The sequence below is a fragment of the Microbacterium sp. USHLN186 genome, assembly GCF_037145155.1.
Taxonomy (GTDB): domain Bacteria; phylum Actinomycetota; class Actinomycetes; order Actinomycetales; family Microbacteriaceae; genus Microbacterium.
The window spans coordinates 55785-112583 of record NZ_JBBCYA010000007.1; the positions used below are offsets into that span (position 1 = coordinate 55785).

The 56799-nt window shown below is 70.6% G+C and carries 52 protein-coding genes (2 of these 52 running past the window's edge); 22 read left to right on the top strand and 30 right to left on the bottom strand.

Annotation, left to right across the window (positions count from 1 at the left end; translation table 11 throughout):
- On the top strand, positions 1–476 hold the 3' portion of the coding sequence (locus WFG93_RS13110; protein WP_336646784.1) for an endo alpha-1,4 polygalactosaminidase. Its footprint begins 394 nt before the window's first position; 476 of the gene's 870 nt are visible here — the last part of the coding sequence; the start codon falls outside the window, past its left edge; it ends in the stop codon at positions 474–476.
- 37 nt (positions 477–513) lie between these two features.
- Here the strand turns inward: WFG93_RS13110 and WFG93_RS13115 are convergent, their stop codons facing one another.
- The gene (locus tag WFG93_RS13115; protein ID WP_336646785.1) at positions 514–1074 is read right to left on the bottom strand and encodes a MarR family winged helix-turn-helix transcriptional regulator; all 561 of its coding nucleotides are present in this window, start codon (positions 1072–1074) and stop codon (positions 514–516) included.
- 77 nt (positions 1075–1151) lie between these two features.
- Between WFG93_RS13115 and idi the strand changes: the two genes are divergently transcribed.
- The 7 genes from idi to WFG93_RS13150 are packed head-to-tail and all read left to right on the top strand — an operon-like array spanning position 1152 to position 6713.
- Positions 1152–1715, top strand: a complete 564-nt coding sequence (gene idi / locus WFG93_RS13120) for an isopentenyl-diphosphate Delta-isomerase (RefSeq protein ID WP_336646786.1) — start codon at positions 1152–1154, stop codon at positions 1713–1715.
- Positions 1712–2758, top strand: coding sequence for a polyprenyl synthetase family protein (locus tag WFG93_RS13125; RefSeq protein WP_336646787.1), 1047 nt, complete (start codon positions 1712–1714; stop codon positions 2756–2758). Before idi ends, WFG93_RS13125 begins: the two co-directional genes overlap by 4 nt.
- Positions 2755–3627, top strand: a complete 873-nt coding sequence (locus WFG93_RS13130) for a phytoene/squalene synthase family protein (RefSeq protein WP_336646788.1) — start codon at positions 2755–2757, stop codon at positions 3625–3627. Before WFG93_RS13125 ends, WFG93_RS13130 begins: the two co-directional genes overlap by 4 nt.
- On the top strand, positions 3624–5210 hold the full coding sequence (gene crtI, locus WFG93_RS13135) for a phytoene desaturase family protein (RefSeq protein ID WP_336646789.1): 1587 nt from the start codon (positions 3624–3626) through the stop codon (positions 5208–5210). The genes WFG93_RS13130 and crtI overlap by 4 nt, the downstream gene beginning before the upstream one ends.
- A complete protein-coding gene (locus WFG93_RS13140) occupies positions 5207–5539 on the top strand; it encodes a lycopene cyclase domain-containing protein (protein WP_336646790.1) in 333 nt (110 codons plus the stop codon). Before crtI ends, WFG93_RS13140 begins: the two co-directional genes overlap by 4 nt.
- Entirely contained in the window at positions 5536–5850 is a 315-nt protein-coding gene (locus tag WFG93_RS13145; protein WP_336646791.1) for a lycopene cyclase domain-containing protein, read from the top strand. Before WFG93_RS13140 ends, WFG93_RS13145 begins: the two co-directional genes overlap by 4 nt.
- The gene (locus tag WFG93_RS13150; protein WP_336646792.1) at positions 5847–6713 is read left to right on the top strand and encodes a prenyltransferase; all 867 of its coding nucleotides are present in this window, start codon (positions 5847–5849) and stop codon (positions 6711–6713) included. The genes WFG93_RS13145 and WFG93_RS13150 overlap by 4 nt, the downstream gene beginning before the upstream one ends.
- Here the strand turns inward: WFG93_RS13150 and WFG93_RS13155 are convergent.
- Together WFG93_RS13155 and WFG93_RS13160 are read right to left on the bottom strand one after the other, a co-directional pair.
- Positions 6694–8523 carry an ABC-F family ATP-binding cassette domain-containing protein gene (locus WFG93_RS13155; RefSeq protein WP_336646793.1) on the bottom strand — a complete coding sequence of 610 codons (1830 nt, stop codon included), beginning with the start codon at positions 8521–8523 and terminating at the stop codon, positions 6694–6696. The two genes, WFG93_RS13150 and WFG93_RS13155, sit on opposite strands and share 20 nt — an antisense overlap.
- 39 nt (positions 8524–8562) lie before the next feature.
- Positions 8563–9954, bottom strand: coding sequence for a threonine/serine exporter family protein (locus WFG93_RS13160; protein ID WP_336646794.1), 1392 nt, complete (start codon positions 9952–9954; stop codon positions 8563–8565).
- A 104-nt stretch (positions 9955–10058) separates the two neighbouring features.
- Here WFG93_RS13160 and WFG93_RS13165 point away from each other — a divergent pair, with 104 nt between their 5' ends.
- The 5 genes from WFG93_RS13165 to mmsB all read left to right on the top strand — a co-directional run bounded on the left by WFG93_RS13165 (position 10059) and on the right by mmsB (position 15702).
- Positions 10059–11096, top strand: coding sequence for a LacI family DNA-binding transcriptional regulator (locus WFG93_RS13165; RefSeq protein ID WP_336646795.1), 1038 nt, complete (start codon positions 10059–10061; stop codon positions 11094–11096).
- A 123-nt stretch (positions 11097–11219) separates the two neighbouring features.
- Complete coding sequence (locus WFG93_RS13170) at positions 11220–11729, top strand: class II aldolase/adducin family protein (RefSeq protein ID WP_336646796.1); 510 nt, start codon at positions 11220–11222, stop codon at positions 11727–11729.
- Between the two features lie 32 nt (positions 11730–11761).
- On the top strand, positions 11762–12880 hold the full coding sequence (gene chvE / locus WFG93_RS13175; protein ID WP_336646868.1) for a multiple monosaccharide ABC transporter substrate-binding protein: 1119 nt from the start codon (positions 11762–11764) through the stop codon (positions 12878–12880).
- A gap of 76 nt (positions 12881–12956) precedes the next feature.
- Positions 12957–14501 carry a multiple monosaccharide ABC transporter ATP-binding protein gene (gene mmsA, locus WFG93_RS13180; protein WP_336646797.1) on the top strand — a complete coding sequence of 515 codons (1545 nt, stop codon included), beginning with the start codon at positions 12957–12959 and terminating at the stop codon, positions 14499–14501.
- Positions 14488–15702 (top strand): multiple monosaccharide ABC transporter permease, encoded by a 1215-nt coding sequence (mmsB, locus tag WFG93_RS13185; RefSeq protein WP_336646798.1) that lies wholly within the window; start codon positions 14488–14490, stop codon positions 15700–15702. The genes mmsA and mmsB overlap by 14 nt, the downstream gene beginning before the upstream one ends.
- 33 nt (positions 15703–15735) lie before the next feature.
- Here mmsB and WFG93_RS13190 read toward each other — a convergent pair whose 3' ends face one another.
- Genes WFG93_RS13190 through rsmA form a run of 3 tightly spaced genes read right to left on the bottom strand, consistent with a single transcriptional unit; the run spans position 15736 to position 18597 of the window.
- Entirely contained in the window at positions 15736–16662 is a 927-nt protein-coding gene (locus tag WFG93_RS13190) for a 4-(cytidine 5'-diphospho)-2-C-methyl-D-erythritol kinase (RefSeq protein ID WP_336646799.1), read from the bottom strand.
- Positions 16662–17726: an L-glyceraldehyde 3-phosphate reductase gene (gene mgrA, locus WFG93_RS13195; RefSeq protein WP_336646800.1), complete on the bottom strand. Its 1065-nt coding sequence runs from the start codon at positions 17724–17726 to the stop codon at positions 16662–16664. The genes WFG93_RS13190 and mgrA overlap by 1 nt, the downstream gene beginning before the upstream one ends.
- 4 nt (positions 17727–17730) lie before the next feature.
- On the bottom strand, positions 17731–18597 hold the full coding sequence (gene rsmA / locus WFG93_RS13200) for a 16S rRNA (adenine(1518)-N(6)/adenine(1519)-N(6))-dimethyltransferase RsmA (protein ID WP_336646801.1): 867 nt from the start codon (positions 18595–18597) through the stop codon (positions 17731–17733).
- 78 nt (positions 18598–18675) lie between these two features.
- Between rsmA and WFG93_RS13205 the strand changes: the two genes are divergently transcribed.
- Complete coding sequence (locus WFG93_RS13205) at positions 18676–19926, top strand: MFS transporter (protein WP_336646802.1); 1251 nt, start codon at positions 18676–18678, stop codon at positions 19924–19926.
- Here WFG93_RS13205 and WFG93_RS13210 read toward each other — a convergent pair.
- From WFG93_RS13210 to metG, 3 genes are read right to left on the bottom strand one after another with little or no spacing between them, the layout of a single operon-like run.
- Positions 19923–20522, bottom strand: a complete 600-nt coding sequence (locus WFG93_RS13210; protein ID WP_336646803.1) for a GNAT family N-acetyltransferase — start codon at positions 20520–20522, stop codon at positions 19923–19925. The two genes, WFG93_RS13205 and WFG93_RS13210, sit on opposite strands and share 4 nt — an antisense overlap.
- An 18-nt stretch (positions 20523–20540) precedes the next feature.
- On the bottom strand, positions 20541–21437 hold the full coding sequence (locus WFG93_RS13215) for a TatD family hydrolase (RefSeq protein WP_336646804.1): 897 nt from the start codon (positions 21435–21437) through the stop codon (positions 20541–20543).
- 8 nt (positions 21438–21445) lie between these two features.
- Complete coding sequence (gene metG, locus WFG93_RS13220) at positions 21446–23023, bottom strand: methionine--tRNA ligase (protein ID WP_336646805.1); 1578 nt, start codon at positions 23021–23023, stop codon at positions 21446–21448.
- A 182-nt stretch (positions 23024–23205) separates the two neighbouring features.
- On the opposite strand from metG, the gene WFG93_RS13225 reads away from it, so the two are divergent.
- The gene (locus WFG93_RS13225) at positions 23206–23694 is read left to right on the top strand and encodes a hypothetical protein (RefSeq protein WP_336646806.1); all 489 of its coding nucleotides are present in this window, start codon (positions 23206–23208) and stop codon (positions 23692–23694) included.
- 145 nt (positions 23695–23839) lie between these two features.
- Here the strand turns inward: WFG93_RS13225 and rsmI are convergent, their stop codons facing one another.
- Positions 23840–24661 (bottom strand): 16S rRNA (cytidine(1402)-2'-O)-methyltransferase, encoded by an 822-nt coding sequence (gene rsmI / locus WFG93_RS13230; protein ID WP_336646807.1) that lies wholly within the window; start codon positions 24659–24661, stop codon positions 23840–23842.
- Between the two features lie 71 nt (positions 24662–24732).
- Between rsmI and WFG93_RS13235 the strand changes: the two genes are divergently transcribed.
- The gene (locus tag WFG93_RS13235; protein ID WP_336646808.1) at positions 24733–26316 is read left to right on the top strand and encodes a dolichyl-phosphate-mannose--protein mannosyltransferase; all 1584 of its coding nucleotides are present in this window, start codon (positions 24733–24735) and stop codon (positions 26314–26316) included.
- Between the two features lie 50 nt (positions 26317–26366).
- Here WFG93_RS13235 and WFG93_RS13240 read toward each other — a convergent pair whose 3' ends face one another.
- The 6 genes from WFG93_RS13240 to WFG93_RS13265 all read right to left on the bottom strand — a co-directional run bounded on the left by WFG93_RS13240 (position 26367) and on the right by WFG93_RS13265 (position 33492).
- Positions 26367–27305, bottom strand: coding sequence for a DUF808 domain-containing protein (locus WFG93_RS13240; RefSeq protein WP_336646809.1), 939 nt, complete (start codon positions 27303–27305; stop codon positions 26367–26369).
- 50 nt (positions 27306–27355) lie between these two features.
- Positions 27356–28759, bottom strand: coding sequence for an amino acid permease (locus WFG93_RS13245; RefSeq protein WP_336646810.1), 1404 nt, complete (start codon positions 28757–28759; stop codon positions 27356–27358).
- Positions 28756–30534, bottom strand: coding sequence for a thioredoxin domain-containing protein (locus WFG93_RS13250; RefSeq protein ID WP_336646811.1), 1779 nt, complete (start codon positions 30532–30534; stop codon positions 28756–28758). The genes WFG93_RS13245 and WFG93_RS13250 overlap by 4 nt, the downstream gene beginning before the upstream one ends.
- An 81-nt stretch (positions 30535–30615) precedes the next feature.
- Positions 30616–31188, bottom strand: coding sequence for an FMN reductase (gene msuE, locus WFG93_RS13255; RefSeq protein WP_336646812.1), 573 nt, complete (start codon positions 31186–31188; stop codon positions 30616–30618).
- 74 nt (positions 31189–31262) lie between these two features.
- Entirely contained in the window at positions 31263–32099 is an 837-nt protein-coding gene (locus tag WFG93_RS13260; protein ID WP_336646813.1) for an aldo/keto reductase, read from the bottom strand.
- A gap of 19 nt (positions 32100–32118) precedes the next feature.
- Complete coding sequence (locus WFG93_RS13265) at positions 32119–33492, bottom strand: heparan-alpha-glucosaminide N-acetyltransferase domain-containing protein (RefSeq protein WP_336646814.1); 1374 nt, start codon at positions 33490–33492, stop codon at positions 32119–32121.
- A gap of 57 nt (positions 33493–33549) precedes the next feature.
- On the opposite strand from WFG93_RS13265, the gene hrpA reads away from it, so the two are divergent.
- Positions 33550–37599 carry an ATP-dependent RNA helicase HrpA gene (gene hrpA / locus WFG93_RS13270; protein WP_442928267.1) on the top strand — a complete coding sequence of 1350 codons (4050 nt, stop codon included), beginning with the start codon at positions 33550–33552 and terminating at the stop codon, positions 37597–37599.
- A gap of 39 nt (positions 37600–37638) precedes the next feature.
- The gene (locus WFG93_RS13275; protein WP_336646816.1) at positions 37639–38583 is read left to right on the top strand and encodes a quinone oxidoreductase family protein; all 945 of its coding nucleotides are present in this window, start codon (positions 37639–37641) and stop codon (positions 38581–38583) included.
- A gap of 221 nt (positions 38584–38804) precedes the next feature.
- Here the strand turns inward: WFG93_RS13275 and WFG93_RS13280 are convergent, their stop codons facing one another.
- From WFG93_RS13280 to WFG93_RS13315, 8 genes are all read right to left on the bottom strand, one after another.
- On the bottom strand, positions 38805–39692 hold the full coding sequence (locus WFG93_RS13280; RefSeq protein ID WP_336646817.1) for an endonuclease domain-containing protein: 888 nt from the start codon (positions 39690–39692) through the stop codon (positions 38805–38807).
- A gap of 268 nt (positions 39693–39960) precedes the next feature.
- Complete coding sequence (locus tag WFG93_RS13285) at positions 39961–40554, bottom strand: alkylhydroperoxidase domain protein (RefSeq protein WP_336646818.1); 594 nt, start codon at positions 40552–40554, stop codon at positions 39961–39963.
- A complete protein-coding gene (locus tag WFG93_RS13290) occupies positions 40551–41255 on the bottom strand; it encodes a CMD domain protein (RefSeq protein WP_336646819.1) in 705 nt (234 codons plus the stop codon). Before WFG93_RS13290 ends, WFG93_RS13285 begins: the two co-directional genes overlap by 4 nt.
- Positions 41252–42289, bottom strand: coding sequence for a putative FMN-dependent luciferase-like monooxygenase (locus tag WFG93_RS13295; RefSeq protein ID WP_336646820.1), 1038 nt, complete (start codon positions 42287–42289; stop codon positions 41252–41254). The genes WFG93_RS13290 and WFG93_RS13295 overlap by 4 nt, the downstream gene beginning before the upstream one ends.
- Positions 42286–43914, bottom strand: a complete 1629-nt coding sequence (locus WFG93_RS13300; RefSeq protein ID WP_336646821.1) for an ABC transporter ATP-binding protein — start codon at positions 43912–43914, stop codon at positions 42286–42288. Before WFG93_RS13300 ends, WFG93_RS13295 begins: the two co-directional genes overlap by 4 nt.
- Positions 43911–44849, bottom strand: a complete 939-nt coding sequence (locus tag WFG93_RS13305; RefSeq protein ID WP_336646822.1) for an ABC transporter permease — start codon at positions 44847–44849, stop codon at positions 43911–43913. Before WFG93_RS13305 ends, WFG93_RS13300 begins: the two co-directional genes overlap by 4 nt.
- The gene (locus WFG93_RS13310) at positions 44846–45814 is read right to left on the bottom strand and encodes an ABC transporter permease (protein WP_336646823.1); all 969 of its coding nucleotides are present in this window, start codon (positions 45812–45814) and stop codon (positions 44846–44848) included. The genes WFG93_RS13305 and WFG93_RS13310 overlap by 4 nt, the downstream gene beginning before the upstream one ends.
- On the bottom strand, positions 45814–47448 hold the full coding sequence (locus tag WFG93_RS13315) for a TIGR04028 family ABC transporter substrate-binding protein (protein WP_336646824.1): 1635 nt from the start codon (positions 47446–47448) through the stop codon (positions 45814–45816). The genes WFG93_RS13310 and WFG93_RS13315 overlap by 1 nt, the downstream gene beginning before the upstream one ends.
- 163 nt (positions 47449–47611) lie before the next feature.
- Between WFG93_RS13315 and WFG93_RS13320 the strand changes: the two genes are divergently transcribed.
- From WFG93_RS13320 to WFG93_RS13330, 3 genes are all read left to right on the top strand, one after another.
- Positions 47612–48997, top strand: a complete 1386-nt coding sequence (locus WFG93_RS13320) for an O-acetylhomoserine aminocarboxypropyltransferase/cysteine synthase family protein (RefSeq protein ID WP_336646825.1) — start codon at positions 47612–47614, stop codon at positions 48995–48997.
- An 80-nt stretch (positions 48998–49077) separates the two neighbouring features.
- Positions 49078–50067, top strand: coding sequence for a Gfo/Idh/MocA family protein (locus tag WFG93_RS13325; protein ID WP_336646826.1), 990 nt, complete (start codon positions 49078–49080; stop codon positions 50065–50067).
- Positions 50068–50069: 2 nt separating this feature from the next.
- Positions 50070–50972, top strand: a complete 903-nt coding sequence (locus WFG93_RS13330) for an NYN domain-containing protein (RefSeq protein WP_336646827.1) — start codon at positions 50070–50072, stop codon at positions 50970–50972.
- Positions 50973–51057: 85 nt separating this feature from the next.
- Here the strand turns inward: WFG93_RS13330 and WFG93_RS13335 are convergent, their stop codons facing one another.
- The 6 genes from WFG93_RS13335 to WFG93_RS13360 all read right to left on the bottom strand — a co-directional run bounded on the left by WFG93_RS13335 (position 51058) and on the right by WFG93_RS13360 (position 56133).
- Positions 51058–52296, bottom strand: coding sequence for an MFS transporter (locus WFG93_RS13335; protein WP_336646828.1), 1239 nt, complete (start codon positions 52294–52296; stop codon positions 51058–51060).
- The gene (locus tag WFG93_RS13340; protein WP_336646829.1) at positions 52293–52898 is read right to left on the bottom strand and encodes a helix-turn-helix domain-containing protein; all 606 of its coding nucleotides are present in this window, start codon (positions 52896–52898) and stop codon (positions 52293–52295) included. Before WFG93_RS13340 ends, WFG93_RS13335 begins: the two co-directional genes overlap by 4 nt.
- 107 nt (positions 52899–53005) lie before the next feature.
- Positions 53006–53374 carry a PLD nuclease N-terminal domain-containing protein gene (locus WFG93_RS13345; protein ID WP_336646830.1) on the bottom strand — a complete coding sequence of 123 codons (369 nt, stop codon included), beginning with the start codon at positions 53372–53374 and terminating at the stop codon, positions 53006–53008.
- Between the two features lie 39 nt (positions 53375–53413).
- On the bottom strand, positions 53414–54235 hold the full coding sequence (locus tag WFG93_RS13350; protein ID WP_336646831.1) for a sulfurtransferase: 822 nt from the start codon (positions 54233–54235) through the stop codon (positions 53414–53416).
- Between the two features lie 15 nt (positions 54236–54250).
- Positions 54251–55180 (bottom strand): aldo/keto reductase, encoded by a 930-nt coding sequence (locus WFG93_RS13355; RefSeq protein WP_336646832.1) that lies wholly within the window; start codon positions 55178–55180, stop codon positions 54251–54253.
- Positions 55177–56133, bottom strand: coding sequence for an acyltransferase family protein (locus WFG93_RS13360; protein ID WP_336646833.1), 957 nt, complete (start codon positions 56131–56133; stop codon positions 55177–55179). Before WFG93_RS13360 ends, WFG93_RS13355 begins: the two co-directional genes overlap by 4 nt.
- 96 nt (positions 56134–56229) lie before the next feature.
- On the opposite strand from WFG93_RS13360, the gene pgi reads away from it, so the two are divergent.
- Positions 56230–56799 carry the start of a glucose-6-phosphate isomerase gene (gene pgi, locus WFG93_RS13365; protein ID WP_336646834.1) on the top strand. The gene runs 1113 nt beyond the window's last position, so 570 of the gene's 1683 nt are visible here — the first part of the coding sequence; the start codon lies at positions 56230–56232; its stop codon lies off the right edge, out of view.

Genomic DNA, 56799 nt, shown 5'->3' on the forward strand with positions numbered 1-56799 from the left:
AGTTCCTCCTCGACACCTCCGACGCGTCGCAGCGGGCCCGCATCGCCGAGCGCCTGGCGCTGGAGATCCGGGGGTGCAAGCAGGACGGGTATGCCGCGGTCGAGTTCGACAACCTGGACTCGTATCTGCGCTCGCACGGGGCGCTCGACGCGGGCGACAACCTCGCCCTCGCCGACGAGTACGTCGCGATGGCGCACCGGGAGGGCCTCGCCGTCGCGCAGAAGAACGCGGCGGAGCTCAGTGCACGCGCGCAGTCGCTCGGCTTCGACTTCGCCGTGACCGAGGAATGCGGCGCCTACGACGAGTGCGCAGAGTACGCGTCGGTGTACGACATCGTCCTCGACGTGGAGTACGGCACCCCCGCCGCGTTCGACGCCCTGTGCGCACGAGGCGCGCTGCCCCCGCACGCAGTGCTACGCGATCGCGACCTGTCGCCTGCCGGGGCCCCGGGCCACGCGCACCGCCGATGCGCGTGAGCCCGCGCAGCGCTCGCCCGGACGTACTCTGCCGCGCTCAGCCGGCCTCGCCGGCCCCGCGGTGCGCGGTCGCCGTCATGGCCGTGAAGAAGTCCGCGACGACGCGGCGCTCGTGCGGCGCCAGCGCCGCGATCACGTCGAAGCGGCGCGCGTGGTCGCGCCCCACGCTCTCGCGAGCGGCCACACGCGTCTCCGGGGTGACCTCGATGACGATGCTGCGACGGTCGGCGGGGTGCGGACGCCGCACGACGTGTCCGCCGCGTTCGAGCCGGTCCAGCAGCCGGGTGGTGGAGGCGGTCGACACGCCGAGCTGCGTGGCGATCGCGCTCGGCGTCATGGGGATCCGCTGGCGGTGCGCGGCGATGAGCACCCGCAACGCGCGCATGTCCACCTCGCTCAGACGCATGTACTGCTGAGATGTCTCGCTCATGGACCGTTCCGCGGTCCGCCAGCCGCGCATGGCCTCGAGCACCTCGAGGACGCTCTCGAGATCATCCGGCAACAGCGCGGACGCCCCGACGAGCTCCCCGTCGGGGTCGTTCAGCCGCGGATCGTGCAGGATCGGAGCGTCTGACGCGGGAGTCTCTCCGTTCGCCATGAAGATGATGTTAAGCCAGCTGTTGATATTTCTGTAGTTGATAGCTAGCCTTTCTAGCGAATCCTCAGGAGGTCGAAGTGACACACACCGCGGAGCGCGTGATCCTGCTCGACGACGACGGCACGCCGTGCGGGGTGGCACCCAAGAGCGAGGTGCACCACGAGGCCACTCCCCTGCATCTCGCGTTCTCCTGCCACGTGATGGATGCCGAGGGGCGACTGCTGCTCACGCGTCGCGCATTGGGCAAGCGCACCTGGCCGGGCACCTGGACGAACGCGTTCTGCGGGCACCCGGAGCCCTTCGAGCCGATCCCGGATGCCGTGGCGCGCCGCGCGCGCGATGAGCTCGCACTGACCCTGAGCGATGTCCGACTGGTGCTGCCGGACTTCCGCTACCGCGCGATCGACGCATCGGGGGTCGTGGAGAACGAGATCTGCCCGGTGTACACCGCTCGTGTCGACGCCGAGCCGGTGCTCAACCCGGACGAGGCGATGGACGCGCAGTGGATCAGCCCCGAGGACCTCGCCGCCGCGCTCACCGCCGCCCCGTGGGCGTTCAGCCCCTGGCTGGTGCTTCAGGCCGAGCAGATGTCTGCGCACGCCGGCGCCATCCGCGCCACCGCGTGGCGGAGCGTGGCATGAGGGCGGGGACCGCAGTGGAACCCGCCCTGGACCAGATCATCGACCGGTTCTTCGCCGGGCGGCTCGAAACGGCCGAGAACCTGGGCGGCCGCTACGCCGAGCTGTGGCGCTGCGCGGCCGAGGCGACCCAGGGCGGCAAGCGGCTGCGGCCGCGCATGCTGCTGCTGGCTAACGATCACCTCGGCGGCGCGGACCGCGATTCCGCTCTCATCGCCGCCGCCGCCTTCGAGGTGCTGCACACCGCGCTGCTGCTGCACGACGACGTGCTCGACCACGACCTCGTGCGCCGCGGCCGGCCCAACCTCGCCGGACGCTTCGCCGCCGCCGCGATCGACAGCGGGCTCGACGCGCGCGACGCGACGACCTGGGGGCAGGCGTCGGCCGTGCTCGCCGGCGATCTGCTGATCAGCGGTGCGCACGCGCTGGTGGCCGACATCACGCACCCCGCGGCCCGCATGCTGCACCGGGTGATCGACGACGCGCTGCTGCTCACCGCCGCCGGCGAGCACGCCGACGTCGGATACGCACGCGGGGTGATGGCGGCGGACCAGCACGACATCCTGCGCATGATCGAGCAGAAGACCGCCGCCTACTCGTTCGCCGCGCCGCTGCGCGTCGGCGCGCTTCTCGCCGGGGCGGATGAGGAGGCCGTGACGGCTCTCGAGCGCATCGGCACCGACCTGGGCCTGCTGTACCAGCTGCGCGACGACGCGCTCGGCGTCTTCGGCGTCGAGAGCAGCACCGGCAAGAGCGTCATCGGCGACCTGCGCGAGGGCAAGCGCACTCTGCTGGTGGCGTTCGCGGAGGGGACCGCCGAATGGGAGGCGGTGCGTGCGCTGTTCGGCCGCGCACCCCTGGAGGCCGAGGACGCCGATCGTCTGCGGGCGGCTCTGCTCGCCTCCGGAGCCGTCGAGCGGATGCAGCAGAGCATCCACGCCCTGCTCGCAGAGACGCTGCGCCGCATCGCGGACGCGCCGCTGCCGGCCACGCTGCGCGCCGAGCTCGCCGGCGTGGCCGAACGCTGCGCGGAGCGGCAGTCATGAGCCGGCCCTCCGCTCTCGAGCTGTACACGCGCACCGCGCACGCCGCCGCCGGACAGGTCATCGACGCCTACTCGACCTCGTTCGGGCTGGCCAGCCGGCTGCTCTCGCGCCCGGTCCGCGGTGGTATCGCCGATGTGTACGCCCTGGTGCGCGTGGCGGATGAGATCGTCGACGGTCCGGCATCCGAGGCCGGGGTTCCCGCCGCCGCCACGCTCGCGATCCTCGACGAGCTCGAGCGGGGCACCCTCGACGCGATGCGCACGGGATTCAGCGCGAATCTCGTCGTGCACGCGTTCGCCGCGACAGCGCGGCGCACGGGCATCGGGCCCGATCTCGTGCGGCCGTTCTTCGCCTCGATGCGGATGGACGTCGAGGTTCCGTCGCGTTTCGATCGCGAGACGTACCGGCGCTACATCCACGGCTCGGCCGAGGTGGTCGGCTCGATGTGCCTGCGCGTCTTCGCGCTCGAGCAGCCCGGGATGCTGCTCGACGAGCAGCTCGAGGAGGGGGCCCGCCGCCTGGGCGCGGCGTTCCAGAAGGTGAACTTCCTGCGCGACCTCGCCGACGACTCCGGCCGGCTCGGCCGCTCGTACATCCCCGGGCTGGACCCGGACCGGTTCACCGATCGTGAGAAGGAGAGCGTCATCGACGAGATCGCCGAGGACCTGGCCGTCGCTCGCGCCGCCATCGCCCGTCTACCCCGGCGTTCCCGGCGGGCAACCTGGGCCGCTGCGACGCTGTTCGAGCGACTGAACGATCAGATGCGCACCATGCCGGCATCGCGGCTGCGCTCCACGCGCGCCTCGGTGCCGACGCCGCGCAAGCTGGCCATCCTGCTCACCGCGGCCGCCGGCAAGGTGACGGCATGACGCGCGCGGTCGTGATCGGCGGGGGCATCTCCGGGCTCGCCACCGCGGCACTGCTGGCCCGCGAGGGTCATGAGGTGACGCTCGTCGAGGCGCTCGACGAGCTCGGCGGCCGCGCCGGCCGCTGGCACTCGGACGGCTTCACGTTCGACACCGGCCCCTCGTGGTACCTGATGCCCGAGGTGTTCGATCACTTCTTCCGGCTGCTGGGCACCAGCGCCGCAGACCAGCTCGACCTCATCCGGCTCGACCCGGCCTACCGGGTGTACTTCGAGGGCGAGCAGGTGCCGTTCGACCTGCCGGCCGAGGGCGCGCGCGACGCCCTGGTCTCTCTGGACCCGCCCGCCGCCGACCGGCTGCAGCGCTACCTCGACTCGGCCGCCGACACCTACGAGCTGGCCACCTCCACCTTCCTGTACAGCACCTACGAGTCGCTGCGACCCCTGCTCACCCGGCGCACGCTGCGTGGGCTGCCCACCCTCGCGCGGCTGCTCAGCGAGCCGCTCGACAAGCGCATCCGCCGGCACAGCAACGACGCCCGCGTCGAGAAGATCCTCGGCTACCCGGCCGTCTTCCTCGGCACGTCCCCGGCGAAGGCCCCTGGGATGTACCACCTGATGAGCCACCTCGACGTCGACCAGGGCGTGCTCTACCCGCGCGGCGGGTTCGCCGCCGTGATCGACGCGATCGCCGGACTCGCGCGCGCGGAGGGCGTCGAGGTGCGCACCGGATGCCGGGCGGTGCGCATCACCACCCGGGGCGGCGCGGTGACCGGAGTCGACGTCGTGGCGGCCGACCACCCGGACGGCGTCCGCGAGCATCTGGAGGCGGACATCGTCGTCTCCACCGCGGATCTGCACGTGACCGAGCAGCAGCTGCTGGATGCCGAACAGCGCGAGCACACCGAGGCGTGGTGGGCGGGGCGCGACCCCGGCCCCGGTGCCGTGCTGGTCCTGCTCGGCGTGCGCGGCGAGCTGCCGCAGCTCGCGCATCACACGCTCCTGTTCACGCGCGACTGGGAGGAGGGGTTCGACGCCATCTACGGCAGGGGCCGCCGCGGCGCCGGCAAGCGCATCCCCGATCCCGCTTCGCTGTACGTCTGCCGGCCCAGCGCGAGCGACGACGTCGCCCCGCCGGGTCACGAGAACCTCTTCGTGCTCATCCCCGTGCCCGCCGACACCGGGATCGGCGCCGGCGGGGTGGACGGGACCGGTGACGAGACGGTGGAGCGCACCGCTGATGCCGGGATCGAGCAGATCGCCGCGTGGTGCGGCATCCCCGACCTGCGCTCGCGGGTCGTCATGCGCCGCACCATCGGTCCGGCCGACTTCGAGCGCGACTTCGGCGCCTGGCAGGGCGGTGCGCTGGGACCGGCGCACACGCTGCGCCAGAGCGCCTTCCTGCGCGGCGCGAACGCGTCGTCGAAGGTCGACGGCCTGCTCTATGCGGGTGCGACGACGATTCCGGGGATCGGACTGCCGATGTGCCTGATCAGCGCCGAGCTCGTCGTGAAGCGCCTGCGCGGCGATCGCTCTGCGGGACCGCTCGCCGAGCCGCCGGCGACGGCACCGGCGGGCACCCGGTGAGCGCGGCGTACCTGCTCGCCCTGCTCGTCTCGCTCGGCGGAATCGTGCTGCTCGACGTGCGCCATCGGCTCTTCCTCGGACACGACGCCGCCCGCGCCGCTGTCGTGCTGCTGCTGGGCACCGTGTTCTTCCTGCTGTGGGACGTCGCCGGCATCGCGCTGGGGATCTTCTTCCGCGACGACGGCGTGTTCGCGACCGGCATCCAGCTGGCCCCCGAGCTGCCGTTGGAGGAGCCGCTGTTCCTGCTGTTCCTGTGCGAGCTGACCATGGTCCTGGTGTGCGGCGCCCAGCGGCTGCTCGCCCGCCGGCGCGACCGGGGGGCGGCATGAGCTACGTGCTGCTGTGCGCGGGGTTCATCGCGCTGGCCGCGGTGGTCGCTCTGATCTCGCGACGACGGAACCGGATGCCGTCGCTCGCCGCCCTGGCCGTGGCCACGGGCAGCCTGCTGCTGCTCACCGCCGTGTTCGACAACGTGATGATCGCGGTGGGGCTGTTCGACTACGCCGATGCGCACATCTCCGGCATCCGGGTGGGCGCGGCGCCCATCGAGGACTTCACCTACCCCCTCGCCGCGGTGATCCTGCTGCCGGCACTGTGGTCGCGGCTGCGCCGCGACGACCCGCGGAAGGAGCGGCGATGATCCGCGACCTCGTGCTCGCCTCTCGTCCGCTGAGCTGGATCAACACCGCCTACCCGTTCGCCGCCGCGTACCTGCTCGTCGCCGGCACGATCGACGCGCGCTGGGTGATCGGCACGCTGTTCTTCCTCGTGCCGTACAACCTCGCCATGTACGGCATCAACGACGTCTTCGACTACGCCTCCGACCTCGCCAACCCGCGCAAGGGCGGAGTGGAGGGGGCGCTGCTCGACCCGCGCCGGCACCGCGGCGTGCTCGTCGCGTCGGTCGGCGTGTGCCTGCCGTTCGTCGTGGCGCTCGTGGTGCTGGGCGGGCCGCTGTCGTGGCTGATCCTGGCGATCAGCCTGTTCGCGGTGATGGCCTACTCCACACCGCCGTTCCGCTTCAAAGAGGTGCCGGTGCTCGACTCGGTGACCTCGAGCGTGCACTTCGTCAGTCCGGCGGTGTACGGCTTCGCCCTGGCCGGCGGCACCGTCACGCCGGGGCTCGTCGCCGTGCTGAGCGCCTTCTTCCTGTGGGGTGTCGCCAGCCACGCGTTCGGCGCGGTGCAGGATGTCGTCCCCGACCGCGAGGGCGGCATCTCCTCGATCGCGACCGCCCTGGGCGCGGCGCGCACCGTGCGGGTGGCGCTGGCCTGCTGGATCGGGGCGGGCCTGCTCATGCTCACCACCGGCTTCCCCGGCGCCTTCGCCGCTGCGCTGGCCCTGCCCTACCTGTGGGCGGCGGCGCCGTACCGGACGGTGTCCGATGCCGATTCCGGTCGCGCCAACCGCGGATGGCGCCACTTCCTGTGGATCAACTACGCCTGCGGGTTCGCGGTGACGATGCTGCTGATCGTCTACGCGCTCACCCGATCCGCTCGGTGAGCTCGAACCAGCGCAGCTCGAGCTCCTCGACCTCGTCCTGCCGCGCCTGGATGTCCTTCATCTTCTCGCCGAGACCGGCGTAGTCGGACTGGTCGTGGTCGGCGAGCGCGTGCTTGGCGCGGTCGATCTGGTCGTTCAGCTTCTGCATCCGCCGCTCCAGCGCCGCCAGCTCCTTCTCGGCCGCGCGCAGCTCGGCACCGGAGAGGCCGTCCGCCGACGACGCGGCCGCGGAGGACGGCGCATCGCCGCCCTTCTCCTGGCGGGCGCGCAGGCGCAGGTATTCGTCGATCCCACCGGGCAGATGACGCAGACGGCCGTCCATGACGGCGTACTGCTGATCGGTGACCCGCTCGAGGAAGTACCGGTCGTGGCTGACCACCAGCAGCGTGCCCGGCCAGGAGTCCAGCAGGTCCTCGATCGCCGCGAGCATGTCGGTGTCCATGTCGTTGGTCGGCTCGTCGAGGATGAGCACGTTGGGCTGGTCGAGCAGCACGAGCAGCAGCTGCAGGCGCCGCTGCTGCCCGCCGGAGAGATCCTTGACCGGGGTGGACAGCTGGGCGGCGGTGAAGCCCATCCGCTCCAGCAGCTGTCCGGGGGTGAGCTCCTGCCCCTTGCCTCCCCCGCCCCAGCCGCTGGTCGTGCCGACGGTGTACGAGGTGCGCAGTCCCTCGATGACGACGCGCACCGGGTCGTCCCAGTGCTTCTCGAGCTCGTCGATGCGCTGGGTGAGCGTGCGCACCTGCACGGTCTTGCCGCGCTTGACGCGACCCGTGGTGGGCTGCACGGTTCCGGCGACGAGTCCCAGCAGGGTGGACTTGCCGGCGCCGTTGACGCCCAGGATGCCGGTGCGCTCCCCGGGGGCGATGCGCCACTCGACGTCCTGCAGCACCGTTGTGACTTGAGTCCCTGAGCCTGTCGAAGGGTAATCGACGCCGACGTCCAGCAGATCGACGACGTCCTTGCCCAGGCGCGAGACGGCCAGCGACTGCAGCGAGACGCTGTCGCGGATGGGCGGCACGTCGGCGATCAGGGCGTTGGCGGCATCGATGCGGAACTTCGGCTTGCTCGTGCGGGCGGGGGCGCCGCGGCGCAGCCAGGCGAGCTCCTTGCGCGCCACGTTCTGGCGCTTGGCCTCGGACGCGGCTGCCATCCGGTCGCGCTCCACCCGCTGCAGGATGTACGCCGCGTACCCGCCCTCGAAGGGCTCGACGATGCCGTCGTGCACCTCCCAGGTCATGGTGCAGATCTCGTCGAGGAACCACCGGTCGTGCGTGACGACGAGCAGTGCTCCGGCGTTCCTCGCCCAGCGGCCTTTCAGATGCTCGGCGAGCCAGGTGATCGCCTCGACATCGAGGTGGTTGGTCGGCTCGTCCAGGGCGATGATGTCCCAGTCCCCCACCAGCAGCTGCGCGAGCGCGACCCGCCGGCGCTGCCCGCCGCTGAGCGAGCCGATCGTCGCGTTCCAGTCGAGGTCGCCGAGCAGACCCGCGATCACGTCGCGGATGCGCGCCTCGCCGGCCCATTCGTGCTCGGGCCGGTCGCCGACGACTGCCGCGCCCACGGTGAGGGCATCGTCGAGGACGTCGGCCTGATCGAGCACGCCGATGCGCGTGCCGCCGCGCACGGTCACGCGGCCGGCATCCGGTTCGCGCTGTCCGGCCAGCATGCCGAGCAGGCTGGACTTGCCGTCGCCGTTGCGTCCGACGATGCCGATGCGGTCGCCCTCCTCGATGCCGAGGGTGACGGAGTCGAAGACGACGCGGGTGGGGTATTCGAGGTGGAGCCCTTCGGCGCCGAGCAGATGTGCCATGTCGTCTCCAGGCTATCCGCTGCCCCTGGATCGGGGATCTCAGCGGATGCGGCCGCGGCGGCGCACCACGCTCTGCAGCGTGTCGCGCACCGGCGCGCCCAGGAACAGTCCCAGCGAGGCGCCGGATGCCAGGGCGAGCCCGATCGCGCCGGCCTGCAGCAGCTCCGAGAACGCCAGCAGCAGTGGCGTCGGGTCGTTCTCGGCCTCGACGATGCCGAGCAGTCCGCGGTAGACGACCGAGCCGGGCACCATGGGCACGATCGCGGCCGTGGTCACCGCGATCGAGGGGACGTGCAGCCGATGGGCGATGAGCGTGCCGACGAAGCTGGCGATCAGGGCGCCCACGCCGCTGGCCAGCGGCACGCCGATGCCCCCGGCCACCGCCGCACTGTAGCCGCCCCAGGCGATGCTCGCCAGCAGCGCCGAGACGAGGATCGTCCGCGCGGTCGCGCCGTTCCACACCGCGACGGACACGGCGATGACGACCACGCCCGCCACCTGCGCCACCCCGGAACCGAGTTCCGGCGGCGCGGTGGACAGCGGGAAGCCGACGCCGAGCCGCTGAGCGAGTGAGACACCGCCGACGATGCCGATCACCACGCCGAGGGTGAGCAGCGCGAGATCGAGGATGCGCCCGCCGGCGGTCAGCGCGAAGCCGTCGATGGCGTCCTGGGCGGCGCCGACCACCGACATGCCCGCGAGCATGAGCACGATGCCCGCCGCGACGATGATGCCGGGTCTGGCATCGTCGAACAGCGGCACGTCGTGCGTGCGCAGCCAGTTCGTCGCCGCCGCGAACGCCGTGACCACCAGCGCGCCGGCCGCCTGCGAGAAGAAGAACGGCACGTGCATGCGGGCCATGGCCCGCTGCGTGAGTGCCGCGCTGCCGGCGGCCAGCAGGGCCACGGCGGCCATCATCCATGAGGTCCCGTAGAGCAGGCAGACGCCCACGGCCAGCATGCCCTGGGCGAGCACGATCACGGCGGGGCGGTAGCGGAACGGCGTGCGCCGGATGCGGTGGAAGCGCGCACGCGCCTCGCCGAGCTCGAGGCCGGCCTCGATGTCGGCGACCAGCGCCTGCAGCTGCTGCAGCTTGGAGTGATCGGGGACGGGCGCGCGCACCACGCGGATGAGCGTGAAAGGCAGATCCGCCTCGCCGCCGTGGTACGACACGGCGAGGGAGTTGAAGGTGATGTCGATGTGCACCGGCTTGATCCCCAGCGCTGCGGTGACCCGGCTCGCCGAAAGAGTGACCTCGTTCGCCGCCGCCCCGACGGCGATCAGCGCCTCGGCGATCCGCATCGCCAGATCGATGACCCGCCGGGCATACATCTCGTCGACCGAGAGCAGCGCCTGCGTCTCGGGTCGTGATGCGGCGTCGACGTGGATCGCGCGCACCACGCGTGCGCGCCAGCTCTTGCGTGCGTCCATCCCCTCCATCCTCACATGAGCGGCTGCGCGCCCCGGCGTGCACATCGCGTGCGCTGGCTGTTCGCAGCCTCGGCCGGCACCTCCATAATGGGAACCATCAGCGTGTGAACGTACACATCGAGGGGGTGGGCGCCGTGGACCGAGTCCGTGCACCCAACATCCGCGATGTCGCCCGGCTGGCCGGGGTGTCGTATCAGACCGTGTCGCGCGTGCTGAACGACTCCCCCAACATCCGTCCGGCCACCAGAGCACGCGTGCTGGCTGCCATCGACGACCTCGGCTATCGCCCCAACCAGGCGGCGCGCACGCTCGTGACCAGCCGCTCGCGCACGATCGGCGTACTGACCTCGATGTCGGTGCACTACGGTCCCACCACCGCCATCAACGCGCTGGAGGCCTCGGCCCGCGAGGCGGGTTACCGCATCAGCCTCACCACCCTCGCGACCGGGGACGACGCGTCGATCCGCAGCAGCCTGGAATTCCTCATGTCGCAGGGCATCGAGGCCCTGATCGTGATCGCGCCGCAGGAGCGGATCATCCACGCGCTCGCCGACGCCGCCGTGAGCATCCCCACCATCACCCTGGACACCAGCGGACGCACGGACGCGCACAGCGTGGGAGTCGACCAGGTCGCGGGGACGCGCCTGGCCATGCAGCATCTCATCGAGCTCGGCCACACCGACATCGTGCACATCGCCGGCCCGCGCGACTGGATCGAGGCGGATGCGCGCATGCAGGGGTATCTGCAGGCACTCTCGGATGCCGAGCTGCGCACGCGCGCGCCCATCCTCGGCGACTGGAGCGCAGCGTTCGGCTACTACGCCGGGATGGAGTTGCTGCGCTACCGCGACTTCACCGCGGTGTTCGCCGGCAACGACCAGATGGCGCTGGGGTTCCTGCATGCGTGCCGCGACATGGGCGTCGACGCGCCACGTGAGGTGAGCGTCGTCGGATTCGACGACATCCCCGAGGCCGCGCACTTCTCGCCGCCGCTCACGACCGTGCGGCAGGACTTCGCCGAGATCGGCCGGCGCGCGATGGCGATGCTGCTCGCCCTGATGGACGGTGCGGATGCCGATCCGCAGCGCGTCACCCCGGAGCTGGTGCGACGCACCTCGACGGCGCCGGCTCTCGCGCTCTGAACGTCGTGATCCGCGCACGTTGACAAATGTGACCGTTTCGCATGTACTATCGAGCGAATCATGTGAACGGTCACACCACCGACGCCCTCCCGGCTCGGTCTGCAAGACGACGATGGAGTCCCGATGCCGCAGTCATCCGCCCCGCGCGACGCGAGTGGCGCACGTGCGGCCGTGGCCCAGGTCGTCATCGCCCGCACCCGTGAGCGGCTGTGCGAGGCGTGCGCATCGGCATCCGCTCTTCCCGCCCCGACCGCCGTGTCCGTGCACGTCGAGGGGACGGACCTCTTCGTGATCACCCCGGACGCCCTCGACCTGTCACAGGTCGGCCCCGCGCAGACCGCGCTCCTCACCGACGACGGGCGCGTCATCGGTGGTGCGTGGGACCGGCGCACCCGCCCCTCCGCGGCGGCGCCGGCGCACGCCAGGGCGCACCGCGCCGGCCTGGGACCCGCCATCGCCTCCGCCGGCGACCGGCTCGTGCACGCCGCCGATGCCGTGGCCGCGCTGCAGGCGATCCAGCGCACCGGTGCACCACCCCGCGACGAACCTGACGCGGATCCCAAGGCCATCGCGGAGGACGCGCCGGCCGCCACTCACGTCCACTCCCCTGAATCAGCATCACCCACCCCCTAACCGAAGAAGCACAGAAGGAGCACACAGTGAAGATGAAGAGGTCTCTCGCGCTCGTCGGCATCGCTGCCACCGCGGCGATCGTCCTGGCCGGCTGCAGCGGCACCCGCGGCGGAGGCGGCGACGCCGGTTCGTCCGGCGACAAGCCGGCATCCGACTTCACCGTCGGAGTCGCCATGCCGACCCAGCAGTCGGAGCGCTGGATCGCCGACGGCGACAATGTCAAGAAGACCCTCGAGGAGATGGGGTACAAGGTCGACCTGCAGTACGCGAACGACGACATCCCCACTCAGGTCTCGCAGATCGAGAACATGGTCTCCACCGGCGCCGACGCGCTGATCGTGGCCTCGATCGACGGCACGACGCTGACCGACGTCCTGCAGCAGGCGGCCGACGAAGACATCCCCGTCATCGCATACGACCGGCTGATCAACGGCACCGAGAACGTCGACTACTACACGACGTTCGACAACTACCAGGTGGGCGTGCAGCAGGCGACGAGCCTGCTCACCGGCCTGGGCGTGCTCGACGAGAGCGGCAAGGACACCGGCGTCGCCGGTCCGCTGAACATCGAGGTGTTCGCCGGAAGCCCCGACGACAACAACGCGAAGTTCTTCTGGGACGGCGCGATGGACACCCTCAAGCCGTACCTCGACAAGGGCGTGCTGACGATCCCGTCCGGCCAGACCGGCTTCGAGCAGGCGGCTATCCTGCGCTGGCTGCCCGAGACCGCGCAGAAGCGCATGGAGAACATCCTCACCGTGATCGGCGCCACCAAGCTCGACGGCGTGCTCTCGCCGTACGACGGCCTGTCGATCGGCATCATCTCGGCGCTGACCTCGGGAGGGTACGCCGCGAGCGACCTGCCGGTGGTCACGGGCCAGGATGCCGAGGCCGGCAGCGTGAAGTCGATCATCGCCGGCGAGCAGTACTCGACGATCTTCAAGGACACCCGTGAGCTGGGCAAGGTCGCGGCCGAGATGGTCGACGCCATCCTCAAGGGCGACGAGCCTGAGGTCAACGACACCGAGACGTACGACAACGGCAAGAAGGTCGTTCCGTCGTACCTGCTCGAGTCGGTCATCGTGACCAAGGACAACTACGAGTCGGTCCTCGTCGAAAGCGGCTACTACACCGAGGACGACCTGAAGTGATCCCCCCGTCCGGGCCCGCCCATCCGGCGGGCCCGGACCGGCATCCGATCGCACCAGGCAGAAGGGAGGAGATCAAATGAGCACCATCCTCGAGATGCGCGACATCACGAAGGAGTTCCCCGGCGTCAAGGCGCTGCAGAACGTCACCATCGAGGTCGAGCGCGGACAGGTGCACGCGATCTGCGGAGAGAACGGCGCCGGCAAGTCGACGCTCATGAAGGTTCTCTCGGGCGTGTACCCGCACGGCACCTACGGTGGCGAGATCGTCTTCGAGGGCGAGGTCGCGCAGTTCCGTGACATCCGCGACTCCGAGGACCACGGCATCGTCATCATCCACCAGGAGCTCGCGCTGAGCCCCTACCTGTCGATCGCCGAGAACATCTTCCTCGGCAATGAGAGGCAGAGGCGCGGCTTCATCGACTGGAGCGCGACCAATCTGGAGGCGAAGAAGCTCCTCGCCCGCGTGGGTCTGCGCGATGACCCCGCCACACCCGTGCGCGAGATCGGGGTCGGCAAGCAGCAGCTCGTCGAGATCGCCAAGGCGCTCTCGAAAGAGGTGAAGCTCCTCATCCTCGACGAGCCCACGGCCGCGCTCAACGACGACGACTCGGCGCACCTGCTGGATCTGATCCGCCACCTGCAGGGCCAGGGGATCACCTCGATCATCATCAGTCACAAGCTCAACGAGATCAAGGAGATCGCCGACAAGGTCACGATCATCCGCGACGGGCGCACGATCGAGACCCTGGACCTCACGAGCGACGACATCAGCGAAGACCGCATCATCAAGGGGATGGTCGGTCGCGACCTCGCGCACCGCTACCCCGACCGCTCGGTCGAGGTCGGCGAGGAGGTGTTCCGGATCGAGGACTGGTGGGTGCATCACCCCGCGGACCCGAACCGGACGGTCATCCACGGCGCGAACCTGAACGTGAAGGCCGGAGAGGTCGTCGGCATCGCCGGGCTCATGGGCGCCGGGCGCACCGAACTGGGCATGAGCGTGTTCGGCCGCAGCTACGGCACGAACATCTCCGGTCGCGTGTACGTGCGCGGCCGTGAGGTGAACACCCGCACCGTGTCGGCGGCCATCGCGGCCGGCATCGCCTATGCGACCGAGGACCGCAAGCAGTACGGCCTGAACCTCATCGAGGACATCAAGCGCAACATCTCGGTCGCGGGCCTGGGCAAGATCGCCCGCGGCGGCTGGGTGAACGGCCACGAAGAGGTCGTCATCGCCGAGGGATACCGCAAGAGCATGAACATCAAGGCGCCGTCGGTCGCGTCGGTGGTCGGCAAGCTCTCCGGCGGCAACCAGCAGAAGGTCGTGCTCTCGAAGTGGCTGTTCGCCGATCCGGAGGTGCTCATCCTCGACGAGCCCACTCGCGGCATCGACGTCGGCGCGAAGTACGAGATCTACTCGCTGATCAACCGCCTCGCGGCGCAGGGCAAAGGCGTGATCGTGATCTCGTCCGAGCTGCCCGAGCTGCTGGGCATCTGCGACCGCATCTACGCCCTGTCGGAGGGGCGCATCACCGGCGAGGTCGACATCGCCGACGCCACCCCCGAGACCCTCATGACCTACATGACCAAGGAGAAGGAACCCGACCATGTCCACCCGTAGCGAGACCGCGCCCCGAGCGAACGAGGTGCTCTCCCAGCTGACGTCGCGGATGCGCCAGATCGGGATCTTCCTGGCGCTGATCGTCATCGTCGTCTTCTTCCAGGTCGTCACCGGCGGCAAGCTGCTGACAGCCGGCAACGTGTCGAACATCATCGTCCAGAACAGCTACATCCTGATCCTCGCGATCGGCATGGTGATGATCATCATCGCCGGCCACATCGACCTGTCGGTCGGGTCGGTGGCGGCGTTCGTGGGCGCCGTGTCGGGCGTGATGGTGGTGCACTGGGGCTGGCCCTGGTGGATCGGCATCATCGCCTCCCTGCTCGTCGGCGCCCTGGTCGGCGCGTGGCAGGGGTTCTGGGTCGCGGTGGTCGGCATCCCCGCGTTCATCGTGACGCTGGCCGGCATGCTGCTGTTCCGCGGTCTGACCCAGATGGTGCTCTCGAACACGCAGATCACCCCCTTCCCGCGCGAGTACCGGCAGCTGGGCGGCGGCTACCTGTTCCCCCAGCTGTTCCCCGCCTCGACCTCGCCGGTCGAGTGGATCACGCTCGGACTCGGCGTCCTCACCCTCGTGCTGTTCGTCGGCTACGAGCTGCGTGAGCGGACGAAGCTGAAGAAGATGGGCCTCGAGCCCGAGGCGCGCACCTGGTTCCTCGTCCGCCTGATCGGCGGCGTGCTGCTGCTGGGCTACCTGACCTACCTGCTCGGCGTGGCGGACGGATCGCGCGGAACACCGATCGTGCTGATCGTCCTGGCCGCGCTGATCGTCGGGTACACCTTGGTGATGGGCCGCACGGTGTTCGGCCGGCACATCTACGCGATCGGCGGCAACCGCCACGCCGCGGACCTGTCGGGCATCAAGTCGCGGCGGATCGACTTCTGGCTCTTCGTGAACATGGGCGTGCTGGCCGCACTGGCCGGCCTCGTCTTCACCGGGCGCCTCAACTCAGCGGGCCCCGGCGCGGGCAACCTGTTCGAGCTCGACGCCATCGCGGCCGCCTTCATCGGCGGTGCGGCGGTGCAGGGCGGCGTCGGTCGCATCATCGGCGCGATCACGGGTGGCCTGATCATGGGCGTGCTGAACAACGGCATGTCGCTGCTGGGTGTCGGCACCGACTCGCAGCAGTTCATCAAGGGCATGGTGCTGCTGCTGGCCGTCGCGTTCGACGTCTGGAACAAGCGGCGCCAGCGCGTCTGACGCGCGTCGCATCCACGGGCCGGTGCCCGGCGATCACCCGATGATCCGGGCGCCGGGCACCGGCCCGTGCACGTGCAGGGCGTCTCGCCCGGTGCTGCGCAGGGCGTCCTGCACGGCGCGGGCGGCATCCGGTCCCGGGCACAGGAACGCGAGGGTGGGGCCGGAGCCGGACACGATGCCGGTGAGCGCGCCGAAGCGCACGCCGTCGACCAGGGCGAGCTCGAGATCGGGCCGGTCGAGCACGGCGGGCGCCTCGAGGTCGTTCATCATCACCGGTGCGAGCTCGTGCGCATCGCCGGTGCGCAGCGCATGCAGCACCGCGCTCGGCACATCGAGCGAGGGCGGCGGGTCGTCTGCGACCGCTTCGCCGTGTGAGCGGATGACATCCAGCCGGCCGTAGACCTCCGGTGTGGAGAGCCCCTGCTCGCTGAGCACCAGCACCCAGTCGAACCGGCCGCGCGCGAGCGCGGGGGTGAGCTCGTCACCGCGTCCGACGCCGATCGCGGTGCCGCCGTGCAGCGCGAACGGCACGTCCGCGCCGAGGCGTGCCGCGAGGGCGTGCAGCCGGTGCGAGCCGAGTTCAGTGCCCCACAGCGCGTCGCACGCGACCAGTGCCGCAGCGGCGTCCGCCGAACCGCCGCCCATGCCGCCCGCCACCGGCACCCCCTTGCGGATGCGCAGGTGCACGCCGCTGTCGATGTCTGCGCTCTGCGCGAGCAGCTTCGCCGCCCGCATCGCGAGGTTGCGATCATCCAGCGGCACCCCGCTGACGTCCACGTCGCCGTCGACCTCCAGCGAGAAGCCGGTCGCCGGCTCGGCATGCACGTCCTCATACAGCGAGACCGCCTGGAAGACGGTGGCCAGAGCGTGGTACCCGTCGTCGTGACGCCGCCCCACTCCGAGGTAGACGTTGATCTTGCCGGGCGCACGCACATGCACGGCATGCGGTCGCGACGCCATCACAGATCCGACGAGACGGCCCAGAGGTTCACGTCGATGCCGTGCGAGAGCGCATCGATGGCCGTGAGCTCCTCGTCCGAGAAGTCCGGCCCGTCCAGGGCGGCGATGTTCTCGTCGAGCTGCTCGGTGCGCGAGGCGCCGATGAGCGCGGAGACGACCACCGGGTCGCGCAGCGTCCACTGCAGCGCCATCTGCGCGAGGGTCTGCCCCCGATCCGCGGCGATGTCGTTGAGTCCGCGCAGCACCGCCAGGCCCTCCTCCGAGACGGGACGATCGGGCAGCGAGCCGCGCTTCTGCGCGCGCTGCGCGGTGCCGTCGGCGAGGTACTTGCCGGTCAGCAGCCCCTGCGCCAGCGGCGTGAACGCGATCGCGCCGACCCCACCGGCGCGCAGCGCATCGGTGAGGCCGTCCTCGACCCAGCGGTTGAGGATGGAGTACGAGGGCTGGTGGATCACCAGCGGCGTGCCGAGATCGCGGGCGACGGCGAGCGCGGCCTCGGTGCGCTCGGCGCTGTACGAGGAGATTCCGACGTAGAGCGCCTTGCCCTGACGGACCAGGGTGTCCAGCGCGCCGATGGTCTCCTCCACCGGTGTGACCGGATCGACGCGGTGCGAGTAGAAGATGTCGACGTAGTCGAGGCCCATGCGGGTGAGCGACTGCTCGGCGCTGGCGAGGATGTACTTGCGGCTGCCCAGGTCGCCGTACGGGCCCGGCCACATGTCCCAGCCGGCCTTCGACGAGATGATCAGCTCGTCGCGGTAGGGCGCGAGGTCCTCGGCGAGGATGCGGCCGAAGTTCTTCTCCGCCGAGCCGTAGGGCGGGCCGTAGTTGTTCGCGAGGTCGAAGTGCGTGATCCCGCAGTCGAACGCGTGCCGCAGCAGCGTGCGCTGGTCGTCGAGCGGGATGTTGTCGCCGAAGTTCCACCACAGCCCGAGCGAGATCGGCGGCAGGTAGAGGCCGGAAGACCCCACCTGACGGTACGCGAAGCGCTGGTAGCGATCGGCGGCCGCGACGTACGGCCGGTGGAGCTCGGGGACATCGGGGCGGAAGCGCGGTTCGGTCACGGTGTCAGGCTATCGGCACGGACGCCGCTGCCGGCTGCACCCGCGCGATGCGATGGTAATCGTCGACCGTGAGATCCTCGCCCCGCGCAGTGGGCGCGACGCCGGCGGCCTCCAGGACAGCGGATGCCGCGGCCGAGCCGCCGTAGATGCCCGACAGCGCCTGGCGCAGCATCTTGCGCCGCTGGTTGAAGGCGGCATCGACGATCCGGAAGGTGCTCCGCCGCTCCTGCTCGTCGCCGCGCGGCTGCGCGTCGCGCACGAATCCCACCAGCAGGCTGTCCACGTTGGGCACCGGCCAGAAGACCTGACGCGAGACCGTGCCGCACAGCCGCCACGGGCCGTACCAGGCGGCTTTCACGCTGGGAGCGCCGTAGATCTTCGATCCCGGCTTCGCCGCGAGCCGTTCGGCGACCTCCGCCTGCACCATCACGACGCCGCGCTGGAGGTAGGAGAACGTCTCGAGCAAGTGCAGCAGCACCGGCACCGAGACGTTGTATGGGAGATTCGCGACGAGCACGGTGGGCTCGCCCGGCAGCTCGGTGACGCGCATGGCATCCGCGTCCACCACCGTCAGGGCACCGTCCGCCACGCCCCGCTCACGCGCCGTCTGCGGCAGCCGCTCGGCGAGACGGTGATCGATCTCGACCGCGGTGACCGAGGCGCCGGTCTCGAGGATCGCGAGCGTCAGCGACCCCAGTCCCGGGCCGACCTCGACCACCCGCTCCCCCGGCTGCACCCCGGCGGCCTGCACGATCTTGCGCACGGTGTTCGCGTCGACGACGAAGTTCTGACCCAGCTTCTTGGTGGGGGTGACGTCGAGCTCGGCGGCGAGTCGGCGGATCTCGGTGGCGCCGAGCAGGGAGACGGTCATGCATCCATTCTCCCCTGCCGGTCACCCTCACCCGCCCCGGCGCTCATTGTGAACCGGATCCGGCCCTAGGATCGAGCGGTGACCGCCCTCGCAGAGCTAATCGCGCCACGCCGGCTCGGCCCGGACTTCCGTTGGCTGATGTCGGCGGCGTGGACGAGCAACATCGGCGACGGCATCGCTCTCGCCGCCTCGCCCCTGCTGATCGCGTCGATGACCTCGTCGCCCGTGCTCGTCGCCTCCGGTGCGATGCTGCAGTTCCTCCCGTGGCTCCTCTTCGGGCTGCACGCCGGCGCGATCGCCGATCGCGTCGAGCGGCGGATGCTGGTGATGCTCGCGCACGGCATCCGTGCCCTTGTCGTCACCGCACTCGTGGCGTTCCTCGTGACCGGAACCGCGAACATCGCGATCGTGCTGACCGTGTCGTTCCTGTACGGCACCGCCGAGGTGTTCGCCGACACCAGCACGAGCACTCTGCTGCCGATTATGGTGCAGCCCGCCGACCTCGGCATCGGCAACGCCCGTCTGCAGGCAGGCTTCCTCGTCGCCAACCAGCTCGCCGGCCCTCCGCTGGGCGCGTTCCTGTTCGCGGTGGGCTCGTTCTGGCCGTTCCTGGCACAGGTGCTCGCGGTGTCCCTCGGCCTGGTCCTCGTCTCGCGCATCGCCCGTCAGCCGGTGCCGCCGCGCGCCGAGCCGACCCGGGTCCGTCACGACATCGGGCAGGGGCTGCGCTGGGCGTGGCAGCACCGGCCGGTGCGCACGCTGATCGTGATCATCCTCGCCTTCAACGTCACGTGGGCAGCGCCCTGGAGCATCCTCGTGCTGTACGCGACCGAGCATCTCGGCATGGGGCCGGTCGGCTTCGGAGCGCTCACCACCGCGTCGGCGGTCGGTGGCCTGCTCGCCACGCTGAGCTTCGGCTGGCTGGAGCGTCACGTGTCGTTCGCCGTGCTGATGAAGGCGTGCCTCTCGCTCGAGGTGCTCATGCACCTCGCATTCGCGTTGACCACGAGCGGTGCGGTCGCCCTGGTGATCATGTTCGGCTTCGGCGCGTACGCGTTCGTCTGGGGCACGATCTCTACGACGGTCCGCCAGCGTCTGGTGCCGCACGACCTGCAGGGCCGGGTGGGATCGGTGAACATGGTCGGCGTGTTCGGGGGAATGGTGCTCGGACAGGCCCTCGGCGGAATGATCGCGCAGACGTGGGGGCTGACAGCGCCGTGGTGGTTCGCGTTCGGCGGGTCGGCGATCACGCTGCTGCTGATGTGGCGGCAGATCTCGCACATCGCCGCGGCCAAGCCGGCTCTGGACGAGGACGCGGTCGCGGCCTAGCGGGTCGGGCGGGCGTGGCAGGCCAGCCGGGCGTCCAGCCCGTTGCGCACGGCGGGCCACTCGTGCGGCAGGATCGAGTACGCCGCCGTGTCGCGCAGCGATCCGTCGGGCATGATGCGGTGGTTGCGCAGGATGCCGTCGAGCTTGGCACCGAGCCGCTCTATCGCCGCGCGCGATTGCCGGTTGTGGAAGTGCGTCAGCAGCGACACCGCGATCGCCTCGCAGGTCTCGAACGCGTGCGCGAGCAGCAGCCGCTTCATCGCCGGGTTCACCTCGGTGCCCTGCGCCGGGGTGCTGATCCAGGTGTATCCGATCTCGACGCGGCGGTTCGGCTGGTCGATGTTGCAGAACGTCGTCATACCGACGACCTCGCCCGTCGACAGCCGGCGCACGGCGAACGGGTTCATCATGCCCGCCTCGCGCAGCGCCAGACGGCGGCCGATCTCCGCCGGCACCTCTGCCGGGCTGGGCACCGACGTGTACCAGGCCGCGTCGAGCGTCGCTGCGGCGCGGCTCAGGTCGTCAGCGTGCTCCGCGGACAGCGGCTCCAGCCGCACGAAGGTGTCCTGCAGGGTGATCTCGTCGAGAAGGCGCACCAGAGCAGGCTAGCGGTGTCAGTCGAACGCGCCGTACACCGCCAGGGTGTTCGCGGCGAGCTGTGCGCACAGCTCGTCGACGTCGACGTCGAGCGCGGCGGCCATGAACCGGACGGTGATCGGTACGAGGTACGGCGCGTTGGGGCGTCCGCGCAGGGGCACGGGGGTGAGGAAGGGTGCGTCGGTCTCGACGAGGACGCGATCCAGCGGCGTGACGGCGAGCGCGTCGCGCAGGTTCTGCGCGTTCTTGAACGTGAGGTTGCCGGCGAACGAGAGCCAGTAGCCGGCATCCGCCGCGATCCGCGCCATGGCATCGTCGCCGGAGAAGCAGTGGAACACCGTCTTCTCCGGCGCGCCGACGCGCGAGAGCGTCTCGAGGACGTCGGCGTGCGCGTCGCGATCGTGGATCTGCATCGCGATGCCGTGCTTCTTCGCCAGCGCGATGTGCGCCTCGAACGACTCGTGCTGCGCGGGCCGGCCCGGCTCGTCGGTGCGGAAGTAGTCCAGGCCCGTCTCGCCGATCGCGCGCGTGCGGGGATGCGCGGCGAGCTCGTCGATGACCGCGATCGCCTCGTCGAGGCGACCGTCCTGCTGGTAGGCGGGCGCGTCGTTCGGGTGGATGGCGACGGCGGCGAGCACGCGGGGGTCGGATGCCGCCGCGTGCACCGCCCAGCGCGACGACTCGATGTCGCCGGATGCCTGCACGACCCCGGCGACACCGACCGCCTCGGCGCGGTCGAGCTGCTCCGACAGGGTCAGTCCCTGCTGGGTCCCTGAGCTTGTCGAAGGACCGTCGGTGATCTCCAGGTGCGCGTGATTGTCGTACACGGGCACGGTCAGCGGCTCCGGCGCCGCCGGGTAGCGCAGGTCCTTGCGCCCCTCGGCATCCCGGCGCTGCACGTACGTCTCGACCATGGCGCCGCTCAGGCGGTCTGCTCCACGCGGGGGAACAGCGGCGCGAGCGTCGACACCGTCGTGCCGGGCTGCAGCGCACCCCACGCACCGGCCTCGCGGATCGGCTGTGCGGTGAGCTCTCCGAGCGATCCGGCGACGCCCAGGGCGTCCCACAGCTTCGCGGTCGACTGGGGCATGACCGGCGAGAGCAGCACGGCCAGGGCACGCAGTCCCTCGGCGCACGTGTACAGCACGGTGCCCAGGCGCGCGCGCTGCTGGTCGTCGCGAGCGAGCGCCCACGGCTCGTTCTCGGTGATGTACAGGTTCAGGTCATCGACGATCGTCCAGATCGCGTCGATGGCCTCGTCGATGCGGAAGTTCTCGATCGCCGCATCGGCCGCGGCCGCGGCATCCGCCACCTTCTTCTGCACCACGAGATCGCGCTCGCCGTACTCGGCCGGCTCGGGAACGACGCCGTCGAAGTACTTCTGGATCATCGCGACCGTGCGCGAGGCGAGGTTGCCGAAGCCGTTTGCGAGCTCGGCCTGATAGCGGGCGGACAGGTCCTCCCATGAGAACGAGCCGTCCTGTCCGAACGCGATCGCGGAGAGGAAGTAGAAGCGGTACGCGTCCGAGCCGAACACGTCGGTGATCTCGGTCGGCGCGATGCCGGTGAGCTTCGACTTCGACATCTTCTCGCCGCCGACCAGCAGCCAGCCGTGTGCGAAGACGCCCTTGGGCACCTCGAGACCGGCGGCCATCAGCAGGGCCGGCCAGATGACGGCGTGGAAGCGCAGGATGTCCTTGCCGACCACGTGGTACGCCGGCCAGCGGCGGTTGAAGTTCGCGTCGTCCTCGCCGTAGCCGACCGCCGTGACGTAGTTCAGCAGCGCGTCGACCCACACGTAGATGACGTGCGACTCGTCCCACGGCAGCGGGATGCCCCAGTCGAACGTGGAGCGCGAGATCGACAGGTCCTTCAGGCCCTGGCCCACGAACGAGACGACCTCGTTGCGCGCCGAGTCGGGGCGCACGAAGTCGGGCTCGGTCTTGTACAGCTCGAGCAGGCGGTCCTGGAACTCGCTCAGCTTGAAGAAGTAGTTCTTCTCCTGCAGCAGCTCGAGGGGCTTCGAGTGGATCGCGCAGACCTTCAGGCCCTCGAAGGGCCCCGTGCCGTCGACGATCTCGGACTCGGGCTTGAACTCCTCGCAGCCCACGCAGTACAGCGCCTCGTACTCGCCCGCGTAGATGTAGCCCGCGTCGTACAGCTTCTGGAAGAACACCTGCACGTTCTTCTCGTGCCGCTCCTGGGTGGTGCGGATGAAGTCGTCGTTGGCGACGTCGAGGGTCTCCAGCAGCGGGAACCAGCTCTCGCCGACGAGCTTGTCGACCCACTCCTGAGGGGTGACGTTGTTCGCGGCCGCGGCGCGCAGCATCTTCTGGCCGTGCTCGTCGGTGCCGGTGAGCATCCAGGTGTCATCGCCCGCCTGGCGGTGCCAGCGCGACAGCGTGTCGACGGCCACCGTCGTGTACCCGTGCCCGATGTGCGGCACGTCGGACGGGTAGTAGATGGGCGTGGTGATGTAGAAGGACTCGCCTGCGGGCATGCTCACGATTCTAGGCGGGAACGGCGCGCCGTTCTGATTCGTGACCTGGGCCGACTCCCGTCGAGAGCACGGGACCTCGCCGAACGAACGGGTCGTTCGCGTGAAAGAGCCGCTCACTCGCCGAGGTGCCGTGCTCTCGACGAGGACGAGGACAGCGCGGGCAGGCGTGGCATGCTCGGGGCATGGAGGCGGAGAAGCGCAGGGGTGCGTGGCCGTGGGCGGCGGTGCTGGTGCTGGCGCCGATCGTCGTGCTGATGACCTTCGGGATGCAGGCGGGGCGCTGCGTCGACTATGCGGACGGAGCCGGGCTCGAGAGCTCGTGTGAATCGGGGCCGGCCATCGGATGGCCGGGAGCCGTCCTGGTCGCAGTGCTCTGCACGGCACTCTGCGTGCTCGCCGTCGCCATGCTCGTTCGACGGCGCCGCACGCCGGATTGGTCGCTCACCGTAGAAGACGGTCCGCCGGTCCTAACCGAGGAGCAGCGGGAGCTGCTGGCCAAGCTGGAGCGGAAAGTCACCGATACCGGCCCTGATCCGACCGATGGCGATGCCGTCGTCGTCGCGACGCTCCGTCTCGTGCTGGTCGCCCTGCGTGAGAGCGGGCTCAGCACCCAGAGGATCGCTGATCACAGCTCCCTCCGCCTCGAGAGCATCGCCCGGATCCTGCGCTGAGCGTTTGACGCGCGCCCACCGACTTCCCGTCGAGAGCACGGGACCTCGCCGAACGAACGGGCTGTTCGCGTGAAAGAGCCGTTCACGCGCCGAGATGCCGTGCTCTCGACGGTGCGAACGCGGGGCGGCGGAGGCAGCACAGGGGTCATGCGCTTCGCGCGGCGAGCGCGGCCTGGTACAGGTCGCGGGAGCTGAGGCCGGTCGCCGCGGCGACCTCGGCGCACGCATCCTTCAGACGGGTACCGGATGCCACGAGCGCCTGCACCTGGGCGAGAGCGTCGTCCCCCGAGACCGCGACCGGGGCGGATCCCTCCACCACCACGACGATCTCGCCTTTCACGCCGCCCTCCGCCCATTCCACGAGCTCAGCGGCGGTGCCGCGGCGCACCTCCTCGTACAGCTTCGTCAGCTCGCGACAGACGGCGATGCGGCGGTCGGCGCCGAACGCCGCCCCCATGTCGGCGATCGATGACGCCAGCCGTGACGGCGACTCGAAGAACACCATGGTGCGCGGCTCCGACGCCAGCAGCGCCAGCGTCTGCCGGCGCTCGCCCGGCTTACGCGGCAGGAACCCCTCGAAGGTGAACCGATCGGTGGGCAGACCCGAGATCGCCAGCGCCATGAGCACGGCGCTCGGACCCGGGATCGCCGTGACCGTCACACCGCGTTCGACGGCCGCCGCGACAAGCCCGTAGCCGGGGTCGCTCACCGCCGGCATCCCGGCGTCGCTGACGACCACGACGTCGTGTTCCTCCGCGAGTTCGGCGAGCTCGGCGGCCTTGTGCTTCTCGTTGTGGTCGTGCAGCGCGATCAGGCGCGGACGGTTCTCGATCCGCAGCGCCTGCAGCAGCCTCTGCGTGGTGCGGGTGTCCTCCGCCGCCACGATCTCGGCATTCTCCAGCACCTCGATCAGCCGCCGCGATGCGTCCCCGAGGTTGCCGATGGGGGTCGCGGCGAGAATGATCACCCCACCAGCTTAGGTGGGTGCGCCCGGCGTCACCGGGGCGGGCGCGAAGCGCGATTGCCTAGGCTGAGCTGGTGAGCACGCCTGCCGCCGCGCCCCCTGCAGCCCCCGGAACCCGAGTCGAGACCGGGTGGGAGCAGCTGACCAGGCGGACGATGGCGCACCCGGCGTGGGCACGGGCGCTGGCCTGGCTGACGCCCGCGCTGATCACACTGCTCGCGGCCGTGCTGCGCCTGACGAACCTCGGGCACCCGCACGAGATCATGTTCGACGAGACGTACTACGTCAAGGACGCCTGGTCGCTGTGGAATCTGGGCTACGAGGCGACCTGGGCGGACGGCGCGGATGCGCAGCTGCCGAACGGCGACGACTCCGCGATGGGCACCACGGGCTCGTATGTCGTGCACCCGCCGCTCGGCAAGTGGATCATCGCACTGGGCATGGCGTTGACCGGCCCGGGTTCCAGCGCGGGATGGCGTCTGACGACCGCGCTGCTGGGTTCGCTGACTGTGCTCGTGCTGTACCTGCTCGCGCTGCAGCTGACCCGTTCCCGCGTGCTCGCCGCCATCGCCGCGGGTCTGCTCGCGATCGACGGGCTGGGGATCGTACTCAGCAGGATCGCCCTGCTGGACGGCATCCTCACCTTCTTCGTGCTGCTGGGCTTCCTCTTCGCGCTGCTCGACCGTCGGCGCTCCCTGCCGCTGCTGGCCGCGCGGTGGGAGCAGCGCCGACTGACGGATGCCGGCGGCGCGCCGCCCCGATTGTGGGGCCCGGTGCTGTGGAGTCGCCCCTGGCTGATCGCCGCGGGCGTGAGCCTGGGAGCGGCGTCGGCGGTGAAGTGGTCGGGCCTGTACGCCCTGGCCGTGATCGGTCTGTACGCCGTCGCGACGGACGCGTTGGCACGTCGACGGGCGGCGGTGCCGCTCTGGCCCAGCGATGCCGTGCTGCGCCAGGGTCCGGTGTCGTTCGTGCTGCTGGTGGGCCCGGCGCTGCTGGTGTACCTGACCTCGTGGACCGGGTGGCTGTCGACGACCGGCGGATACGACCGGGGCGCGAGTCCTGATCCCCTCATCGCGCTGTGGGACTACCACTCCTCGATGTACGGCTTCCACGTGGGCCTGTCCAGCCCGCACCCCTACGCCAGCCCGGCGTGGCAGTGGCCGCTGCTGCTGCGCCCGACCGCGATCTGGGTGGGCGACGATCCAAGCGGATGCGGCACCGACCATTGCATCGCGGTGATCTCCGCGGTGCCGAACCCGCTGATCTGGTACGGCGGCATGCTCGCCGCGCTGTATCTGCTGTACCGCGTGGGCCGTGCGATCCTCGAGCGCCGATCGATCGACGCGGCGCAGGCACTCCCGCTGATCGGCCTGCTCGCGACCTACGTGCCGTGGCTGCTCGTGCCCAATCGCACCATCTTCCAGTTCTACACCGTGGTCATGGCGCCGTTCGTGATCCTCGCCCTGGTGATGGCGATGCGCGAGATCGCAGGTCGACCCGCCGATCCGCTGCCCCGTCGGCAGGCCGGGCAGCGCACGCTCACGGTGTTCGTGGTCGTCGTCGCCGGGGTGTCGATGTTCTTCTACCCGGTGTGGACGGGCATGAGCGTTCCGTACGAGTTCTGGCTCATCCACAACTGGCTGCCGGGCTGGATCTGACCCGACGACCGGCGAGGTCGAAGCGACTTTCCGGACCGCCGCCCTGGCCGTCAGGCGGTGGATGCCGGGTTCCCGGCGCGCCGGTGCTCGTCGACCACGTGGGCTTCGTCGAACCTGAGCCGGCTCCCCCGCATCCGCCCGATCAGCAGCACCACGCCCACCACGACCAGTCCGAGGATCATGCCCGCCACCGCCGAGACGGCGGTGTTGCCCAGCCACACCGCGAAGCCGCCGAGTGAGGCCAGCAGCTCGTCCACACCGTGCACCAGATCGGCGAGTGCGTGCAGCCCCACCTCGCCGAGGTTGACCACCACCAGATGGCCGCCGACCCACAGCATCGCGACCGTGCCTACCACGCTGATCACCCGGAACACCGCCGGCATCGACCGCACGATGCGCGTGCCGGTGTGCCGCACCCGCCGCATCGGATTCTTCGCCATCTTCAGGCCGACGTCGTCGATCTTGACCAGCAGCGCGACCACGCCGTACACGGCTCCGGTCATCACGAGCGCGATGACGGCGAGCGCGCCGAGCGTCTGCCATATGCCGAGGGCCGGATCGAGGCCGGCCAGCGAGATGAGCATGATCTCGGTGGAGAGGATGAGGTCGGTGCGGATCGCACCCCAGACCAGCCGCTTCTCGTCGCGCACGCCCTCCTCGTCGTGACCGTGCGAGAAGCCGAACCACTCCAGCACCTTCTCGGCGCCTTCGAAGCAGAGGTAGGTGCCGCCGATGATGAGCAGGTACGGCAGCACCCACGGCGCGAAGGCGGTGAGCACCAGCGCGATGGGGATGATGACGAGGAATTTGTTGGCGATCGAACCGAGGGCGATCTTGCCGACCACCGGCAGCTCCCGCGCAGGCGTGAGCCCCTGCACGTACTGCGGAGTGACAGCGGCGTCGTCGATGACGACTCCGGCCGCCTTCGCGGATGCCTTCATCGCCGCGCTCAGGATGTCATCGACGACAGCCAGCAGACCAACCGACATGGCTTTCCCTCTTCCCTGCGCGGCCGATGCATGCGCTCCGGCCTGCAAGACTACTGGGCGGAAGCGGATCCCCCGCGTGTCGTCGCCGACGACCGGCGTGCGCTCACGCGCGCGGCGATCAGCAGCAGGGCGGTGAGACCGAACGTCAGCAGCAGCTGCGTGCGCGCCGTCGGATCGGACATGGCCAGCGTCATGATCCCCGCCAGCAGCAGCAGGCACAGCACCGAAAGCCAGGGGAAGCCCCACATGCGCATCGGCAGCGTCTCGCCGTCGCGCTCGGCTCGCCGTCGCAGGATGATCTGCGCGAGCGCCGTCGCCGTCCAGATGACCAGCACACTCGACCCGACGACGTTCAGCAGCAGCCCCAGCACCACCTCGGGGAACGCCCAGTTCAGACCGACGGTCACGAACCCGAAGGCGACGGACGCGAGGACGGCGACGGACGGGACGCCGTGCTCGCTGGTGCGGACGGATGCCCGTGGCGCGAGCCCGCGTTCGCCCAAGGAGTAGATCATGCGCGACGCCCCGTAGATGTTCGCGTTCATCGCCGACAGCAGCGCCATCACCACGATCAGCGACATCACCAGTTCCACGCCCGGCACCCGGAGGGTCGCCAGCACCGCCGAGAAGGGACCGTCGAGCACTTCGGGCGAGTTCCAGGGCAGCACCGCGACGATGACGAAGATCGAGCCGAGGTAGAAGACCAGGATGCGCACCATCACCTCCCGCACGATGCGGCGGATGTTGTGCGCGGGGTCGTCGGACTCCGCCGCGGCGATCGCGACCACCTCGGTGCCGCCGAACGCGAAGACGACGATCAGCAGGGCGGCGGCGACGCCGGTGATGCCGTGCGGGGCGAAGCCGCCGTGCGCCACGAGGTTGTGCACTCCGGTGGCTGCGACACCGGGGATGAGACCGAGGATCGCGCACACGCCGACGATGAGGAAGGCGATGATCGCGAACACCTTGATCGCCGCGAACCAGAACTCGAAGCGGCCGTAGTTGCGCACGCCGAACAGGTTGACCGCGGCGAGCGCGGTGACGAAGACGAGCACCCAGATCCACGCCGGCACACCCGGCACCCATCCCTCCACGATCCCGGCGGCACCGGTCGCCTCGGCGGCGATGACGACGACGAGCTGGATCCAGTACAGCCAGCCGACGGCGCTGCCCGCGCTGCGCCCCATCGCGCGCTGTGCGAACGAGCTGAAGGCGCCCGAGCTGGGGCGGGCGGCGACCATCTCGGCGAGCATCGCCATGACGAGGATGACGACGGTGCCGGCGACCAGGTACGAGATGAGCACGGCGGGGCCGGCAATGCCGATGGCCTGGCCCGAGCCGACGAAGAGCCCTGCGCCGATCGCGCCGCCCAGACCCATCATCGAGATCTGCCGGCGGGTGAGCCCGGGATGCAGGCCCTTGGTCGTGGTGGTGGTGAGCGGCACCTCGGTCACGGTCGGACCTCCAGGTCCGCCGGGTCGGCGGTCGGCAGCCGGCACACGAACTCGCGGCAGTCGTACGCCAGTCCGGCGGTGGAGTCCTTGGCTTCGAAGAGGGCGAATCCGGCATCCGCGAACGCCCGCGCCTGCGCGGTGGTGACGACCGCGACGAGGTCCGCGCGGGTGCGGCGGGCGACGGCGGCGAGCGGGTCGGCGCGCGATGCGACGACCGCGACGACCTGACGCGGCGGCCGTGCGAGATCGGCGGCGATGCGCAGCACTGCACCGTAGCCCAGCGGAGCGCGCAGCGCCTTGCCGATGACGTGCGCGACGAGGTCCTCGGCCCGTGCGCGGTGCTGCTCGCCGGCACCCGTCCGCCACGCCAGCAGGTGCGCGGATGCCAGGGCCGCCGGCCCGGAGGGCAGGTCGCCGTCGGCGTCGTCGCCGGCGGCCGCGATGCCCTGCGCGGCCAGCACCGGATCCGCGGCGAGCGGCGCCGCGAGCACCGCTTGCGCGCGGGTCGCCCATGCCGCCTCGCCGGTGGCGAGCGCCAGCTCGAGCAGCCCTTCCGCGAGCAGTCCAGCGTCGGCTGCGGTGGCAACGGCCGCCGAGGCGACGCCGTCGAGGGACGAGCGCGCCAGCGCTCCCATCGCCGATTGGTTCACCTGCAGCACGTGCTCGGCGGCCTGCGCGGCCGCCTCGATCCACTCCGGCTCGTCCAGGCGGGTGCCGGCCCGCGCGAGGGCGGCGATGGCCAGTCCGTTCCAGGCGGTGAGCACCTTGCCGTCCACGGCGGGCGCCTGCAGATCCGCCCGCCCCGCGGCATCCCGCCGGTAGTACCCGCCCTCGCTGCGCGCGCCGTCGATCCATGACTCCGAATCCTGAGCCGCGCCGAACGCGCCGCCCTCACGGCGCAGCACCGCGAGCAGGAAACCGGCGACGCCGCGGACCACGCGCTCGTCACCGGCGTCGAGGGCGACGTCGAGCAGCTGCGCATTGTCGGTGAGCATCCGCTCGTAGTGCGGCACGGTCCAGTCCCGCTGGGTGGCGTAGCGGAAGAAGCCCCCGTCGACCGGATCGCGCAGCTCGGAGTCGGCCATCGCGGCAAGCGCCCGCTCGGCCGCAGCGGCCTGCCCGACCGCGGGATGCTGCAGGAAGCGCAGCGTCGTGGCCATGGGGAACTTCGGTGCGCCCCCGAACCCGCCGAACGCCCGGTCCTCGCGCGCGACGATGGCCTCGCCGGCCGCGCGCAGCGCGTCGAGGTCGGGCAGAGCGGATGCCGTCGGCGCAGCCGCCGCCCGCAGCGCGTCGGCGACGGCATCCGCCGAGGCGAGCACCTCATCGTGCCGAGCGGTCCACGCCTCGGTGACCGCGGTGAGCACGTCGCGGAACGACGGCATGCCGCCGCGGGGTTCCGGCGGCCAGTATGTGCCGGCGTAGAACGTGCGTCCCTCCGGCGTGGCGAAGACCGTGAGCGGCCAGCCGAGGTTGCGGGTGAAGGCCGACGCCGCGGCCATGAAGGCCGCGTCGACGTCGGGGTGCTCTTCGCGGTCGATCTTCACCGCGACGAAGGAGTCGTTGATCTGCGCGGCGGTCACCTCGTCCGAGAACGACTCGCGCGCCATCACGTGGCACCAGTGACACGTGGAGTAGCCGATGGAGATGAGCAGCGGCACCTCGCGGCGGCGTGCCTCGTCGAACGCCTCCGCACCCCACGGATGCCAGTCGACCGGGTTGTCGGCGTGCGCGCGCAGGTAAGGGCTGAGCGTCTCGGCGAGGCGATTGGTCATGTCGGTCACGCTACCCGGGCTCGCACCCGCGCGCGCGGGCGACGTCGCGGTCTCCGAGTCGCGGCGAGGTCCGGAGGGCGCTCAGAACTCCACGACGGCGCGTGGATCGCGCTGAGCGGCGAAGCGGATGAGCGGCAGCGCTCGCTCGGCCGCCCGTTCGATCCGCTCTTCGAGTGCAGGTGCCGCGACCGTGACCCCCTCGAAATCCGCGTCGCTCGCATACACGCCCAGCGGCAGGGTGAGCGACTGGAAGAAGCCGAACAGCGGACGCAGCTGGTGCTCGATGATCAGGGCGTGCCGCTCTCCCCCTCCCGTCGCCGCGAGCAGCACCGGTGTGCCGACCAGCGCGTACTGTCCGACGAAGTCGAACAGGTGCTTGAACAGGCCAGTGAACGAGGCCCGGTAGACCGGACTTCCGACGACGAGCAGGTCCGCGTCCTCGATCGCGCGCAGCTCCTCCTCGATCGCCGGCGGAAGGTCGTCACGGTGCAGCGCACCGGCCAGCTGAGCGCCGATGCGCGTGAGCTCGATCAGGCGCACCTCGGCGTCGACCCGGGCTGCGACCGCGTAGGCGATGGCGAGGACCAGAGCGGTGGTTCGACTCGGGCTGCTCAACGATCCGGAGACGGCGACGATGCGCAGCGGTGAGGACATGACCTCGACGGTACTCAGCACGACGCCCCGTGGCACACGGAGTGACACGGGGCGTCATGCAGTCGTTCGGGGCGTCAGTTCACCTCGTCGGGATGCGAGCCGACGCGGCCGGAGCCGTCCTGCGGGTCGAGCGCGTCGATCGCCGTCATCTGCGCGTCGTCCAGCTCGAAGTCGAACACGTCGAGGTTCTCGCGGATGCGCTCGGGGTGCACGGACTTCGGGAACACGATGAAGCCCTTCTGCAGGTGCCAGCGCAGCACGACCTGCGCCGGCGTGCGGCCGGTGGCCTGCGCGGCGTCGGCGACCGCGGCGGTGCCGAACAGGTCGTACTTGCCCTGCCCGAGCGGTCCCCACGACTCGATGCGCACATCGTGCTGCTGCGCCCAATCGGTGATGTCGCGCTGCTGGTACGCCGGGTGCAGCTCGATCTGGTTGACCGCCGGGGCCACGCCGGTGGCGGCGACAATGCGCTCCAGGTGCGGCACGAGGTGGTTGGAGACGCCGATGGAACGGGCCAGGCCGCGCTCGCGGATGCCGATCATCTTCTCCCAGGCGTGCACGTAGTCGTCCTTGGCGGGCGTCGGCCAGTGCACGAGGTAGAGGTCCACCTGCTCGAGCCCCAGACGCTGGAGGCTCTCATCGATCGCGCGGTCGGGCTCGTCGCCGTGGTGACGGTCGTTCCAGAGCTTGGTGGTGATGAACAGCTCGGAGCGGTCGATGCCGCTCTTCGCGATGGCCGCCCCGACGCCCTCCTCGTTCTTGTAGATCGCCGCGGTGTCGATGTGCCGGTAGCCGGCTTCGAGCGCCTCGCTGACCGCGCGCTCGGCGTCATCGGCGGGCACCAGGAAGACGCCGTAGCCGAGCTGGGGGATGCTGTTGCCGTCGTTGAGTTCGAGCTGGGGAATCGTCATGGCTCCAGCGTAGGGCTGCTCAGCGCTTCGAGGGCGAGACGGCGGATGCCACCCGTGCCAGCAGGGTTTCGAGGGGACCGCGCCCGCGCAGCACCGACCAGACGGTCGCCGCGACGAGCAGGATGACGGCCGACCAGAGCCACACCGCGAACGAGTTGACGAATCCGCCGGGTCCGGCGATCAGGGCGTACGACAGCACGTGCGCACTGTATGCCGTGAGCGGCATGGATCCGAGCGCGGCGAACGGCAGCAGCACCCATCGCAGCGGTGCACTCGCGAGAAGGCACAGTGCGATGACCGCTACGGCGAACCCTCCCGATCCGAGGATCTCGGCGGTGCCCCCGGAATGCGGTTCGACGGCGATGAGAGCGAACAGCGCGCTGCCCAGTGGGTCCTGATCGCCCAGCTGCGCCAAGTAGGACTCCCAGCCCGAGGGCTCGGTCTCCCACATCGAGTCGTCCTCGGCTTGCTCCTCGGGGTAGCAGCTGATGAAGCCGTCGCCGTAGTCGTCGCAGACGGTTCCATCGAAGTCGAGCTCGTCGGGGCTCACGCCGGAGAGCGAGCCTGACCCGTCATCCGTCTCGCTGCTCGATGCCGATCCATCGCTCGTCTCGGCACTCGCACCGGCGCTCAACGACCACTCCGCGTCGGCGGAGGATGATCCGGCGCCCGCGTCCACGGCAGCGCCCGCGGCCCCGATGCCGTAGCCGACGGCCGCCAGCACGATCCCGATGACGAGCAACCGCACCCCATCGCGGGTGCGGTCCAGACGTGCGCGACCGATCGCCATGCCCGCGAACAGCAGCGCCAGCCACACCGTCAGCGGATACGTGCCGAACAGCACCAGCCCGGCACCGGCCCCATTGGTGTGGAAGGTGAGCGCCTGCAGCAGCGCCAGCAGAGGCGGCCCGGCGATGGCGAGCACTCCCGCCGCGATGAGCAGCCGCGAGACGCGCCAGCGCACGAACGCCGCCGCCACGACGTACAGCGCGCCGTAGAAGGTGAGGATGACGGCGATGGGGGTGCCGAGCAGCTCGAGCACCAGTCCGATCGCGAAGATGACCGCGCCGCGCGCGACGAGGTTGAGCCGGATGGCGGGCAGCTCGGCGACCTCGGGCACCCGGGTGCGCCCGGTCATCAGCGAGATCGAGATGCCGGCCAGCACCGCGAAGAGGATCGCCGACCGGCCGTGCACGAGAGCGCCCCAGGTGGAGGGGTCCAGCAGCATCAGCTCGGGCGTGCTGAGCAGGTGCGCCGCCATCATGCCCAGCACGGCGAGCGCGCGGGCGATGTCGAGACCCATGAGGCGAGGCGACCGGCCGAAATTCGTGCGCCAGATGCGCAGCTTCGAGGCCGGGCGCGGCGGGGCGATGTCGCTCTGGATCGTCGTCACCCGGTGAGTCTATTCGCGCGCGCGACGCGCGTATGCGCGGCGATACGATGGAGGGCTATGTCTTCACCCGTGATCTCCTACCCGCCCGAGCTGCCGGTCAGCGCGGCGCGCGATGAGATCGCCGCGGCCATCCGCGACAACCAGGTGGTGATCGTCGCGGGCGCCACCGGGTCGGGCAAGACCACCCAGCTGCCGAAGATCTGCCTCGAACTCGGGCGTCAGCGCATCGCGCACACCCAGCCGCGCCGGCTCGCCGCACGCACGATCGCGGAGCGCGTGGCCGACGAGCTGCACGTCGAGTTGGGCGACCTGGTCGGCTACAAGGTGCGCTTCACCGACCAGGTGTCGGACGCCACGCGCATCGCGCTGATGACGGACGGCATCCTGCTGAACGAGATCCACCGGGATCGGCTGCTGCGCCGCTACGACACGATCATCATCGACGAGGCGCACGAGCGCTCGCTCAACGTGGACTTCCTGCTCGGCTACCTGAGACGCATCCTGCCCGAGCGCCCCGATCTGAAGGTGATCATCACCTCGGCCACCATCGATCCCGAGAGCTTCGCGGCGCACTTCGCCTACCCCGCCGGCGGCCCGGCGGCCGAGGTCGAGCCGGCGCCGATCATCGAGGTCTCCGGACGCACCTACCCGGTGGAGATCCGATACCGGCCGCTGGTCGACGAGGCCGGAACTCCGGAGGAAGCCGGCGGGTCGAGCGCGAAGCGGGCCGATCGGGGCGGTTCGGCGAAGAATCTCCGGAGTTCTGAGCGCGCCGGCGCGGAGCCCGAGGATGAGGTGACCGCGATCGTGGCCGCCCTGCGCGAGCTCGACCGCGAGGCGCCGGGCGACGTGCTCGTCTTCCTGCCCGGCGAGGCCGAGATCCGCGATGCGGCGGATGCCGTGCGCGGCGCGTACCGGTCGACGACCTCCCCGGTCGAGGTGCTGCCGCTGTACGGCCGGCTGTCCGCCGCCGAGCAGCACCGGGTATTCGAGCCCTCGAAGGTCGCCGGCGTCCGCCGCCGCGTCGTGCTCGCCACGAACGTCGCAGAGACCAGCCTCACCGTCCCCGGCATCAAGTACGTGATCGACACCGGCACGGCGCGCATCTCGCGCTACAGCGCGCGCTCGAAGGTGCAGCGCCTGCCCATCGAGGCCGTCTCGCAGGCATCCGCCGCTCAGCGCTCCGGACGCGCCGGTCGCACCAGCGACGGCATCGCCATCCGCCTGTACAGCGAAGAGGACTTCGACAGGCGGCCGGAGTTCACCGAGCCCGAGATCCTGCGCACCTCGCTCGCATCCGTGGTGCTGCAGATGCTGTCGCTGGGCTTCGGCGACATCACCGAGTTCCCGTTCCTCACGCCCCCGGATTCCCGCGGAGTGAAGGCCGCCTTCGACCTGCTCACCGAGATCGGTGCGGTGGTCGCCGCCAGAGGAGAGCAGCCCAGGCTGACAAGAATCGGACGAGAGATCTCGCGGATGCCCATGGACCCGCGGTTCGCGCGGATGCTGGTCGCCGCGTCCGCCACCGAGGGCCGTGTGCAGGCCGATGTCATGGCGATCGTCGCCGGGCTGTCGATCCAGGACGTGCGCGAGCGTCCCAGTGCCGACGCACCGCAGTCGGTGCGCGACGAGGCCGATCGCATGCACGCGCGCTTCGTTGACCCGACCAGCGACTTCCTCACCCTGCTGAACCTCTGGAAGCACCTGCGCGAGCAGCAGAAGGAGCTCGGCTCCAGCGCGTTCCGGCGCATGTGCCGCAGCGAGCACCTGAACTATGTGCGCGTGCGCGAGTGGTTCGATGTGCACCGTCAGCTGCGGACGCTGGTGAAGACGCCGAAGGGTGCCGGCGGCGACGCTTCTGAGGGGGCCGCGGACCCGGATGCCATCCACCGCGCGATCCTCGCCGGCCTGCTCTCGCAGATCGGCATCCTCGACGAGCGCACGAAAACCACTGGGTCCCTGAGCCCGTCGAAGGGCGCGAGGGCGACAGAGAAGAAGGGCCGCCGCATCGCGGAGTACCGCGGCGCCCGTGGCATCCGGTTCTCGATCTTCCCCGGATCCGGCCTGCGCAAGAAATCCCCGCAAGCGGTGATGGCGGCCGAGATCGTCGAGACCTCTCGCACCTTCGCCCGCACCGTCGCCGCGATCGACCCCGCCTGGGCCGAGGCGCTCGCCGGTGATCTCGCCAAGCGGCAGGTCACCGAGCCGCACTGGTCGAAGGATGCCGGTGCCGCTGTCGCCTACGAGAAGGTGACCCTGTTCGGGGTGGAGATCATCGCGAAGCGTCGCGTGCAGTTCGCGCGAGTGGACCGCGCTGGCGCGCGCGAGCTGTTCCTGCGGCACGCGCTCGTGGAGGGCGAGTGGGACCCGTCGCGTATCGACAAGCGGGTCAGCGCGTTCTGGCGCGCGAACGCCGAGTTGCGTCGCCGGCTCGAGAAGCTCGAGGAGCGCGAACGCCGCCGCGACATCCTCGCCGGCGACGAGGCCGTGTTCGGCTTCTACGACGCGCGCATCCCGCGCGAGGTGTTCGATGTGCGCTCGTTCGAGAAGTGGTGGCGCGAGGCGCTGCAGAGCACGCCGAAGCTGCTCGTGATGCGTGAGAGTGACCTCGTCGACGACGACAGCAGATCTGATCAGAGCGAGTTCCCCACCCGCTGGCAGCAGGATGATCAGGTGCTCGGACTCGCGTACCGCTTCGAACCCGGCGCAGACGATGACGGCGTGAGCGTCGTCGTGCCGCTCGCGCTGCTGCAGCAGATCCGCGACACCGGCTTCGACTGGCAGGTGCCCGGCCTGCGTGCCGAGCTGATCACGGCACTGCTGCGCGCCCTGCCCAAGGCCATCCGCCGCCACGTCGTGCCCGCCGCCGATTGGGCCGACAGGTTCGGTGAGCAGCTGGGTGAGGACGGACCCGAGCACCACTCCGGTGTGCCGGCGCGCTCGCTCAAGGAAGCGCTGGGGAAGCTCATCCAGCCGCTCGCCAATCAACCCGTCTCCGCCGGCGACTTCGACGACGCCCGCGTGCCCGGGCACCTGCTGGTGAACTTCCGGGCGGTCGACGAGAGGGGCCGCGTCGTGGGATCCGATCGCGACCTCACGGTGCTGCAGCAGCGGCTGTCCGACCGGTCACGACAGAGCGTGACGCGCTCGCTCAACCGGTCCGAGCCGCCCCGCCCGCCCCGCAGCTCACAGCCCGGTGCCGAGCGGGTTGCGGAGGCATCCGCCCGTGGTCCGGTCGAGCGGGACGACCTCACGCACTGGACCTTCGGTGACCTGCCCGAACTGCTCGACACGAGGGTCGCCGGCGGCACCGTGCGCGGCTACCCGGCGATCGTCGACCGCGGCAAGTCGGTCTCCGTGCGTGTGGAGGCGACGGCGGATGCCGCGGCCGCGGCCACCCGCGAAGGCGTGCTGCGACTCGTGCTGCTGAACGTGCCCTCCCCCGCGTCGTACGTGCAGAACCACCTCACCGCTCCCGAGAAGCTCGCGCTCGCGGCCTCGCCGTACCCGAACGTCGCGAACCTCATCGAAGACGCTCGCACCGCGGTGGTGCGCGCCCTGATCTACGAGCGCGTGCCGGGCGGGGTGATCCGCACCGAGGCGGAGTTCCGCCGGGTGCGCGACGAGGTGAACGCCGCGCTCGTCGATCGCCTCTTCGCGTGCGTCTCACTGGTGGCGAAGATCCTGGCGAAGTGCCGCGAGGTCGAGCGGGGCATCAAGTCGCAGAACTCGCTCGCCCTGCTCGGTCCGCTCAACGACATCCGCTCCCAGCTGAGCGCGCTGATCCGCCCCGGTTTCATCTCCGCCACGGGCGTCGAGCGGCTCGCGCACCTCCCGCGGTACCTCGACGGGATGCTCGAGCGGCTGAAGACCCTCGCGAACGAGCCCGGGAAGGACCGCGCGCGGATGACCGAGTACGAGCGGGTGGTGAAGGCGTTCGACGAGGCCGGGGGCAGCATCCCCCTCCCGCCGGATGCCCGGGCGAACCTCGTCGAGGCGCGCTGGCTGCTCGAGGAGTACCGGATCAGCGTCTTCGCGCAGCGCCTCGGCACCGCGCAGCCGGTCTCACCGCAGCGGATCATGAAAGCGCTGCAGGCGGCGGGCTGACCGAGTTGCGCGGGTGTGACGGCCGGGTAGCGTGGGGCCATGGCTCACGCAATCGTCTACACCGAGATCGGCTCCCCTGACGTCCTGCACCTCGTGGAGATCCCCGACCCCACCCCGGGCCCGGGCGAGGTCGTGGTGCGGCTCGAGGCGGTCGGTGTCAACCCGCTCGACGCCAAGCTGCGCCGCGGCGCCCGCCCCTCCCCGCCGATCACCGAGCCCCGGCGCGTCGGCTTCGACGGCGCGGGGGTGATCGTCGCACTGGGTGAGGGGGTGTCCGGGTTCGCCGAGGGCGACCGGGTGGCGATCGACAACGTGCTGGGCACCTACGCCAGCGCCCTCGCCGTACCGGTGTCGCACGTCTTCCGCCTTTCGGACGGGGTGACGATGGCTGAGGGCGCCGCCCTCGGCATCCCGATCGGCACCGCGTATCAGTGCCTGCGCTCGCTCGAGGTCGGCAAGGGCGACATCCTGCTCGTGCACGCGGGTTCGGGCGCAGTCGGTCAGGCCGTCGTGCAGTTCGCGGTGCTGTGGGGGGCGCGGGTGATCGCGACGGGCAGCCCCGAGCGCTTCGAGCAGCTGCGCGCGCTGGGCGCGGAGCCGGTGGCGTACGGCGACGGGCTCGCCGACCGGGTGCGCGAACTCGCACCGGACGGGGTCACCGTCGCGCTAGACTGTGCGGGCACGGATGAGGCGATCCAGACCTCTCTCGAGCTTGTCGAGGATCGCGAGCGCATCGCGACGATCGTGCGCGGCCCGGATGCCGCTGATTTCGGCATCCGCGCCTTCTCCGGGGGAAGTCCGGTGCCCCTCACCGAGGAGGAGCTGGCGTGGCGGAAGGAGGCGATCCCGCTGACGATCAACCTCATCGAGGCGGGCGACTTCCAGGTGGAGCTGGGTCCGGAGATGCCGCTCGCCGACGCGGCGCGTGCGCACGAGCTGCTCGAACGGCACGCCGCCCGCGGCAAGATCATTCTGGTCCCCTGACCCCCTTCCCCTTTCCCTTCCACGAGGGGTCAATATCTGTCGCATGGTATCGCTCCCATTCTGCACTTCTTGACCCCTCGTGGCGCGCAGGTGCGCCCACGCGTCGAGAGGGGTCAGAAAGTGCCGAATGGAAGCGGTTGCATCCGACGTTTTCTGACCCCTCTTGCGGAAGAAGGGCGGCGGCTCGCGTCGTGCGCGAGGAGCGAGCCGACGGATGCCAGTCAGCGCGGGTCGGTCAGCAGTCGGCGGATGCGGGCGACGAGAGCATCCGGGTCGTCGAAGTCCCGGCGAGTGACCACGGTCACCCGATAGCCGAGAGACTCCAGCTCCGCACGTCGAATCTGATCGCGGCTCCACTGATCAGCGTCACGATGATAATCGCCGTCGTACTCGACGATGAGCTTCGCTTCGGCGAAGAGCATGTCCACGCGCGCGACGAACACGTCTCCGGCGAAGATGTCGACGTTGCATTCCGGCACCGGAAGCCCCGCCTCGACGAGGATGACACGCACCATGGACTCACGAGGAGACTCCGAGCGGGCATCGCAGAGCTCGAGGGCGCGCGTTCGCATCCGCCCTCCCTTCGCGCGGCGGAACTTCCGTGACAACCCGGCGAGGTGCTCTGAGCTGACCGACGGATAGCCGCGCAGCAGGGCGTCGGTGATCGCGACGAAGCGACCGAGGGGCTGCGAGCGCGAGAGATCCACCCACGCGCGTGCCGGCTCCAGGGTCAGGAACCCGTCGACCTGCACGATCTCCTCCTTGGTGACGATCAGCCGATGCGCGCGCAGCTGCGGGCGCCGCACCCGGGTGCAGTCGTGCGGGACGCCGATGCGCGGCCGGCCCCAGGCATCCTTCTCATCAGCGCTGCAGAGCGGCAGCCCGAGCACGGCGGCCGCCGTGATCCCGCACAGGAACGCGTGCTGCGGCACCGCCTTCAGCAGCAGCTGCAGTCCTTCGCGCTGCTCGAGCGGCACTCGGGCGCGGGTGCCGTGGTACGGCCGCGACAGGTCTTTCGCCCGCAGGCGTCCCGGAGACAGGCCGAGCGCGGCCGCCTCTCGCACCGTGAAGGTGGGCGGGATGCCGGATGGAAGCGGCCGCGGGATCATCGTCCGATGCTGACACCGCGCCCGCGGGTGGAGACGACTCTTCACAGCATCCGGGTGGAACGTTTCCCAACCCCGTCTTGTGCAGGACGACTGCCCGCGTCCACGCCGCCCACGAGGGGTCAGAAAGTGCGGAATTGCGCCCCCCGCATCCGACATTTTCTGACCCCTCCGCCGCCCAGCAGGTCCGGGCGGCAAGCGGCCCGCCACGAGGGGTCAAAAAATGCGGGATGGGAGGGCTCCCACCCGACGAATTTTGACCCCTCGTCGGTCAGGGGGCGACGGCGCGCCCGAGGGAGAGCATCAGCCGATTCGCCCAGTTGAAGAACGCGGCGCCGTGCACCACGTCGGCGATCTCGAGGTCGTCGAGCCCCGCCGCTCGCAGGCGCTGCACGTCGGCCTCGCCGAAGACGCTGGGAGTGTCGGTGAGCGCGACCGACGCGGCGACCACGGCATCCCAGCGCTCGTCCAGCGGCGTCGAGACCCCCTCCTCCAGCAGCCGGTCGACGTCCTCGGTCCGCTTCGAGTGATGCGCGGCGAAGCGCGAGTGCACCGACGCGCAGAACACGCAGCCGTTGCGACGGGATGCCGCCGTGGCCGACAGCTCGCGCTCCGCGCGCGGCAGTCCCTCGGCGGTGTTGTAGAAGATGTCCTTGTCGACCAGAGTGCGCGCTCGCAGCACCTCCGGATCCCGCGCCAGCAGACGGAAGTAGTCGCTCTTCGCCCGCGCGGCGTCCACGAGTCCGTCGAGGTGCCGCTGGGTCAGATCGTCCTCGGCGAGGGGCGCGAGATGCGGCGTCCATCCGACCTCGGCGCGGGTGAAGTGCTCCGGATGCGGGCGCACGTCGTTCAGCGTTGCGCTCATGCGGCCACCTCCTCGGCGTCAGCGGAGGAGACGTCCGCGTCCGACCGGTTCCCCGCACGGACGGCATCCTCCCCCACGCCGTCGTCGGCCGCAGCACCGGCGACACCCGCACCACCGGCGACACCGGCGGCATCCAGCACCCGCAGCCCCGCGATCACGCGCTGCTGGAACGCGAGGAAAGAGATGAGCTGCGACAGAGTCACGATGCCGTCCTCATCCCACCCGGCGTCGAGCAGCCGCTCGAGATCGTCGGCGCCGGCCTCACGCGGGCGGTACACGAGCAGATGCGTGTGCGCGAGGGCCGCCGCGAGCCGCTCGCCGATCGCGTCGGCGAGTGCCGGGTCGACGGTGAAGCGGATGCCGTCGGTGTTCTCCCCCTGCAGTCCGCGCTCGATGTACGAGCCGAACGGCCCCGCACCTGCCGTGCGCACTGCTTCGTCGATGACGAGACGCGCGCGCTGCGGATCGGCGTCCAGCGCCCGCTCTGCGTAGAACGCGGAGGTGCGGTCGGTCGCGGTCAGGCGGGTGGCGAATGCGGCGACGAGCACCCGCTCGGCCGAATCGACGTGCGCCGTCGAGACCGGATGGAACAGCGCCTGATAGCTCGCCTGCAGCTGCGCCCGCGTCTGCGGTCGGCGCTCGCGCAGTGCGGCGAGCGCGGGGGAAGTCCCCGCGATGCGGTCGACGATGTCGTCGGTCATGAGTCGTCCTTCTTCTGGGCCTCGGCGAGACCCGCCTCAGTGGTGTACCCGAGGGCCGGGGCGACCTCGCGGGCGAACAGCTCGATCGAGCGCAGCAGGTGCTCGTGCGGCGCATCGACCGAATGCACCTGGAACGCGACCTCCGTCGCCCGCTCCAGGGTGCGGTCGGCGGCGAGCGACTCGATGACCTCCTCGGGCGTGCCCAGGTGCGTGTCGGTCAGCGCGATGAGCGCCTCGAGCGAGTCGTCATCCGGGAACACCTGCCCGGTCCGGCGCAGGTTCGCCGCGCCGCGGCGCAGCCCCACCTCGGCGAAGCGCAGCGCGTCGGCGCGGTCGTCGGCGACGAAGACCGTGCGCGAGGCGGTGATGCGTGGTGTCACCCCGTCCGGAAGGGCGTCGAGATACGAGTCGATGATCGGATCCTGCACCCGCGCCAGCGGCGTGTACGGGTCGAGCTCGCCGCGCGGCTGGGTGCGCGAGAGCAGCAGTCCGTGTCCGCGGGCACCCGCGCGGCTGCCGCCGAAAGCGGAGAAGGTGGCCTGCCACACACGTGCGGCGAGGTCGACGGTGTCCGGGTACAGGGTGTTGCCGGCGCCGATGTCCTCGCCGCGCAGGGCATCGAGCAGCACGGCCAGCTTGCGCTCGTAGACCGCCGCCTTGTCGGCGACGTCCTGCCCGAACGGCGGGAACGACGACGGAGTCCCGCCGCTGCCGAGCCCCAGGTCTATGCGCCCGCCCGAGAGCAGGTCGGCCACGGCGGCGTCCTCGGCCACGCGCACCGGGTCCTCCAGCGGGAGGGTGATGATGCCCGTCGCGAGCCGGATGCGCGCGGTGTGCGCCGCGGCGTGCGCAAGGAAGACCAGCGGGGCCGGCAGTCCCCCCTCCGCGGCGCGGAAGTGGTGCTGGGCGACCCAGGCGCGGCCCACGCCGTGCCGTTCGGCCTGCTGGATCTGCTCGAGCGCGTGCGCGTAGCGCAGTGCCGGTGTGGTGTCGTCGAGCAGACGGGTGAAGAACGCGATGGTGGGTGCGGTCATGTCAGGGCCTCCGATCGGCCGGGAACGGCGGCCAGCAGCTCCCGGGTGTACTCGTGCTGCGGATCCTGGAAGATCCGCTCGGTGGGTCCGTCCTCGACGACGCGCCCGCGGCGCATCACCGAGACGGTGTGGCTGATCCCGCGCACCACGGCGAGGTCGTGCGAGATGAACAGGTAGGTCAGGCCCAGCTCGACCTGCAGCGAGGCCAGCAGTTCCAGGATGCGCGCCTGCACGGTGACATCCAGCGCCGAGACGGCCTCATCGAAGACGATGATGCGCGGGTCGATCGCCAGTGCCCGCGCGATCGCGACGCGCTGACGCTGCCCGCCGGACAGCTCGCGTGCGGTGCGCCGCGCGACGTCGGCCGGCAGCGCGACGCGCTCGATGAGCTCGGCGGCGCGTGCACGGCGCTCGGCGCGCGTGCCGACGGCGAAGCTGGTCAGCGGCTCGGCGATGATGTCCTCGACGCGCTGACGCGGATCCAGAGACGCGAAGGGGTTCTGGTAGACGAGCTGGATGCGCCGGCGCAGCTGCCGCAGCGGCTCGCCCGCGGCACGTGTCACGTCCGCTCCGTCGAGATGGATGCTGCCGGCATCCGGATGCTGGAAGCGGGTGATCAACCGCGCCGTCGTCGTCTTGCCCGACCCGGATTCGCCGACCAGGGCATGCGTGGTGCCCTTGCGCACGCGGAAGGACACCTCGTCGACGGCCCGGAACGGCTCGCGCCGACCGGTGCGGAAGGTCTTCACCAGTCCCTCCGCGCGGATCGCGAACGGGTTCTCCGCGGCCGCGGCGGCGGCGTCGCGCAGGAACGCGGGCGATTCCGGATGCCGGAAACCGGTCGCGAACGCGGGAGCGTCGGCGAGCAGCTGCCGGGTGTACCCGTCGCGCGGTGCGGCGAGCACCTCACGGCTCGCGCCCTGCTCGACGATGCGCCCGCCCTGCAGCACCACCAGTCGCTGCGCGCGGTCCGCGGCAACACCCAGATCGTGCGTGACCAGCAGGATGCTCGTGCCGTCCTGCTCGCGCAGCTCGTCCATCAGGTCGAGCACACGGCGCTGCACGGTCGCGTCCAGCGCGCTGGTGGGCTCGTCGGCGATGAGCAGCCGCGGTCGCAGCGCCACCGCGGTCGCGATGAGCACCCGCTGCCGCATCCCTCCGGAGAGCTCGTGCGGGTACTGCCGTGCACGCAGGTCGGGATCGTCGATGCCGACCCGCTCGAGCAGCTCGAGCACCCGCCTGCGGCGCGCGCGGGAATCGCGGTGCCCGTGCAGGCGCAGGATCTCGCCCACCTGCGCGCCGATGCGGCGCACCGGATCGAGCGAGGTGACCGGATCCTGCGGTACGAAGCCGATCTCCGGCCCCCGCACCGCGCGCAGTGCGCGATCGCTCCACCCCGCGATGTCCAGGTCGCCGAGCAGCACGCGCCCGCCCTGCACGCGTCCGCCGGCCGGCAGCAGACCCAGCACGGCCTGCGCGGTGGTGGACTTCCCCGACCCCGACTCCCCGACGAGTGCGACAGTCTCACCCTCGCCGATCTCGAACGAGACGCCGTGCAGCACGTCGCGCTGTCCGGCGGCGGTGGCGTACGACACCCGCAGGTCTTGCACGGCGAGCACGCTCATGACGCCCTCCTTCCCAGGCTGTGCCCGATCCGGTTCGCGCTGAGCACGACCGCCGCGACGACGAGTCCCGGCAGCGCGGTGAGCCACCAGGAGGTGGCGACGTAGTTGCGCCCTTCGGCGATCAGCAGTCCCCACTCCGGCGTCGGCGGCGGCGCGCCGTAGCCGAGGAAGCCGAGAGTGGCGATGGCGAGGATCGCCGAGCCGAACTGCAGCGCGGCGAGCGCCAGCACCGGGGTGAGCGAATTGGGCAGCACGTGCCGGCGCAGCACGGCGACGAAGGTGCCGCCGCTGCCGAACGCGGCTTCGACGTAGTCGGCGCAGCGCACCCGCACGACCTCGGCGCGCATGAGCCGCGCGAAGGCGGCGACGCTGCCCAGGCCGACCGCGAGGGCCGCGTTGACGGTGCCGAAGCCGAGCAGGATGATCACCGACAGCGACAGCAGCAGCCCGGGGATCGCGAGCAGCACGTCGACGATGCGCATCAGCACGTCGTCGAGCACGCCGCCGACCGCCCCCGCGACGGCGCCGATGAGGCTGCCCAGCGCGAGGCCGACGGTCACGGCGATCAGCGCCCCCGACAGCGACTGCACCGCACCGTGCACCACCCGGCCGAACAGGTCGCGGCCCAGGATGTCCGTGCCGAACCAGTGCGCCGCGCTGGGCGGCAGCAGCTTCTGCGCGGGTACGCCGGTGAGCGGATCCGCCGGCGCGAACAGCGACGGCACGATGGCCCAGAGCACGGCGAGGGCGACGACGGCGACGGCCAGCAGCAGGCTGATCGACGCCCGCGAACGTCTGCGGGCAGAGCGGACGGGCCGAACGTGTCCGGAGCCGAGCGGTGCGGCGGGAGGCACCGAAAGCAGCCCGGCCGCCGCAGCGTCCTCCGCCGCTGACGCGGCGCTCACCGGATCGGTCGAGAGAGCGGGCGCGGTCATGATGTCGCCGCGGCGAGTGCACGCCGGCCGGTCGGGCGGATGCCACCGCGCAGCCGCGGATCGATCAGCGGCGTGACCAGGTCGACGGCGAAGCTGATCGCCACGAACCCGAGCGCCGAGAGCAGCACCACGGCCTGCAGCACGGGGATGTCCTGATTGGTGACGGCCTGCTCGGTGAGCCGGCCGATGCCGGTGCGCCCGAACACGGTCTCGGTGACCACCGCGCCGCCGATGAGCTCGCCGAACAGCACACCGCCGATGGTCAGCGCCGGCAGTGCGGCGTTGCGGCCGACCGACCGGGTGAGCACCCACGCCGGCGGCGCGCCCTTGGCCCGCACCACCGTGATGAACGGCGCGGCGAGCACCTGATCGGTCGCGCGCACCAGCACCTGCGCCAGCGGTGCGGAGATCGGCACGGCGAGGGTGAGCACGGGCAGGATGAGCCCGCTCACCGGGTCGGCGCCGATCACCGGCACCCAGCCCAGCCCGAACGAGAAGATCTGGATCAGCAGGATGCCCAGCCAGAACACCGGCACGGCGACGAACAGCGCGGGGGCCTGCCGCAGCACGTCCCGCAGCCACGCGAACGGGGCGAGCGCCGACACCGCGGCGACCGTCACGGCGAGCAGCACGGCCAGCGCGAGCCCGAGCGTCGCGAGCAGCAGCGTGTTCGGCAGCGCCTCAGCGAGCATGGTCGACACCGGCGTGCCGTACTGCGTGGAGTAGCCGAAGTCGCCGGCGGCGAAACCGAGCAGGGAGTGCAGGTACTGCTGCCACCAGGGCAGGTCGGCGCCGTACGCGGCGCGGATGCCGTCGAGCTCCGCCGCCGAGAGACCGAGGCTCGGGTCGGTGAACTTGATGAGAATCGCATCCCCTGGCAGCAGCTGCAGCAGGAGGAACGTGGCCGTGTAGGCCGCGATCATCACGATCGCGGCCTGCCCGGCCCTGCGCAGGACGAAGGCCATCAGTGCTCCTGCAGCCAGACGCCGGCGAAGGAGGGACGGCCCACGGATTCGAACTCGACTCCGTGCACGTACGGTGCGGCACCGTACACCTGCGGCTCCTCGAACAGCGGGATCACGTAGGCCTGCTCGGCCAAGTAGTCCTGCACGGCCTGCGAGGCGGCGATGCGCTTGTCGGCATCCGGCTCCGAGGCGACGACCTCGAGCAGCCGGTCCAGCTCAGCGTCGTCGGAGAGCAGCACGTCGCGGTTCGTGGTGAAGTACTCGCTCTTGATCACGTCGAGATCAGCGCGCCCGACCATGGCGTGCGTCACCGCCGTCTTCTGCGGGTCGAATTCGTCGGCGGCGCGGCTGCCGGCATCGCCGGGCTTGACGATCAGCTCCACGCCGACCTTCTTCCACTGCTGAGCGACGAGCTCCAGGGTCTGCTTGGACTGCGGCTGCGGCTTGGACTCGAAGACCGAGAACGAGAGCCGCTCGCCGTCCTTCTCGCGGATGCCGTCCGCGCCGGCCTTCCAGCCGGCCTCGTCGAGCAGCTTCGCCGCCTTGTCGGCATCCGGCTTGTAGTGCGCGGACTCGTCCTTGTAGCCGGTGGCGGTGGAGGACAGTGTCGACGTGGCCACCGGGTAGTTCTCGGTGAACAGCGTGTCGACGATCTCCTTCGCGTCGGTGGCGGCGACCAGCGCGCGCCGCACCCGGATGTCAGCGAGCAGGGGGTTGGTGAAGCGCAGCCCCAGCGAATTGTTCACTCCCCGCGTCTGCGGCGCGTACAGCTCGAAGCCGGACTGCGCGACGCGGGCCTCGTCGAATGCCTGCACGTAGCGGACGTAGTCGGCCTGGCCGGAGACGAGCGAGCCGATGCGCACGGAGTCCTCGGGGGTGACGATCACGTGCACCGCGTCCAGGTACGCGCGTCCCTGGTTGGCGACGCCCTCGGGTGCCCAGTCGTAGTCCTTGCGCGCGGCGAGCGTGAGCTCGGCGCCCAGCTTCTCGCCGGTAACCGTGAACGGACCCGAGCCGATGATGTCCTCGGCGTTGCCCGCTCCGAAGTCCTCGATGGTGCCGTCCAGGGTGTCCGGCGAGAGCAGGCCGGAGTTGATCGTCGAGGTGGCCTGCAGGAAGCCCGGCGACGGCGCGGAGAACCGGAACGTGACGGTGTCCTCGTCCACAACCTCGCTGCCGGCGTAGTTGTTGATCGCCTCCGAGACGGTCAGACCGCGGTCGGCGTCGCCGAGGCCGTAGGTGTCGAAGTTCCTCTTGACCGCGGCGGCGTCCAGCGCGGTGCCGTCCGAGAAGGTGACGTCCGGGCGCAGGTCGAAGGTGTACTGCGTGGCATCCGCGTTCACCGTCCACTCGGTCGCGATCCACGGCTCGATCTCGAGCGTCTTCGGGTCCTGCCAGGTGAGACGGGCGGTGATGTTGTTGACGATGCCGCCGTTGGGGTAGAAGCCGGCCTGCGGCGGGTACAGGTTCGTGTACGTCTGGTGCTCGAGGTACGTCAGCGTGCCGCCGGTGACCGGGTCGCCGGCGGGGGCGTCGGCGTCGGCGGGTCCGGATGCCGAGGCACACCCTGCCAGGCCCGCCATCATCACGAACGGCAGTGCGACGGCGACGGAGCGGGCGGTGCGACGGTTCATGCGAGACCTCCTGGTGCAGGGGCGGATGGGAATGCGTTCACGCTAGGAGTGCCTGCGAGCGGTGCGCCAGAGATGTCGTCACGCGGCGACACCGCCCGTCACACGGTGCAACAGTTCGACATGTGACACCCGCCGCGAGGGCGAAGCGGCCGAGGATGGCGGCATGACTTCCCCGTGTCCCCCGAGCGCGTCGGGTCTTCCCTCGACGGCGCAGGGCTTCTCGACGCTGCAGGTGCAGGCCGGTCATCATGCGACGACCGCGGTCGCCGCGGTGCCGCCCATCCATCAGACGGCGGCCTACGAGTTCTCCTCTCTCGCCGAGGCGGCGGGGCTGTTCGCGCTGCGCCGCGACGGCATCATCTACGGGCGCAACGCCAATCCCACCCAGCAGATCCTCGAGGAGCGCGTCGCCCGGCTCGAGGGCGGCGCGAGCGCGGTCGCGGTGGCATCCGGTCAGGCCGCGGTCGCGGTGACCGTGCTCGCCCTCGTCGGGCGCGGCGGTCACGTCGTCGCCGCAGAGCAGCTGTACGGCGGGACGATCGACCTGCTGCAGGAGACCCTCGACGACTTCGGCATCGGCGTCACGTTCGTCGATCAGGACGACATCGCGGCGTGGCGGGATGCCATCACGCCCCGCACCCGCCTGCTGTTCGCGGAGTCCGTGGCGAACCCGATCGCGCAGGTGCTCGACATCCGCGCCGTCGCCGACGTCGCCCATGCCGCGGGCGTGCCGCTGGTGATCGACAACACCGTCGGCACCCCGCATCTCATCCGGCCCGGCGAGCACGGCGCGGATTTCGTCGTGCACTCGGCGACGAAGTTCCTGTGCGGGCACGGCAGCTCACTGGGTGGCGTGGTGGTGGATCAGGGCAGCTTCGACTTCGGCGCCGACCCGGGTCGCTGGCCGCAGTTCACCGCGCCGTACCAGCGCTTCGGCGACATGGTGCTGTGGCAGCGCTTCGGTCGCGGGCACGCGTTCGCCGCGCTCGTGAAGTCCAAGTACGTGCACGATCTGGGGCCCTCGATCTCCCCCTTCAACGCCTGGCAGATCCTGCAGGGCGTCGAGACGCTGGATCTGCGGGTGAGCCGGCAGGCGCAGACCGCGCTGCTGCTGGCCGAGCATCTCGCGCAGCATCCGGCCGTCGCCCGCGTGCACCACCCCGGCCTCACCGGCAACCCCTGGCACGCCCTCGCCGAGCGCTACCTGCCGCGCGGAGTGCCCTCGGTGTTCTCGTTCGACCTGGTCGGGCCCGAGGACGACGGCGCGTTCGAGCGGGTCGCGAGCGTGCTCGATGCGCTGCGGGTGTTCCGCCTGGTGGCGAACATCGGCGACGCCCGCAGTCTCGTCGCGCATCCGGCATCCATGACGCACTCGCATCTCACCGCTGCGCAGCGCGCCGCGGCGGGGATCTCGCTGCACACCGTGCGGGTCTCGGCGGGTCTCGAGGACCCTGCCGACCTGATCGCCGACCTGGATCAGGCGCTGCTCGCCGCACTCCCCGCCTTCCCCCCACGAGGGGTCAGAAAACGCCACTTCGCACCCGCCTGACACGACATATTCTGACCCCTCGTGGGAGGAAGGGGGCGGCGGGCGGGGGTTCTCGCCGGGCAGGCCGATAGCCTGAGGGCATGACCGGACTTCGATGGGGCATCCTCGCCACCGGCGGCATCGCGACCGCCTTCGCCGCCGACCTGCGCACGGCCGGACTCGACATCGCCGCGGTGGGCTCGCGCAGCCGGGACTCCGCCGACCAGTTCGCCGCGCGCTTCGATATCCCCCGTGCGCACGGGTCGTACCTCGCACTGGCCGAGGATCCCGACGTCGACATCATCTACGTCGCGACCCCGCACCCCATGCACCATGAGGACGCCCGCCTCGCGCTGCAGAACGGCAAGCACGTGCTGGTCGAGAAGGCGTTCACGCTCAACCGCGCCCAGGCGGAGGACCTGCAGCGTCTGGCCGCCGAGCAGGGTCTGCTGGTCATGGAGGCGATGTGGACGCGCTACCTGCCGCACATGGTGCGCCTGCGCGAGATCATCGCCGAGGCCACACTGGGCGAGATCCGCTCCGTCTCCGCCGACCACACCCAGAGCCTGCCGACCGACCCCGAGCACCGGATCAACGCCCTCTCACTCGGCGGCGGCGCGCTGCTGGATCTCGGCATCTACCCGATCTCGTTCGTGTGGGATGTGCTGGGCGCTCCCACCGACATCACGGCGCGCGCTCGCCTGAGCGAGACCGGTGCGGATGCCGAGGTCGCGACGATCATGACCCACGCGGGCGGCGCGATCTCGACCACCCTGTCGTCGTCGCGCACCGCGGGTCCGAACGCGGCCGTCGTGCTCGGCACCGAGGCGCGCATCGAGATCGACCGGGTCTGGTACACCCCCACCTCGTTCCGCGTGATCGCCGCCGACGGAACGCTGATCGAGACGTACGAGTCGCAGGTCGACGGCCGAGGCATGCAGTACCAGGCGCTCGCCGCCGAAGGTGCCGTCGCGCACGGCGATCCGGCAGGCTCGCTGCTCGCCCTCCCCGTCGCCGAGTCGGTGGCCATCATGGGCACCCTCGACGAGATCCGTCGCCAGATCGGCCTCGTCTACCCGAGTGAGAGCTGAGCATGCCCGAGAGCAGCGGACGCGTCGCGGTCTACCTCGACTTCGACAACATCGTCATCTCCTGGTACGACCGCGTGCACGGGCGCAACGCGTACGGCAAGGACCGCCAGCGCATCACCGAGAACCCGCACGACACCGAGGTCGCTGAGCGGCTGAAGCAGGCCACCGTCGAGGTGGGGGCGATCATCGACTACGCCTCGTCGTTCGGCACGCTCGTGCTCACCCGCGCCTACGCCGACTGGTCGTCGCCGGTGAACGCCGAGTACCGCACGCAGCTGGTCGCGCGTGCGGTCGATCTCGTGCAGCTGTTCCCGGCCGCGGCCTACGCGAAGAACGGCGCCGACATCCGCTTGGCGGTGGATGCCGTCGAGGACATGTTCCGCCTGCCCGACCTCACGCACGTGGTGATCGTGGCCGGTGACAGCGATTACGTGCCGCTCGCACAGCGCTGCAAGCGTCTGGGCCGCTACGTGATCGGCGTGGGCGTGGCGGGGTCGACGGCCAAATCCCTCGCGGCGGCCTGCGACGAGTTCGAATCGTACGACTCCCTGCCCGGCGTCACGAGAGCGACGACGGATGCCGACGACGCCGTCACCACCAAGGACAAGCCAGAGCCGAAGACACCGGGGAAGACCCGGCGTGCGCGCTCGACGCCGAAGTCGGACGACCAGGCCGAGGCGACGTCTCTGCTCGTGCGCGCGCTGCGGCTGGGACACGACAAGGCCGACGCGGACGAGTGGCTGCACGCGTCGGCGGTGAAGACGCAGATGCGCCGGATGGATCCCTCATTCAGCGAGAAGGCCCTCGGATACCGCTCGTTCAACGACTTCCTGCGCTCGCGCGACGACGTCGCCGAGCTGGAGGAGAGCGGGCACGAGCGGCTGGTGCGCCTGCGCGAGCAGTGACGAGTCCACCCACTCCGCGCGAAGGTAGCCCCGTCAGCGCTTCGCGTCGCGCAGGTGGATCCGGCTTGTCGTGCGCCCGTACGGTTCAGCCCGTGGCGCTGCGCTGCTGGCGCAGCGCCGGCAGGTACCCGATCGCGCCGAGCATACTGAACGCGCCCGCGACGACGACCGCGACGAGCGTGCTCGTCGTCTGAGCGAGCGGCATGAGAACGAGCAGTCCCAGGCTGTAGGCGCCTCCCGCGATCATGGAGTTGATCGAGAGCACCATCGCGCGCGTGTCGGCACCGCTCTGCCTGTGCAGCAGGGCATTGTGCAGGGGCCCCGCCGCACCGTGCGTGAGGTAGGCGAAGCCGTATCCGATGAGCAGGCCCACAGGCCCCGCGGCGATGCCCATCAGCACGACGACGGCCCCGTTGAGGATGCGCATCACCATGGCCGCGCCCGCCGGTCCCAGCCGGCGGCGCAGGACAGCGACCGATGACGACCCGACCGCGAACAGGCCCCAGGCGACCGCCGACGCCGGCCCGAAGACCGCGGCCGCGGCGCTCTCGGAGCCCAGCTGTTCGGTGAGCCGCACCGGCGCCAGCGATTCGAACCCGATCATCGCCATGCTCCAGAACACCTCGACGAGGACCAGGCCACGCAGCACGCCCGAGCCGCGCAGCAGCCGCAGCCCGCCGCGCATGGCGAGCGGCGTCTCGCGCACGGCGAAGACGAGGGAGACGCGTTCGCGATGCGGTTCGCGCACGAGGATCGCGACGAGTACGCCGAAGATCGCGTAGACGGCCGCCGAGACCATGTAGGGCAGCACGAGCGCCGACTGCCCCGGCACGGGATGCCATGCGACGAGCGCCCCGCCGAGGGCCGCGCCCAGGGCGATCGTCGTGCCGAGCGCGGCCGCCGCGCGACCGAGGGGCGCGTCGAGCTCGGCGTGCGGATCGTCGGCGATAGCCGCGTCGACGAACCAGGCCTCGAGCGGACCGGAATCCAGAGCACGGAACACGCCCTGCAGCACGAGAGCGATCGCGAAGACGGCGAACGTCTCGGCCAGCAGGAAGACCCACGTCGATGCGACCGCGAGAGCCGCGCCGGCGAGCAGCAGCGGGCGGCGCCCTATCGCATCGGCGAGGCCGCCGGTCGGCAGTTCGAGTCCGAGCACGACGAAGCCCTGCAGCGACATCAGCACGCCGATCTCGGCGAGGCTGAGCCCTCTCTCGAGCGGCAGCAGCACGATCATCCCGAAGGTGATTCCCGCCGGCAGCCAGCGCAGGGCGGTCAGCAGCACGTACCGCCGCTCGGCCTGCCGGCGGGTCAACCCGTTCACGCCCGCGCCGTCCCGTCGCCCGGAGCGTGCGGAGCCGTGCGGCCGAGGGGCGCGGCATGCGTGGTGACGTGCAGACGGACGGCGTCGGGATCGCCGGCGCCGGCGGCGCGGTAGCGCTCGAACACATCGGCCAGCTCGGTCAGCATCGCACCGGCCTGCTGCGGAGTCACCTCGACGACGGTGTCGCTGAGGCCGAGGCTGTCGCGCCACTGCGGCGACCATCCCACGGCGTCCTCCTCCCATCGCTCGGCGCGCTCGACGAAGTCGCGCAGATACGCCCGCTGCAGCCAGTTCGCTGCCGTTGCCGCATCCGGCCGGTCATCGAAGTCGGACGGAGCCCAGGAGTGGAAATCGCTCGTGGCTTGCCACTCTCGACGGCGCCCCACTCCCTCCCCCGTGTCGCGCACGAGCCCCACCGCGGCGAGCTGCCGCAGGTGGTAGCTCGTCGCCCCGGAATTCGTCTCGAGCAGCCGGGCGAGGTCGGTCGCCGTCGCCGGGCCGTGCGTTCGCAGCAGACCGGGGATGCGGGCCCGCAGCGGGTGGGCGAGCACGCGGATCTGCTGCTCGTCGAGGCGGACGCCTCGCAGGTGATCGTCGCTCATGCAGCCAGCTTCACAGCGCGGCGTGCAATGCACAAGTTCTTTGCACATTTTCTTTGCATGACGAGTGAGGCAATCGGATCGCCCCTGCATGAGCGGCAGCGCCTGGCTCAGTCCTCGCTGACGCTGTCGCCGCGATCGCGCTTGCGCTTCTCGATCTCCTGACGCAGCCGCCATTCCTCGATCTCCCGATCGAGGTCCGCGATCTGCTGCTCGGTCGTGCGGGTGTCGACCGGTGCGGGCGGCATCGGTTTCGGGACGGTCGTCGTGCGGGCAGGGCGCCCCAGACGGATGCCGCCCGCGGGGTACTCCCGGCCCAGCGCGAACCACAGCACGCTGCCGAGGAAGGGCAGCAGCACGACGAGCACGATCCAGAAGAACTTCGGCAGGAACCGCACCTGGCCGTCCTCGCGACGGATGATGTCGACGAGCGCGAACACCATCAGCCCGATGACGATCAGCGAGAACAGGAACGGCATGCTCTCAGAGTAGACGACCGTGCACGCGCCGTCGCCGTCTCAGTCGCCGACGGCGACGGGCCTTCCCGGAGTGTTCGACCAGGCGCTCCACGAGCCGGGGTACACCGTGACCTCACGGCCGATGATCGCGCCCGCCAGAGCGAGCTGAGCGGCCGTGATCCCCGACCCGCAGTAGGCCGCGATCGCGGTGCCCTCGCGCGCCTCGGCTTCGTCGAAGGCGGCGGCGAGGTCGGATGCCGGCAGGAAACGACCGTCGTCGCCGAGCAGCCTGCTGATGGGCAGGTTGCGCGCCCCGGGGATGTGGCCCGCCACCGGGTCGATCGGCTCGCTCTGCCCCCGGTAGCGCTCGGGAGCGCGGGCGTCCAGCAGCACCCCGGTGTCCGGCCAGCGTGCTGCGGCCTCGGTGTCGATCACGCCGGCATCGCCGGGCGCGGCCAGCTCGACGTCGCCCTCCCCAGCCACCACCTCGCCGGTCTCGATCTCACCGCCGGCGGACAGCCAGGCCTGCCACCCGCCATCGAGCACCCGGGCGGGCACGCCGGCGCGGCGCAGCGCCCACCAAGTACGCGACGACGGCAGCATCCGCGCATCGTCGTACACGACCACCGACACCCCGTCGCGCAGTCCCCAGCGCTTCGCGGCCGCCGCGAGCTCCGCGTCCTCCGGCAGCGGATGACGTCCCTCATGCGGTGCGCCGTGCCGAGCCAGCTCGCTCTCGATGTCGACGAACACCGCGCCGGGGATATGGCCGGCGCGGTACTGCTCGCGCCCGTCGATGCGGCCGAGCTGCCAGCGCGCATCGAGCACGAGCACATCGTCGAGGCACTCGCGCAGTTCGTCGACGGAGATCAGCGGGGACATGGGGATCTTCTCTCGTCAGGGAACGATGTGCCCACCGACGCGGAACAGCTCGTACCACTCCGCGCGGGTGAGCTCGACGTCAGCGCCCGCGGCCGCGTCGAGGACCCGCTGCGGCGTGGTGGTGCCGAGCACGACCTGGATGTGCGCCGGGTGCCGCGTGATCCATGCCGTCGCGATCGCCGTCGGCGTGACAGCGTACTTCTCGGCGAGACGTGCGATGGCCTCGTTCAGCTCGGGGTAAGCGGGGTTGTCGAGGAAGACACCGTCGAAGAACCCGGCCTGATAGGGCGACCAGGCCTGCACGGTGATGTCGTTGATACGGCAGTACTCCACGATGCCGCCGCCGTCGCGCACCACGCTCTGCTCCTCGCCCGTCATGTTCGCGGCGATGCCCTGAGCGATGATCGGCGAGTGCGTGATCGACAGCTGCAGCTGGTTGGCGATGAGCGGCTGGCGGACGGCCGTGCGCAGCAGCTCGATCTGCCGCGGGGTGTGGTTGGAGACGCCGAAGGCGCGCACCTTGCCGGCCGCCTCGAGCTCGTCGAAGGCCCGCGCGACCTCCTCGGGTTCGACGAGGGCATCGGGGCGGTGCAGCAGCAGCACGTCGATGTAGTCGGTGCGCAGCGCCTTCAGCGAGCCCTCGACCTGAGCCGTGATGTGCTCATAGGAGAAGTCGAACATCTGCGCAGACGGCACGATGCCGCACTTGGTCTGCAGCACGATCTCGTCGCGCTCCGCCGCGGTGAGCTGCAGGGCGGCGGCGAAGCGGTCCTCGCACACGTGCATGGCGCCGCCGTAGATGTCGGCATGATCGAAGAAGTCGATGCCGGCGGATCGGGCCGCGTCGTAGAGCTCGCGGATCTCGGCGTCCGCCTTGTCGGTGATGCGCATCATGCCGGCGATCACGGCGGGGGCGGTGCGCGAGCCGAACGGGATTGTCTTCATCGTTCCTCCTGGTCCTGCGACCACGCTACCTGGCCCGTGAACCACGGGGCCGCCGGCGTGCGCATCGCCAGCAGGCCGATCGAGAGCGGGATCAGCACGCCGACGGCGAGGGTCACCGCGGGCGGCCACGGCGTCCAGAGGAAGATCGGATGCATGAGCACGACGGTCAGCAGCGGCAGCGCGAGCAGCGTGCACAGCCGCGAGAACCGTCCCGGCCGCACCACACTCTCGGCGACGAGGATCAGCCCGGTGGAGATCGCGGCAGAGACCGCGAGCGACAGCACCGGTGTGCCGTACTGGCCCTGCTTGATGTCGATGAGCCGTGCGGCGCCGGAGCCGACGAGGACGGCACTCACCGCGAACAGCAGCACGCCGAGGACGGCCGGATGCCGCAGCCGCTCCCGCACGCGACGCAGCCCGTCGCCGATGAGCAGGTAGATCAGGCAGGTGAGCGCCATCCCGACGCCCAGCGGGGTATCAGACAGCGCCGGCCCGCAGAGCCAGCCCGCCCCGGCACCGGCGAGCGCCAGCAGCCAGCGAGCCGACAGCGGAAGCCGCTCGATCAGCCGGAACAGCAGAGCCGTGAAGAACAGGGTCGAGACGAACCAGAGGGTGATGTAGGGCATCCCCGCCACCCCTCCCCCGTACGCGCCCTTGGCGACGCGGTCCAGGGCGTCATCGAAGCCCATGGTCACCATGATGATCGTCAGCAGCGCCAGCCAGAGGACGTAGGGACGCCCGAGCGAGCGCCAGCGGCGCTGCAGCTCGGTGCGCAGCGCGCGTCCCGGCTTCCACAGATACCCCGACAGGATGAAGAACACCGGGACATGCCAGGTGTACAGCAGCTCGCCGGTCACCTCGCGGGTGAAGGCATGACCGGCGACGATCGCCGCGACCGCGATGATGCGGACGAGATCGATCGCTCCGGACCGCTCCGTCAGCGCCTCGGCCATCCTGCGACGATAGCGCGCCCGGGGGCGTCGGGTCGGTCGAGAGAGCACGTCGACCCACAGGAGCGCGAGTGCGACGACGACGCTAACGTTGCTTGCATGAGCGCACCGATCGATCCCACCTCCACGTCCGCCTGGGCCGAGCTGTCGGCCATCCGCGACTCCTTCTCGCCCGACCTGCGCGGCTGGTTCGCCGAGGACGCATCGCGCGTCGAGCGGCTGTCGCTGCCGCTGGCCGACCTGCACGTAGACCTGTCGAAGAACCTCGTGACCGATGAGATCGTCGCCGCGCTCGTCCGCCTGGCCGAGCAGACCGGAGTGGCCGAGCGCTTCGCAGCGATGCTCGAGGGCGCGCATCTGAACACCACCGAGGACCGCGCCGTGCTGCACACCGCGCTGCGGCGGCCGGCGGGCGCCGCAGCGGAGCTGATCGTCGACGGCCAGGACGTGGATGCCGACGTGCACGAGGTACTGGACGCGATGACCGCGTTCGCGCAGCGCGTGCGCACCGGCGAGTGGCGCGGCCTGTCTGGACGCAAGGTCACGCACGTGGTGAACATCGGCATCGGCGGGTCGGACCTCGGGCCGGTGATGGTGTACGAGGCGCTCAAGCCGTACGCGGATGCCGGTATCGAGGCTCGTTTCGTGTCGAACATCGACCCCACCGAC

Excerpts from the sequence above, each read along its gene's own strand:
- WFG93_RS13115 (WP_336646785.1), bottom strand. The coding sequence starts at position 1,074 with ATGGCGAACGGAGAGACTCCCGCGTCAGACGCTCCGATCCTGCACGAT.
- WFG93_RS13125 (WP_336646787.1), top strand. The coding sequence starts at position 1,712 with ATGAGGGCGGGGACCGCAGTGGAACCCGCCCTGGACCAGATCATCGAC.
- WFG93_RS13130 (WP_336646788.1), top strand. The coding sequence starts at position 2,755 with ATGAGCCGGCCCTCCGCTCTCGAGCTGTACACGCGCACCGCGCACGCC.
- crtI (WP_336646789.1), top strand. The coding sequence starts at position 3,624 with ATGACGCGCGCGGTCGTGATCGGCGGGGGCATCTCCGGGCTCGCCACC.
- WFG93_RS13145 (WP_336646791.1), top strand. The coding sequence starts at position 5,536 with ATGAGCTACGTGCTGCTGTGCGCGGGGTTCATCGCGCTGGCCGCGGTG.
- WFG93_RS13150 (WP_336646792.1), top strand. The coding sequence starts at position 5,847 with ATGATCCGCGACCTCGTGCTCGCCTCTCGTCCGCTGAGCTGGATCAAC.
- WFG93_RS13155 (WP_336646793.1), bottom strand. The coding sequence starts at position 8,523 with ATGGCACATCTGCTCGGCGCCGAAGGGCTCCACCTCGAATACCCCACC.
- WFG93_RS13160 (WP_336646794.1), bottom strand. The coding sequence starts at position 9,954 with ATGGACGCACGCAAGAGCTGGCGCGCACGCGTGGTGCGCGCGATCCAC.
- WFG93_RS13170 (WP_336646796.1), top strand. The coding sequence starts at position 11,220 with ATGCCGCAGTCATCCGCCCCGCGCGACGCGAGTGGCGCACGTGCGGCC.
- chvE (WP_336646868.1), top strand. The coding sequence starts at position 11,762 with ATGAAGAGGTCTCTCGCGCTCGTCGGCATCGCTGCCACCGCGGCGATC.
- mmsA (WP_336646797.1), top strand. The coding sequence starts at position 12,957 with ATGAGCACCATCCTCGAGATGCGCGACATCACGAAGGAGTTCCCCGGC.
- mmsB (WP_336646798.1), top strand. The coding sequence starts at position 14,488 with ATGTCCACCCGTAGCGAGACCGCGCCCCGAGCGAACGAGGTGCTCTCC.
- WFG93_RS13190 (WP_336646799.1), bottom strand. The coding sequence starts at position 16,662 with ATGGCGTCGCGACCGCATGCCGTGCATGTGCGTGCGCCCGGCAAGATC.
- rsmA (WP_336646801.1), bottom strand. The coding sequence starts at position 18,597 with ATGACCGTCTCCCTGCTCGGCGCCACCGAGATCCGCCGACTCGCCGCC.
- WFG93_RS13215 (WP_336646804.1), bottom strand. The coding sequence starts at position 21,437 with ATGGTCGAGACGTACGTGCAGCGCCGGGATGCCGAGGGGCGCAAGGAC.
- metG (WP_336646805.1), bottom strand. The coding sequence starts at position 23,023 with ATGCCCGCAGGCGAGTCCTTCTACATCACCACGCCCATCTACTACCCG.
- WFG93_RS13225 (WP_336646806.1), top strand. The coding sequence starts at position 23,206 with ATGGAGGCGGAGAAGCGCAGGGGTGCGTGGCCGTGGGCGGCGGTGCTG.
- WFG93_RS13240 (WP_336646809.1), bottom strand. The coding sequence starts at position 27,305 with ATGTCGGTTGGTCTGCTGGCTGTCGTCGATGACATCCTGAGCGCGGCG.
- WFG93_RS13250 (WP_336646811.1), bottom strand. The coding sequence starts at position 30,534 with ATGACCAATCGCCTCGCCGAGACGCTCAGCCCTTACCTGCGCGCGCAC.
- msuE (WP_336646812.1), bottom strand. The coding sequence starts at position 31,188 with ATGTCCTCACCGCTGCGCATCGTCGCCGTCTCCGGATCGTTGAGCAGC.
- WFG93_RS13260 (WP_336646813.1), bottom strand. The coding sequence starts at position 32,099 with ATGACGATTCCCCAGCTCGAACTCAACGACGGCAACAGCATCCCCCAG.
- hrpA (WP_442928267.1), top strand. The coding sequence starts at position 33,550 with ATGTCTTCACCCGTGATCTCCTACCCGCCCGAGCTGCCGGTCAGCGCG.
- WFG93_RS13275 (WP_336646816.1), top strand. The coding sequence starts at position 37,639 with ATGGCTCACGCAATCGTCTACACCGAGATCGGCTCCCCTGACGTCCTG.
- WFG93_RS13280 (WP_336646817.1), bottom strand. The coding sequence starts at position 39,692 with ATGATCCCGCGGCCGCTTCCATCCGGCATCCCGCCCACCTTCACGGTG.
- WFG93_RS13285 (WP_336646818.1), bottom strand. The coding sequence starts at position 40,554 with ATGAGCGCAACGCTGAACGACGTGCGCCCGCATCCGGAGCACTTCACC.
- WFG93_RS13290 (WP_336646819.1), bottom strand. The coding sequence starts at position 41,255 with ATGACCGACGACATCGTCGACCGCATCGCGGGGACTTCCCCCGCGCTC.
- WFG93_RS13295 (WP_336646820.1), bottom strand. The coding sequence starts at position 42,289 with ATGACCGCACCCACCATCGCGTTCTTCACCCGTCTGCTCGACGACACC.
- WFG93_RS13300 (WP_336646821.1), bottom strand. The coding sequence starts at position 43,914 with ATGAGCGTGCTCGCCGTGCAAGACCTGCGGGTGTCGTACGCCACCGCC.
- WFG93_RS13305 (WP_336646822.1), bottom strand. The coding sequence starts at position 44,849 with ATGACCGCGCCCGCTCTCTCGACCGATCCGGTGAGCGCCGCGTCAGCG.
- WFG93_RS13310 (WP_336646823.1), bottom strand. The coding sequence starts at position 45,814 with ATGGCCTTCGTCCTGCGCAGGGCCGGGCAGGCCGCGATCGTGATGATC.
- WFG93_RS13315 (WP_336646824.1), bottom strand. The coding sequence starts at position 47,448 with ATGAACCGTCGCACCGCCCGCTCCGTCGCCGTCGCACTGCCGTTCGTG.
- WFG93_RS13320 (WP_336646825.1), top strand. The coding sequence starts at position 47,612 with ATGACTTCCCCGTGTCCCCCGAGCGCGTCGGGTCTTCCCTCGACGGCG.
- WFG93_RS13325 (WP_336646826.1), top strand. The coding sequence starts at position 49,078 with ATGACCGGACTTCGATGGGGCATCCTCGCCACCGGCGGCATCGCGACC.
- WFG93_RS13330 (WP_336646827.1), top strand. The coding sequence starts at position 50,070 with ATGCCCGAGAGCAGCGGACGCGTCGCGGTCTACCTCGACTTCGACAAC.
- WFG93_RS13340 (WP_336646829.1), bottom strand. The coding sequence starts at position 52,898 with ATGAGCGACGATCACCTGCGAGGCGTCCGCCTCGACGAGCAGCAGATC.
- WFG93_RS13345 (WP_336646830.1), bottom strand. The coding sequence starts at position 53,374 with ATGCCGTTCCTGTTCTCGCTGATCGTCATCGGGCTGATGGTGTTCGCG.
- WFG93_RS13350 (WP_336646831.1), bottom strand. The coding sequence starts at position 54,235 with ATGTCCCCGCTGATCTCCGTCGACGAACTGCGCGAGTGCCTCGACGAT.
- WFG93_RS13355 (WP_336646832.1), bottom strand. The coding sequence starts at position 55,180 with ATGAAGACAATCCCGTTCGGCTCGCGCACCGCCCCCGCCGTGATCGCC.
- WFG93_RS13360 (WP_336646833.1), bottom strand. The coding sequence starts at position 56,133 with ATGGCCGAGGCGCTGACGGAGCGGTCCGGAGCGATCGATCTCGTCCGC.